The sequence below is a fragment of the Mammaliicoccus sp. Q-M61 genome (assembly GCF_022386055.1).
GTDB lineage: Bacteria > Bacillota > Bacilli > Staphylococcales > Staphylococcaceae > Mammaliicoccus > Mammaliicoccus sciuri_A.
This window is the reverse complement of sequence record NZ_JAJNJL010000009.1, coordinates 57,672-115,342: the sequence shown is the minus strand read 5'-3', so window position 1 is coordinate 115,342 and position 57,671 is coordinate 57,672. Positions and strand designations below refer to the sequence as shown.

General features: G+C 34.0%; 55 protein-coding genes, 2 tRNA genes, 1 riboswitch and 2 other annotated features (2 of these 60 cut by a window edge). Of the genes, 20 read left to right on the top strand and 37 right to left on the bottom strand.

All coding sequences use genetic code 11. The features are described 5' to 3' along the window. The 3 genes from yycF to LQ677_RS11580 all read right to left on the bottom strand — a co-directional run. Positions 1 to 266, bottom strand: partial view of a response regulator YycF gene (yycF, locus tag LQ677_RS11590; RefSeq protein WP_025906262.1) — the beginning only. 436 nt of this gene lie to the left of the window's left edge; 266 of the gene's 702 nt are visible here — the first part of the coding sequence; the start codon lies at positions 264 to 266; the stop codon falls past the left edge of the window. Between the two features lie 167 nt (positions 267 to 433). Then, positions 434 to 506, bottom strand: a tRNA-Asp gene (locus LQ677_RS11585). Positions 507 to 524: 18 nt separating this feature from the next. After that, positions 525 to 599 (bottom strand) — tRNA-Glu (locus tag LQ677_RS11580). 107 nt (positions 600 to 706) lie between these two features. Here LQ677_RS11580 and LQ677_RS11575 point away from each other — a divergent pair. After that, entirely contained in the window at positions 707 to 1,591 is an 885-nt protein-coding gene (locus LQ677_RS11575; RefSeq protein WP_025906261.1) for a YitT family protein, read from the top strand. Between the two features lie 629 nt (positions 1,592 to 2,220). Here the strand turns inward: LQ677_RS11575 and LQ677_RS11570 are convergent. The 15 genes from LQ677_RS11570 to hutP all read right to left on the bottom strand — a co-directional run bounded on the left by LQ677_RS11570 (position 2,221) and on the right by hutP (position 19,171). Continuing rightward, on the bottom strand, positions 2,221 to 2,394 hold the full coding sequence (locus LQ677_RS11570; RefSeq protein WP_239705802.1) for a hypothetical protein: 174 nt from the start codon (positions 2,392 to 2,394) through the stop codon (positions 2,221 to 2,223). Between the two features lie 388 nt (positions 2,395 to 2,782). After that, positions 2,783 to 4,069, bottom strand: coding sequence for an adenylosuccinate synthase (locus LQ677_RS11565; RefSeq protein ID WP_037589494.1), 1,287 nt, complete (start codon positions 4,067 to 4,069; stop codon positions 2,783 to 2,785). Positions 4,070 to 4,355: 286 nt separating this feature from the next. Beyond that, positions 4,356 to 5,756: a replicative DNA helicase gene (gene dnaB, locus LQ677_RS11560; protein WP_025906258.1), complete on the bottom strand. Its 1,401-nt coding sequence runs from the start codon at positions 5,754 to 5,756 to the stop codon at positions 4,356 to 4,358. 99 nt (positions 5,757 to 5,855) lie between these two features. Continuing rightward, a complete protein-coding gene (gene rplI, locus LQ677_RS11555; protein WP_037589493.1) occupies positions 5,856 to 6,302 on the bottom strand; it encodes a 50S ribosomal protein L9 in 447 nt (148 codons plus the stop codon). After that, on the bottom strand, positions 6,302 to 8,266 hold the full coding sequence (locus tag LQ677_RS11550) for a DHH family phosphoesterase (RefSeq protein WP_037589491.1): 1,965 nt from the start codon (positions 8,264 to 8,266) through the stop codon (positions 6,302 to 6,304). The genes rplI and LQ677_RS11550 overlap by 1 nt, the downstream gene beginning before the upstream one ends. A gap of 14 nt (positions 8,267 to 8,280) precedes the next feature. Continuing rightward, entirely contained in the window at positions 8,281 to 9,219 is a 939-nt protein-coding gene (locus LQ677_RS11545) for a DUF2232 domain-containing protein (protein ID WP_239748868.1), read from the bottom strand. Positions 9,220 to 9,279: 60 nt separating this feature from the next. Then, positions 9,280 to 10,248, bottom strand: coding sequence for a homoserine O-acetyltransferase MetX (gene metX, locus LQ677_RS11540; protein WP_037589503.1), 969 nt, complete (start codon positions 10,246 to 10,248; stop codon positions 9,280 to 9,282). Between the two features lie 70 nt (positions 10,249 to 10,318). Beyond that, positions 10,319 to 10,420, bottom strand: a riboswitch (SAM riboswitch). A 66-nt stretch (positions 10,421 to 10,486) separates the two neighbouring features. Continuing rightward, entirely contained in the window at positions 10,487 to 10,813 is a 327-nt protein-coding gene (locus tag LQ677_RS11535; RefSeq protein ID WP_037589489.1) for an AzlD domain-containing protein, read from the bottom strand. Then, on the bottom strand, positions 10,810 to 11,454 hold the full coding sequence (locus LQ677_RS11530; RefSeq protein WP_162841900.1) for an AzlC family ABC transporter permease: 645 nt from the start codon (positions 11,452 to 11,454) through the stop codon (positions 10,810 to 10,812). Before LQ677_RS11530 ends, LQ677_RS11535 begins: the two co-directional genes overlap by 4 nt. 504 nt (positions 11,455 to 11,958) lie before the next feature. Then, complete coding sequence (locus LQ677_RS11525) at positions 11,959 to 12,474, bottom strand: YceI family protein (protein WP_025906249.1); 516 nt, start codon at positions 12,472 to 12,474, stop codon at positions 11,959 to 11,961. A gap of 125 nt (positions 12,475 to 12,599) precedes the next feature. Then, positions 12,600 to 13,877, bottom strand: coding sequence for a serine--tRNA ligase (serS, locus tag LQ677_RS11520; protein WP_239748867.1), 1,278 nt, complete (start codon positions 13,875 to 13,877; stop codon positions 12,600 to 12,602). Positions 13,878 to 13,940: 63 nt separating this feature from the next. Continuing rightward, positions 13,941 to 14,136, bottom strand: a binding site (T-box leader). 48 nt (positions 14,137 to 14,184) lie between these two features. Continuing rightward, on the bottom strand, positions 14,185 to 15,426 hold the full coding sequence (gene hutI, locus LQ677_RS11515; RefSeq protein ID WP_239748866.1) for an imidazolonepropionase: 1,242 nt from the start codon (positions 15,424 to 15,426) through the stop codon (positions 14,185 to 14,187). Beyond that, complete coding sequence (gene hutU, locus LQ677_RS11510) at positions 15,419 to 17,086, bottom strand: urocanate hydratase (protein WP_239748865.1); 1,668 nt, start codon at positions 17,084 to 17,086, stop codon at positions 15,419 to 15,421. The genes hutI and hutU overlap by 8 nt, the downstream gene beginning before the upstream one ends. 68 nt (positions 17,087 to 17,154) lie before the next feature. Further along, positions 17,155 to 18,639 carry a histidine ammonia-lyase gene (gene hutH, locus LQ677_RS11505; protein ID WP_037589485.1) on the bottom strand — a complete coding sequence of 495 codons (1,485 nt, stop codon included), beginning with the start codon at positions 18,637 to 18,639 and terminating at the stop codon, positions 17,155 to 17,157. A 94-nt stretch (positions 18,640 to 18,733) separates the two neighbouring features. Continuing rightward, positions 18,734 to 19,171 (bottom strand): histidine utilization transcription antiterminator HutP, encoded by a 438-nt coding sequence (gene hutP / locus LQ677_RS11500; protein ID WP_037589484.1) that lies wholly within the window; start codon positions 19,169 to 19,171, stop codon positions 18,734 to 18,736. 222 nt (positions 19,172 to 19,393) lie between these two features. On the opposite strand from hutP, the gene LQ677_RS11495 reads away from it, so the two are divergent. After that, on the top strand, positions 19,394 to 20,203 hold the full coding sequence (locus tag LQ677_RS11495) for an NAD(P)H-hydrate dehydratase (RefSeq protein WP_025906240.1): 810 nt from the start codon (positions 19,394 to 19,396) through the stop codon (positions 20,201 to 20,203). 73 nt (positions 20,204 to 20,276) lie between these two features. On the opposite strand, the gene gyrA is transcribed toward LQ677_RS11495, so the two are convergent. The 11 genes from gyrA to dnaA all read right to left on the bottom strand — a co-directional run bounded on the left by gyrA (position 20,277) and on the right by dnaA (position 32,891). Further along, positions 20,277 to 22,877, bottom strand: coding sequence for a DNA gyrase subunit A (gyrA, locus tag LQ677_RS11490; RefSeq protein ID WP_239748864.1), 2,601 nt, complete (start codon positions 22,875 to 22,877; stop codon positions 20,277 to 20,279). Positions 22,878 to 22,910: 33 nt separating this feature from the next. Next, complete coding sequence (gene gyrB / locus LQ677_RS11485; RefSeq protein ID WP_037589482.1) at positions 22,911 to 24,833, bottom strand: DNA topoisomerase (ATP-hydrolyzing) subunit B; 1,923 nt, start codon at positions 24,831 to 24,833, stop codon at positions 22,911 to 22,913. A gap of 22 nt (positions 24,834 to 24,855) precedes the next feature. Next, a complete protein-coding gene (recF, locus tag LQ677_RS11480) occupies positions 24,856 to 25,971 on the bottom strand; it encodes a DNA replication/repair protein RecF (RefSeq protein ID WP_037589481.1) in 1,116 nt (371 codons plus the stop codon). Between the two features lie 3 nt (positions 25,972 to 25,974). Continuing rightward, a complete protein-coding gene (gene yaaA / locus LQ677_RS11475) occupies positions 25,975 to 26,205 on the bottom strand; it encodes a S4 domain-containing protein YaaA (RefSeq protein ID WP_269750679.1) in 231 nt (76 codons plus the stop codon). Between the two features lie 262 nt (positions 26,206 to 26,467). Beyond that, complete coding sequence (locus LQ677_RS11470; protein WP_025906234.1) at positions 26,468 to 26,881, bottom strand: disulfide oxidoreductase; 414 nt, start codon at positions 26,879 to 26,881, stop codon at positions 26,468 to 26,470. Positions 26,882 to 26,896: 15 nt separating this feature from the next. Then, on the bottom strand, positions 26,897 to 27,628 hold the full coding sequence (locus LQ677_RS11465; protein WP_037589479.1) for a DsbA family protein: 732 nt from the start codon (positions 27,626 to 27,628) through the stop codon (positions 26,897 to 26,899). 126 nt (positions 27,629 to 27,754) lie between these two features. Then, positions 27,755 to 28,999 carry an ABC transporter permease gene (locus tag LQ677_RS11460; protein ID WP_239748863.1) on the bottom strand — a complete coding sequence of 415 codons (1,245 nt, stop codon included), beginning with the start codon at positions 28,997 to 28,999 and terminating at the stop codon, positions 27,755 to 27,757. Then, positions 28,992 to 29,891 carry an ABC transporter ATP-binding protein gene (locus LQ677_RS11455; RefSeq protein ID WP_126476371.1) on the bottom strand — a complete coding sequence of 300 codons (900 nt, stop codon included), beginning with the start codon at positions 29,889 to 29,891 and terminating at the stop codon, positions 28,992 to 28,994. Before LQ677_RS11455 ends, LQ677_RS11460 begins: the two co-directional genes overlap by 8 nt. Positions 29,892 to 29,896: 5 nt before the next feature. Further along, positions 29,897 to 30,136 (bottom strand): helix-turn-helix transcriptional regulator, encoded by a 240-nt coding sequence (locus tag LQ677_RS11450; RefSeq protein WP_025906228.1) that lies wholly within the window; start codon positions 30,134 to 30,136, stop codon positions 29,897 to 29,899. Positions 30,137 to 30,250: 114 nt separating this feature from the next. Next, complete coding sequence (gene dnaN, locus LQ677_RS11445) at positions 30,251 to 31,384, bottom strand: DNA polymerase III subunit beta (RefSeq protein WP_239748862.1); 1,134 nt, start codon at positions 31,382 to 31,384, stop codon at positions 30,251 to 30,253. Positions 31,385 to 31,550: 166 nt separating this feature from the next. After that, the gene (dnaA, locus tag LQ677_RS11440; protein ID WP_037589475.1) at positions 31,551 to 32,891 is read right to left on the bottom strand and encodes a chromosomal replication initiator protein DnaA; all 1,341 of its coding nucleotides are present in this window, start codon (positions 32,889 to 32,891) and stop codon (positions 31,551 to 31,553) included. Positions 32,892 to 33,442: 551 nt separating this feature from the next. Here dnaA and rpmH point away from each other — a divergent pair. The 8 genes from rpmH (at position 33,443) to LQ677_RS11400 (ending at position 41,439) form a co-directional block, all read left to right on the top strand. Next, on the top strand, positions 33,443 to 33,580 hold the full coding sequence (rpmH, locus tag LQ677_RS11435) for a 50S ribosomal protein L34 (RefSeq protein ID WP_016999186.1): 138 nt from the start codon (positions 33,443 to 33,445) through the stop codon (positions 33,578 to 33,580). Positions 33,581 to 33,677: 97 nt separating this feature from the next. Then, positions 33,678 to 34,022, top strand: coding sequence for a ribonuclease P protein component (rnpA, locus tag LQ677_RS11430; RefSeq protein WP_025906220.1), 345 nt, complete (start codon positions 33,678 to 33,680; stop codon positions 34,020 to 34,022). A 29-nt stretch (positions 34,023 to 34,051) separates the two neighbouring features. Beyond that, entirely contained in the window at positions 34,052 to 34,849 is a 798-nt protein-coding gene (gene jag / locus LQ677_RS11425) for an RNA-binding cell elongation regulator Jag/EloR (RefSeq protein WP_239748861.1), read from the top strand. Positions 34,850 to 34,962: 113 nt separating this feature from the next. Beyond that, positions 34,963 to 36,342, top strand: coding sequence for a tRNA uridine-5-carboxymethylaminomethyl(34) synthesis GTPase MnmE (gene mnmE, locus LQ677_RS11420; protein WP_025906217.1), 1,380 nt, complete (start codon positions 34,963 to 34,965; stop codon positions 36,340 to 36,342). Positions 36,343 to 36,357: 15 nt separating this feature from the next. Continuing rightward, positions 36,358 to 38,232, top strand: a complete 1,875-nt coding sequence (mnmG, locus tag LQ677_RS11415) for a tRNA uridine-5-carboxymethylaminomethyl(34) synthesis enzyme MnmG (RefSeq protein WP_048542892.1) — start codon at positions 36,358 to 36,360, stop codon at positions 38,230 to 38,232. Between the two features lies 1 nt (position 38,233). Beyond that, complete coding sequence (rsmG, locus tag LQ677_RS11410) at positions 38,234 to 38,953, top strand: 16S rRNA (guanine(527)-N(7))-methyltransferase RsmG (protein WP_025906214.1); 720 nt, start codon at positions 38,234 to 38,236, stop codon at positions 38,951 to 38,953. Positions 38,954 to 38,993: 40 nt separating this feature from the next. Further along, complete coding sequence (gene noc, locus LQ677_RS11405) at positions 38,994 to 39,833, top strand: nucleoid occlusion protein (protein ID WP_025906213.1); 840 nt, start codon at positions 38,994 to 38,996, stop codon at positions 39,831 to 39,833. A gap of 151 nt (positions 39,834 to 39,984) precedes the next feature. Continuing rightward, positions 39,985 to 41,439, top strand: coding sequence for a carbon starvation CstA family protein (locus tag LQ677_RS11400; RefSeq protein WP_037589460.1), 1,455 nt, complete (start codon positions 39,985 to 39,987; stop codon positions 41,437 to 41,439). Between the two features lie 109 nt (positions 41,440 to 41,548). Here the strand turns inward: LQ677_RS11400 and LQ677_RS11395 are convergent, their stop codons facing one another. Genes LQ677_RS11395 through LQ677_RS11375 form a run of 5 tightly spaced genes read right to left on the bottom strand, consistent with a single transcriptional unit; the run spans position 41,549 to position 48,622 of the window. Then, positions 41,549 to 42,292, bottom strand: a complete 744-nt coding sequence (locus LQ677_RS11395) for a cyclase family protein (RefSeq protein ID WP_025906211.1) — start codon at positions 42,290 to 42,292, stop codon at positions 41,549 to 41,551. Between the two features lie 16 nt (positions 42,293 to 42,308). Further along, positions 42,309 to 44,558 (bottom strand): 5-methyltetrahydropteroyltriglutamate--homocysteine S-methyltransferase, encoded by a 2,250-nt coding sequence (gene metE / locus LQ677_RS11390; RefSeq protein ID WP_126476368.1) that lies wholly within the window; start codon positions 44,556 to 44,558, stop codon positions 42,309 to 42,311. Next, positions 44,552 to 46,390, bottom strand: a complete 1,839-nt coding sequence (locus LQ677_RS11385) for a bifunctional homocysteine S-methyltransferase/methylenetetrahydrofolate reductase (protein ID WP_204258872.1) — start codon at positions 46,388 to 46,390, stop codon at positions 44,552 to 44,554. The genes metE and LQ677_RS11385 overlap by 7 nt, the downstream gene beginning before the upstream one ends. After that, complete coding sequence (metC, locus tag LQ677_RS11380) at positions 46,347 to 47,519, bottom strand: cystathionine beta-lyase MetC (protein WP_037589456.1); 1,173 nt, start codon at positions 47,517 to 47,519, stop codon at positions 46,347 to 46,349. Before metC ends, LQ677_RS11385 begins: the two co-directional genes overlap by 44 nt. Next, a complete protein-coding gene (locus LQ677_RS11375; protein WP_037589454.1) occupies positions 47,516 to 48,622 on the bottom strand; it encodes a PLP-dependent transferase in 1,107 nt (368 codons plus the stop codon). Before LQ677_RS11375 ends, metC begins: the two co-directional genes overlap by 4 nt. A 71-nt stretch (positions 48,623 to 48,693) precedes the next feature. Then, positions 48,694 to 49,004: a binding site (T-box leader), on the bottom strand. Between the two features lie 180 nt (positions 49,005 to 49,184). Here LQ677_RS11375 and LQ677_RS11370 point away from each other — a divergent pair. From LQ677_RS11370 to rpsR, 9 genes are all read left to right on the top strand, one after another. Then, positions 49,185 to 50,021 carry a ParB/RepB/Spo0J family partition protein gene (locus LQ677_RS11370; protein ID WP_239748860.1) on the top strand — a complete coding sequence of 279 codons (837 nt, stop codon included), beginning with the start codon at positions 49,185 to 49,187 and terminating at the stop codon, positions 50,019 to 50,021. 12 nt (positions 50,022 to 50,033) lie between these two features. Continuing rightward, positions 50,034 to 50,918: a mechanosensitive ion channel family protein gene (locus LQ677_RS11365; protein ID WP_025906205.1), complete on the top strand. Its 885-nt coding sequence runs from the start codon at positions 50,034 to 50,036 to the stop codon at positions 50,916 to 50,918. 23 nt (positions 50,919 to 50,941) lie between these two features. Beyond that, positions 50,942 to 51,139 (top strand): DUF951 domain-containing protein, encoded by a 198-nt coding sequence (locus tag LQ677_RS11360; RefSeq protein WP_025906204.1) that lies wholly within the window; start codon positions 50,942 to 50,944, stop codon positions 51,137 to 51,139. 3 nt (positions 51,140 to 51,142) lie between these two features. Beyond that, entirely contained in the window at positions 51,143 to 52,243 is a 1,101-nt protein-coding gene (ychF, locus tag LQ677_RS11355) for a redox-regulated ATPase YchF (RefSeq protein WP_025906203.1), read from the top strand. Positions 52,244 to 52,499: 256 nt separating this feature from the next. Next, the gene (locus LQ677_RS14805; protein WP_239748859.1) at positions 52,500 to 53,141 is read left to right on the top strand and encodes a DUF5780 domain-containing protein; all 642 of its coding nucleotides are present in this window, start codon (positions 52,500 to 52,502) and stop codon (positions 53,139 to 53,141) included. Between the two features lie 13 nt (positions 53,142 to 53,154). Continuing rightward, the gene (locus LQ677_RS11345) at positions 53,155 to 53,397 is read left to right on the top strand and encodes a hypothetical protein (protein ID WP_239748858.1); all 243 of its coding nucleotides are present in this window, start codon (positions 53,155 to 53,157) and stop codon (positions 53,395 to 53,397) included. Positions 53,398 to 53,561: 164 nt separating this feature from the next. Then, positions 53,562 to 53,855 (top strand): 30S ribosomal protein S6, encoded by a 294-nt coding sequence (gene rpsF / locus LQ677_RS11340; protein ID WP_025906202.1) that lies wholly within the window; start codon positions 53,562 to 53,564, stop codon positions 53,853 to 53,855. A gap of 27 nt (positions 53,856 to 53,882) precedes the next feature. Next, positions 53,883 to 54,410, top strand: coding sequence for a single-stranded DNA-binding protein (gene ssb, locus LQ677_RS11335; RefSeq protein ID WP_025906200.1), 528 nt, complete (start codon positions 53,883 to 53,885; stop codon positions 54,408 to 54,410). Positions 54,411 to 54,469: 59 nt separating this feature from the next. Further along, complete coding sequence (gene rpsR, locus LQ677_RS11330) at positions 54,470 to 54,712, top strand: 30S ribosomal protein S18 (protein WP_037589451.1); 243 nt, start codon at positions 54,470 to 54,472, stop codon at positions 54,710 to 54,712. 234 nt (positions 54,713 to 54,946) lie between these two features. Here rpsR and LQ677_RS11325 read toward each other — a convergent pair whose 3' ends face one another. Then, positions 54,947 to 55,480: a hypothetical protein gene (locus LQ677_RS11325; RefSeq protein ID WP_239748857.1), complete on the bottom strand. Its 534-nt coding sequence runs from the start codon at positions 55,478 to 55,480 to the stop codon at positions 54,947 to 54,949. Between the two features lie 134 nt (positions 55,481 to 55,614). Between LQ677_RS11325 and LQ677_RS11320 the strand changes: the two genes are divergently transcribed. Further along, positions 55,615 to 56,460 (top strand): DUF2785 domain-containing protein, encoded by an 846-nt coding sequence (locus LQ677_RS11320; RefSeq protein WP_239748856.1) that lies wholly within the window; start codon positions 55,615 to 55,617, stop codon positions 56,458 to 56,460. Positions 56,461 to 56,559: 99 nt separating this feature from the next. On the opposite strand, the gene LQ677_RS11315 is transcribed toward LQ677_RS11320, so the two are convergent. After that, positions 56,560 to 57,357 (bottom strand): hypothetical protein, encoded by a 798-nt coding sequence (locus tag LQ677_RS11315; protein ID WP_239748855.1) that lies wholly within the window; start codon positions 57,355 to 57,357, stop codon positions 56,560 to 56,562. A 23-nt stretch (positions 57,358 to 57,380) separates the two neighbouring features. Beyond that, positions 57,381 to 57,671 carry the final stretch of a type I pantothenate kinase gene (gene coaA, locus LQ677_RS11310; RefSeq protein WP_037589445.1) on the bottom strand. 612 nt of this gene lie beyond the right edge of the window, so 291 of the gene's 903 nt are visible here — the last part of the coding sequence; the start codon falls outside the window, past its right edge; it ends in the stop codon at positions 57,381 to 57,383.

The window sequence follows — 57,671 nt, the reverse complement described above, 5'->3', positions numbered from 1 at the left end:
ACTTTATCAATTTCTGAGTCTTTAGCTGTTAACATAATGATTGGCATTTCAAATTTCTTACGAACCTCTCTACAAACTTCCATACCATCTCTACCAGGTAGCATAATATCTAATAATACGATGTCTGGTTCTTCTGCATATATCAAATCTACTGCGTCATTACCGTCATATGCGCAATAAACATCATAACCTTCTTTTTTTAAATTAAATTCAAGTATATCTGCAATTGGTTTTTCATCATCAACGACTACTATTTTTCTAGCCATACATTTACCTCATTTCTTTTTGAAAATAAGTATCTCTAAGCACACAATTGTGCATGATATCCTATACTATAATTTAACACTATTTGTCTATTAATTCTATTGTTTGACGTTAATCTATGATTGAACAACAAAAAAATGCTTATCGTTATTACGATAAGCATTAAAAGCGGTCCCGACGGGAATCGAACCCGCGATCTCCTGCGTGACAGGCAGGCATGTTAACCGCTACACCACGGGACCTTATGTATAAAATTGAGATGGTGACCCCTACGGGATTCGAACCCGTGTTACCGCCGTGAAAGGGCGGTGTCTTAACCGCTTGACCAAGGGGCCTCTGTTTAACACAAGATTGATTATAGCATGACTAATATACAGAAGACAAGATTTTATTTTAAATTTTTTATATAATAAATATAGAAGTACTAAAAAGGGATGATAATATGGAACAAGCACAAGTTATTAGAAAAGGACATCGTAAATTACGTAAAGGAGAAATCCTCAAACGATTCATATTTATCACCATCGGCAGTATATTAATGGGGGTAGGGTTAGAATTATTTTTAGTTCCTAACAATTTACTAGATGGTGGCATTGTCGGTATCGCAATTATTTTGAGTCATCTCACCAATTTAAAGCTTGGATTATTTATCTTTCTACTAAATATTCCGTTTTTCTTTTTAGGATACAAGCAGATTGGTAAGACATTCACGATTTCTACAATTTACGCAATTACAATATTATCTATTACAACAGCCTACTTACATCATTTTGATCCTTTTATTAAAGAAGCATTTTTAGTAACGATCTTTGGAGGCGCAATTATTGGTTTAGGCGTAGGTCTCGTAATACGATATGGTGGATCTTTAGACGGTTCTGAAATCAGTGCAATCTTAATCAGTAGTAAAGCACCATTTTCAGTAGGCGAAATCGTTATGTTGATTAACTTCTTCATATTTACAGCTGCAGGATTTGTATTCAATTGGGAATCAGCGATGTTTTCCGTTATTGCTTATTTTATAGCTGCTAAGATGATTGACGTAACCGTTCAAGGATTTGATGAATCAAAAGCTGTATGGATCATTAGCGATACATATAGAGATATCGGAGAAGCCATCAATGACCGACTCGGTAGAGGTGTGACATATCTGAATGGAGAAGGCGCATATACAGGCGAAGATAAAAAAGTCGTATTCTGTGTCATCACACGATTAGAAGAATCCAAACTAAAAGATATCGTAACAGAAATAGATAACACCGCATTCCTATCAATCGGTGACGTGAGCGAAGTAAAAGGCGGACGCTTTAAGAAAAGAGAAATACATTAATCAATCACAGTAACAAGCATAAGAATTTATGATTTCAAAGTACAGATAGAAGTCTATGATTGCGGACAGTCTTAATTAAGTAGACTGATTAAGTTAGTGTCTAGAGCGCAGTTGGTAGACAACCTTGAAATGATAAGTTTTTATGCTTTTTTTGTTGGGGATGAGGTGGGGATGGGTGAGTTTGTTGAGGGTGTCCGAGGATGTATGGGGGTGAGGATTGTTGAGGATGGTCGGGTATGTATGGGGGTGAGGATTGGGTTCAAGATGGGGTTGATAGGCGATCTCTTGGCTTTATTCAGGACTTAAGCCATGACTTGGGACATCTCTTGGCTTTATTTGGTAGTTAAGCCAAGACTCGGGCGATCTCTTGGCTTTATTCAGGACTTAAGCCATGACTCGGCCAATCTCTTGGCTTTATTCAGACGTTAAGCTAAGACTTAGACAATCTCTTGGCTTTATTCAGACGTTAAGCTAAGACTTAGACAATCTCTTGGCTTTATTCAGGACTTAAGCCATGACTTGGGCGATCTCTTGGCTTTATTCAGTACTTAAGCCATGACTTTGAACAGAACTTAAAAATATAAACCTTAATGAGTATATTATATGTTTCATGTAGCCCTTAATGACCTTTATTTTTTCTGATTGTTGCTTCCATATATATCAGTCAAGGCCTGTAACTTTTTTTGATAGGCTATACCTTCCTTTAACGTCTCATTTTCTTTTCTAAGTCTTTCAAGTTCTTCGCGTTCATTTTCATTTAAAGGTAAATTTTTATTATCTGATTTAGATCGTTTTTTAGTCATAGTTTGAGATCCTCCTTTTGTTTATTATCTTGTCTAAATTTTAAAACAGATAATTTAAATTCGCTAGTATAAACAGTATTTCTACTTTTTACTTCTAAAATTTTTACGATCTCGTGAGTTTACTGCCTCTTTAACTCACATCTTCAACCATCTCGTGAGTTTATTCCGCCTTTAACTCACATCTGCCCCCAATCTCGTCCGCTTTCCCAACCCAACTCTAAACAATCCTGTCCACCCCAACCCAACTCACCCCTCATCACCTTATATCAACGCTCAACACCCCCCAACCAACTCATCACCTCAACTCACTCCAAACCACACAACACCTTCCCCCAATATGAAAAAACCAGCAGATACGCTACGTATCTGCTGGTTTCTCTTTATTTTATTAGTCCCATAAGTTTTCTAATAGGTTTGTTTGGTTTCTATCTGGTCCTACTGAGAAGATAGAAATTTTAACGTTACATAATTCAGAGATGCGTTCTAAATAACGGCGTGCGTTATCTGGTAATTCTTCTAATGAACGGCATCCTGTGATGTCTTCTTCCCAACCTGGTAGTTCTTCAAAGATTGGTTTACAACGTTCTAATTCGTTTAAGTTTGCTGGGTATTCAGTGATTTCAACACCGTCAATTTCGTATGCTGTACAGATTTTAACTGTTTTTAATCCTGTTAATACGTCAATTGAGTTGATTGATAAATCTGTAATACCACTTACACGGCGTGAGTGACGTAGAACTACTGAGTCAAACCAACCTACACGACGTGGTCTTCCAGTTGTTGTACCGTATTCACGACCTACTTCACGGATATGGTGACCATCTTCATCAAATAATTCTGTTGGGAATGGACCGTCTCCTACACGAGATGTATAAGCTTTACATACACCAATTACTTTAGATACGTATGTTGGACCAACACCGCCACCTACTGTAACGTTACCTGCAATTGGATTACTTGAAGTAACGAATGGATATGTACCGTGGTCGATATCTAACATCACACCTTGAGCACCTTCGAATAATACTTTTTCATTGTTTACGAAAGCATCATCTAATAATTTAGCTGTGTCTGTTACATATTCTTTCAAACGTTGTCCAGCTGCATAGTAAGTTTCAAAAATTTCTTCAAAAGTGAAACCTTCAGCGTTGAACATTTTTTCGAATAATTCATTTTTATATTCAAGATTTTCTTTTAAGCGTTTTTCAAAAGTTTCTTTATCTAATAAATCAGCCATACGGATACCGATACGTTGTGCTTTATCTACATAAGCTGGACCGATACCTTTTTTAGTTGTACCAATTTTGTTGTCACCGCGTTTTTCTTCTTCTAATTCATCTTGTTTAAGATGATATGGTAAGATGACTTGCGCACGGTTTGAAATTCTTAAATTGTCTGTTGCAACTCCGCGTTCATTTAAAGCATCTAATTCTTTCAATAAAGCTACTGGATCAACAACTACACCGTTACCGATAACACTTGATTTCTCTTGATAAAAAATACCTGATGGTACTAAATGCAATTTGTAAGTTTCTCCATCAAATTTAATTGTGTGACCTGCATTGTTACCACCTGAAAAACGTGCAATAACGTTTGCATCCTCTGCTAAGAAATCTGTAATTTTACCTTTACCTTCGTCTCCCCATTGCGTCCCAACGACTACGATTGATGACATGTGAGCACCTCCGCTTTTTCTCATTAACCATTAAGTATTCTATCAGTACTATCCTTAAATTGCAAACTAAAAACGAACATTAATTACGAGTGTCAAATTACATTTCCTATTCACCCTAGAATTGCTAAAAAACACCTTAACCACAGTATTTAAAAGGATTACAACCATTTTATTCATTTTCAAAAACACAAACTTAAGCACATAAGTGTTACTTTACACAAAACAAAAGACGTACATTTTTGCATAGTATACAATAAATGTACGTCTTTTATCTTAAAAACTTTTTTTATCCAAATTCCATTCCGGCATGTTGATAGTCAATATCGGTGAATTTGTTATATTGTTTCATGAAGTGTAGTTTAACGGTTCCTGTTGGGCCGTTACGTTGTTTAGCGATAATGATTTCAATTTCACCATTCTCGTCTTGTGCACCTGCATCGACCGCTTCTCCATCTTCATCTTCGCCGCCTCTTGAGTAATAGTCATCTCTATATAAGAAGGCAACAATATCCGCATCTTGCTCAATCGAACCTGATTCACGAATATCACTCATCATTGGTCTCTTATCTTGTCGTTGTTCAACACCACGAGATAACTGACTTAACGCAATAACGGGACATTCTAATTCTCTTGCGATTGCTTTAAGCATACGAGAGATTTCAGATACTTCTTGTTGTCTATTATCTGAACTACGAGATCCACTACCTTGAATTAATTGTAAGTAGTCAATCATGATCATATCTAATCCATGTTCTTGTTTGAGCCTACGACATTTAGCACGAATATCCGTAATTCGAATACCTGGTGTATCATCGATAAATATTTTCGTTCTTGATAGTTTACCTACTGCAACTGTAAACCTGCTCCAGTCTTCTTCAGTCATTGAACCTGTACGCAATCTATTTGAATCGACATTTCCTGTACTACATATCATACGTGTAGCAAGTTGATCGGCACCCATCTCTAAAGAGAAAATCCCAACTGAATACAAGTCTTGATGCGTTGCAACTTGTTGTGCGATATTTAATGCGAAGGCAGTCTTACCTACTGATGGACGTGCCGCAATAATGATTAAATCATTTCGGTTAAATCCTGCTGTCATTTGGTCTAAATCTCGATAACCAGTTGGTATACCTGGTGTTTGTCCGTTATTTTGATCGAGCTGTTCAGCATTATCAAACACAATACTTAATACATCTTTAATATCTTTGAAGCCTTCCGTACCTCTTGAAGCAGAAATCTCTAAAATTCTCTTTTCTGCATCTCCTAACAATGATTCTAAATCAAGTTCAGGATTATACCCATCTTCAGCAATACTATCCGCCACACGAATGAGTTGGCGTTTCACTGCATGTTTAAACACAATATCTATGTAGAAATGTATGTTTCTTGTTGTTGGGACATTATTTGCTAATTCTGCTAAATAGGCTGGACCGCCTGCTTCTTCTAATAATGATTCTGCAGCCAACTGGTCCATCAATGTAACAGAGTCAATTTCTTTATTCTGTTCATTTAGCATTAACATCGCTCTAAATATGTGTTGATGATTTGCACGATAGAAAGCTTCAGGTATTAATGTTTCACCTGTTGAGTTAATCAGTTCAGGATCAATCAAGATTGCACCGATAACAGATTGTTCAGCCTCTATACTATGGGGCATTTGTTTTGGGTTCATCATATTATCCATACCATCCATACTGATTACTCCTTTCCATTTTTAATAATTTTTATTATAACGCATTAAAATAGGTCGGTAAATCAAATACCGACCATTTTATTGATGCCTTTATTCTTCAACAACATGTACTTTTAATGTACCAGAAACTTTGTTGTGTAGTTTAATTGGTACATTTGTATAACCTAAACTGTGAATACCATTTGGTAAGTCCATTTTACGTTTATCAACTTTGATTTTGTGTTGTTTATCTAATGCTTGCGTAATTTGTTTCGTACTTACTGATCCGAATAATTTACCGCCTTCACCTGTTTTAGCTGGAATTTTAACTTCTAATTCTTTAAGTTTTTCCGCAAGTGCTTTAGCATCTTCTATTTCTTGTTGTTTTAATTCTTCTTGACGTTTGTTTTGTTGTTCTAATTGTTTGAGGTTTCCAGGTGTTGCTTCTACAGCATAATTATTTTTGATTAAATAGTTTTGACCATATCCTACTGGTACGTCTTTCACTTCACCTTTTTTACCTTTACCTTTAACATCTTGTGTGAAAATAACTTTCATTATTCTTCCACTCCTTTATCATCTGATTCAACAACCTCAACTAATGCTTCGATTGCTTTTTCTACTGTTGTATTTTTAATTTGTGTTGCAGCATTGGATAAGTGGCCGCCTCCACCGAGTGCTTCCATCGTTAATTGTACGTTTACTTCTCCTAACGAACGAGCAGAAATACCAATTGTATCTTCTGATCTTCGTGCTACTACATAAGATGCTTCTACACCTTCTAAGCCAAGCAACTCATCTGCTGCTTGTGCAACTGTAACAGGGTGATATGTTTCATGATCTTCACCATGCGCAATTGCGACACCACCGCGGAATAATTTAACTGTCTTAATTAAGTCTGAACGTTTAATATACGTATCGATATCATCTTTTAAGAAGTGCTGACAAAGAATCGTATCTGCACCATGACTTCTTAAAAAGCTCGCAGCATCAAATGTTCTTGATCCTGTTCTTAATGTAAAGTTACGTGTATCCACAATAATACCGGCTAACATAATCGTTGATTCGATTCTCGTTAAACGATGTTCTGTTGGTTGGTATTCTAACAACTCTGTAACAAGCTCAGCTGTCGAACTTGCATAAGGTTCCATATACACAAGTAATGGACTTGAGATAATACTTTCGCCTCGACGATGATGGTCAATAACGACTTTTCTATTTGCTTTATTAAGCAAGTTCTCATCGATTACAAGTTCAGGTTTATGTGTATCCACGACAACGAGTGTTGTACGTGGTGTCATTTCATGCCAAGCTTCTTCTGATGTAATAAATCTTTCTTTCAAATCAGGCTTCTCGTCTATTTCAGCCATCACACGTTCTAATGTACTATCAATATCCGAATCGTTTAATACAATATATGATTCAAGATTGTTCATCTTCGCAATACGTGATACACCGATTGCTGCGCCGATTGCGTCCATATCTGGTGATTTATGACCCATAATGATCACTTTGTCACCTTCAATTAAGATATCTCGCAACGCATGAGATATCACACGTGCACGTACTCTCGTTCTTTTTTCCATCGGGTCAGTCTTACCGCCGTAGAATCTCACGTTACCGTTACTATTTTTAATGGCTACTTGGTCGCCACCACGGCCGAGCGCTAAGTCTAAACTTGATTGTGATAGTTCACCTAGCTCAATTAAGTTCTCACTACCTTCACCAATACCGATACTCAGTGTTAATTGGTGACCGATTTCTCTTGTCTTATCTCTTAAATCATCTAATAAGTTGAACTTCAACGTTTCGATATCTTCTAATATACTCTTGTTTAATAACGCGATAAATTGATCAGCACTATAACGTTTAATAAACAGTTGATAACGTGATGACCAGTCATCTATAACGCTTGTAATCAAACTATTAATTTCTGAACGTTGAGAGTCATTCATATTCTGCGTAATTTCATCAAAGTTATCTAAGAAAATAGTTGCTATGATTGGTTTTTCATTTTCATATAATTCATATACACGGGAAGATTCAGTAATATCAAACAGATAAATAGACTGCTCATCTTCAGTATAAGTGACTTTATATTTGTATGATCCTTCTTCAATCTCTACTTCTGAAGTATTTTCTAATCTTTTTAAGATATTTGGAAATACTTCGTTAATTGGTTCGTCTAAAACGTCTCGTTCTAATCGTTTATTAGCAAAATTATTAATCCATTCGATATGATCATTTTTGTCTAATAATATGACGCCTATTGGTAAGTCACTGACTGCACTTGTTTTACTTTTCGTAATTCTACCGGCTAAACTCCCAATATATAAATCTAATTTCAAAAAGCTCTGTCTAACAAAAAATATGCTTACTGCAATTAGAATTATCGTAGCAACCGTCGAAATAATCGCCCAAAATATTGAATTAAAAAAACTGAATACGACTAGCACCAAAGCTAATATCATCATAATAATGTACGGAAATATTAGGGCTTTTTTAACAGATTGACGGTTCATAAACTCACCTCAATTTACTTTTTTATACGTTGTTTCAAGTTAAACCAAATGTCCATTAATCCGAATAAGTACGCAAACGGTTTAAATATAAATGCCATTACAAAGATGATGACACCTACTATAATTGGTAATTTTTTAACTTTTACAAATAAATGGAACAACGATAATGCTTGTATAAATATAACCCATTCTAACACAAATTGTAAGTTAGTGACTATGCCATACGCCACGACATTGTCTTGTGTGACAAACAAACTCACGAGCACTGTAATCACAAAAACAAATGCTACGCTTCTATTGATTTGCCACATAAATAATGGTCTGAACACTGGTGTTGCGACTTTGAATTTTCTTAAAATCGGAAACGTCACAACTAAATTCACAAGCACTAATAAGAATACCCATAATACTATATACCCAGGAATGCTCGCTTGTAATATTTCTAATGAAACTTGTAATGATTCTTCGATTTCAGTTGTTATATTGCCACCCATTTGGAAATACGACAGTAATACATCATGATACTGGCTAAAGAATTTGCTTGTTAAAGGTAAGTTTCCCGTAATTTGTAAAATTAACACACTACCTATCGTCAAAATACTCATAAATGCTGTCACTAAGTACAACATACGTTCTTTAGATGTACGCTCAATAAGTAACTGCCCAATAAATACACTCATAAAAATAACAAGTGTCATGGCAGTTAATAAGAATACATGATTAAATAAAACAGTTGCACATAACGTTATGACAACCGTCACAAAAAAGGACGGTTTAGAGCGATACCAAAGAATCGTTCCTGGTATCGTAATAAATGGTATGATCAATATTGCTAATAATGGTACAAAGTTTATAATAGCGGCACTTAGAACTAGTACAAGTGTTGCTATGATTGTCGCTTTTATATCGACTTTAAAAGACAAATTTTTCACTTCCCAATCTAAATTAAACATCTTTCTCTATTTTACAGATTTTTATCCTTTAAAACAATGTAGGTGACTTTTAAGTTGATATCAGCGTGCTTTAAATTTATATAATTTTAAGAAATGATAAACGTTAGGCGCCCAATCTCCAAAATTCAATAAAAATCCATCATGGCCAACGTTGTCTTGTACATAGAAATGTCTATGATATTTAAAGAATCGACCTAAAGCTCTCACTTGGTCATCTGGATATAATAAATCATCCGCAAATCCTAACGTTAATACTTTCGTTTCTAATTGACGTAGACGCTCTTCAACATCATCTCGTCCTCTAAATATGTCATGACTGTCTAATACATCTAACAATGTTAAATAGCAGTCTTTATCGAATGCTTCTTTAAATTTATTGCCTTGATATTTTTGGTAGCTTACAACATCATCTGCAGAGAATCTTGATTCGTAATCTTTACTTGAACGATACGTTAAAAAGCCAAGTTGTCTTGCGATGCTCAAACCATCTTGTCCGTTCATATGAATAACTTGCCTAGCAATTTCATTAAATGCTCTACTATATGATGAAGTCTTCTCTGTCGCAGCTAATATGACTGCTTTTTTCACTTCAAACGAACCGTCATAAAGCATTTCTAACGTTTGCATTCCACCTAAAGAGCCGCCAATTAATACGTCTATTTTTTCGTAACCAAATTGTTTCAATCCTAATATATTTGCTCTCGCAACATCTCTCATCGTCAAATGTTCCGGGAAATTAGGTGTATTCAATCTTGAACTTGATCCATAAGGACTGCCAATTACATTAAATGTTATAAATTGATAATCATTAATTGAAAGGTAACCGCCATCTATAATTTCACGCCACCAACCTGCATGCTCATCATCACCATATGTTAAATGGTTGCCAGTTAACGCATGACAAACTACAACGAGTGGCTGGCCTTTATAACCCACATACTCATATTGAAGTTTCAAGTTATCAATCACTTCACCAGATTCTGTTTCAAAATGTCCAAGATCTACTATGCCTGTTTCTCGAGAAATAATCACATTAAAACCCCCTCTTATTTAAATTGAAAGACTTCTTACTCGTCAAAGAAGTAAGAAGTCCTCATCATCCTTATTATGCGAGTATACTCGTTGGTAGTAGCACCGTATCTGTTATGACCGGTTGCTGAAGTGTCGTCGGGCCAATTCCCTCAACTTCTCTGAATAAGCTTTGCTATGTAATTTATATTAAGAATACTAGAAATGAGCATTTCTTTCAATAAGTTAACGAATGAAATTAAAAGACTAATCTCACAATCGCCATAATAAACATACCGGCTATAACTGTAATCGTTAAACTTCTAAATATGAGCGCTATTAGAATCGTTGGTATCGCGACAATAATGCTCTCAAAATTAAGCGTAAATCCAGCATTGCCTTCTTGATTCAACATGCCTTCTAGTATTAATGCCGTAAAGAGACATACCGGCACATATTGTAACCACTTGATCACACTTTCAGGTAAATCCGCTTTTGATAACAATACAAATGGAGAAACACGGATAATCCAAGTTAAAACGAAACAACTTAACGTAATTAAAATTAAATACATCGATATACTCATTTATCAAACACCACCCCTACGACAGAAGCAATAATTGTCGACACAATAATAGATAAATAAGTTGGCATAAATAATGTCAGAATAAGCATGCATACAATCGTTAATAAAATTAAATAAAGATATACTAAGACTTTGCTTTTATGTATCGTTTCAAACTGAGCAATCAATAAAAATATAAACATCGCTGTTAAAGCATAATCGAGGCCAAACATTTCAGGTTTAGGTATTAAGTTACCGACTAAACCACCAATAATAGATGTCACAATCCATAATAAATAAGCTGAAATATTTAAACCATGCATCCAAGTCGCATTGAGCGATTTCTCTTTCGCATATTTCGTAATCGCAACACCAAATGACTCATCCGTTACAAGTGTACCTATTCCTACATTCGACCAGAAACCATTACCTTTAAATGCTGGGACTAAAGCTAAACTTTGAAGAAACATTCTTGAGTTAACAAAAAATACCGTCAATAGAATTGCTGAAATAGGGGAGTGGATGGCGACCAACGCACATATAATAAATTGAGCAGCACCCGCATAGACAAAAATAGACAACAATGCAATTTCCAAAATAGATAAACCAGATGAAATACCGACAATACCAAACGCTAGCGCAACACTAAAGTACCCAAGCATAGTAGGTATACAGTCTTTCACACCTTGAAGAAACAAACCTTTATTCGTAATACTCGTACTTGTCACAACGATGCCTCCAATCTATAGATAAAGGTAAGTCTAACGTTTGTCTAACCTCAGTCTCACTTACCTCTAAAGAATTTTAATATGTATTAGTTTTATCATACCTATATTACTTTATCAATAACACTTGATTAAATATTCGGAAAATAATTAAATAATTTGATATTTGATTGATCATTTTGATTTAGGTGGTCAAGTCTTCGTGCGTTATGCCCTTATTTTATACCTTAGCGCACGATATCTCTCAGTCTTCGTGCGTTATGCCCTGATTTCGTACCTCAGCGCACGATATCTCTCAGTCTTCGTGCGTTACGCCCTTATTTTGTACCCTAGCGCATGGTATCTCTCAGTCTTCGTGCACTTATATTCATATCTCAAACCATATAAAAAACAACAGAAATTCAATTGAATGAATTTCTGCTGTTTGATTATCTATCTAAATTATTCACTTAAACCGAATTCTGCACTTGCTTCGAATTTAACATCTCTACCGATCATTACGCCACCAGTTTCTAATGCTTGGTTAAATGATACGCCGTATTTTTCACGGTCGATTTTACCAGTTACTGCGAAACCTGTTACTGTTTCACCGTTTAATGGGTTTTTACTTACGCCGTTGAAATCAACGTCAAATGTTTCTTCGTGTGTTACGCCAGCGATTGTTAAATCACCTGTAATTGAATCTTCACTGATTGATTTTGTTTCAAATGTAATATTTGGGTTTTCATCTGCACTAAAGAAGTCAGCTGATTTTAAGTGAGCGTCACGGTCAGCGTTTTTAGTGTTAATTGAATCTGCTTTTATTGTAACTGTTGCTTTTAATGTAGAAAGGTCATTGATATCTCCTGATACTTCTACGTTATAATCTTCAAAAGTACCTTTAACGCGAGATACCATTAAATGTTTTACTGTAAATTCTAAACTACTGTGTGCTTTGTCAAAATTGAAATTTGTCATGTGTCAAAACTCCCTTTATTTATTTTGTATACTTAGTATATCAAATATAAAAAGTATATTCAAGCATTAAATCAAAAAAAAGAGTAACCAATATATGATTACCCTTTTTGAGAGATTTAACTCATTTATAATTTAATTGTTTTTAAGCCACCCATAAATGGTACTAATACTTCAGGTACAGTGATTGTACCGTCTTCGTTTTGGTAGTTTTCAACGATTGCAGCAAATGTACGACCTACTGCTAAACCACTTCCGTTTAGTGTGTGTACGTATTCTGGTTTCGCATCTTTGTTTCGTTTAAATCTAATATTTGCTCTTCGTGCTTGGAAATCTGTCATATTTGAACATGAGCTGATTTCTTTATAATCATTGTAACTTGGTAGCCATACTTCTATATCATATGTTTTAGAGCTTCCAAATCCAATATCTCCTGTACATAAATTCACAGTTCTGTATGGTAATTCTAAAGCTTGTAAAATATTTTCAGCGTGTTGTGTTAATTCTTCTAGTGCTTTAAATGAATCTTCAGGTCTTTCATATCTCACCATTTCAACTTTGTTAAATTGGTGTAATCTAATTAAACCTCTTGTATCTCTACCTGCTGATCCTGCTTCACTTCTGAAACATGCAGATTGTCCTGTAAATTTAATTGGGAATTGTTCATCTTGTAACACTTCATCACGATAGAAGTTTGTTAAAGGTACTTCAGCTGTTGGAATTGTATATAAGCCTTCTTTTTCTACTTTGAATAAATCTTCTTCAAATTTAGGTAATTGGCTTGTACCAAACATAGAATCTGCGTTTACAAGTTGAGGTACCATCATTTCAGTATAACCATGTTGCGTTGTATGCATCGTTACCATGAAGTTCATAAGTGCTCTTTCAAGTTGTGCACCTTGTCCTGTTAAGAATACGAAGCGTGCACCTGATACTTTAGCAGCTCTTTCAAAGTCTGCCATTTTAAGACTTTCAACTAAGTCCCAGTGCGCTTTAGATTCAAAATCAAATTGACGTGGTGTACCCCATTTACGTACTTCTACATTATCATCTTCATCTTTACCAACTGGTGTTTCATCACTAATTAAATTAGGAATTCTTACTAATTTGTACGTAACATCTTCATTTAATTGATTTAAATTTTGGTCGATTTCTTTAATTTGATCGCCAACTTGACGCATTTCTAAAATAACATCGTCTGCATTTTCTTTATTGCGTTTCTTCTGCGCAATTTCCCCGCTTACTTTATTACGACGTGATTTAAGTTCTTCTGTTTGAGCGATGAGTTCACGGCGCTTTTTGTCTAATTCTAAAATTTCATCGATGACCTTTGGATCGTCACCTCTTTTAGCTACTTTATCTTTAACAAATTCCGGTTCAGACCTAATTAATCTAATGTCTAACATAATATTTCCTCCCTCTTATACTATAATTGTTTAAGAAAAAAGCACCACGTTCCTCGTTGTTACACAAGGGACGTGGTGCTTACGCGTTGCCACCCTATTTAACAGTTATTAAAAACTGCACTCTAAGTCATATAACGGTTTCTACCGATTGTTCTTCTTAAAAGGATAGATTCGTTTAAGTTTCATGACTTGTTTACACCAACCACAAGCTCTCTATACATGTACGCTTAAATTACTTATTCCTAAACAATATAGTTATTAAATTAACATAAATATATCAAATTGATATCATATTTTCAAGCTATACTTATGATTCAGTCAAGAGACCTGTATTTTCATAAACTTTTTTACCGTTAATAATCACTGTTTCGGCATGGTTTACACCGTAATGATATGGTAAATATTCATGGTTCGGAATATCCCATACAACTACATCAGCTTGATCGCCAACTTCAAGTGTACCTGCTTCTGCATCAATTGCTTTAGCTGCATTAACTGTAACAGCATTCCAAATTTCATTAGGCGTCAGTTTAAGCTTTAATGCCGCAATGCTCATTACAAGTTGAAGGTTGTCTGTCACACAGCTACCTGGATTGAAGTCAGTCGCAATTGCTACTGCACCGTTGTTATCAATCATACCTCTTGCATCTGCATATTGATCTTTACCTAAATAGAACGTTGTGCCTGGCAATAATACGGCTACAGTGTCGCTGTCTTTTAACGCTTTCTTATCTTCCTCACTAGAAGCTACGAGATGGTCTGCAGATATTGCACCTTCATCTATCGCTAACCCTAGTCCACCAAGTGGATCGATTTCATCAGCATGAATTTTAACTTTTAAACCTTTATCTTTTGCTGCTTGCATATAACGTCTTGATTCTTCAATTGTGAATACACCTGTTTCACAGAAGATATCCGCGAAGTCAGCTTTATCTTTCACATCATCTAATAAATCAATCATTTCTTGTAAGAATGTTGCATTGTCTTTCGCATCTTTAGGCACTGCGTGTGGTCCTAAAAATGTATGTTTCATTCGAATCGGTAAGTCTTGCGCTAATTGATGTGCCACATTTAATTGTTTTAATTCAGTTGCTTTATCTAACCCATAACCACTTTTAGCTTCTACAGTTGTTGTACCGAATTGAATCATTCTAATAATTTCTTTTTTAGATTTTTCGTATAGTGTTTCTTCACTTGATTCACGAGTCGCTTCAACCGTACTTAAAATTCCGCCACCTTGTTTTAAGATATCAAGATAACTTACCCCTTGTTGTTTAAGTGCCATTTCATGTTCTCTAGACCCGCCAAACACTAAGTGTGTATGTGCGTCTACTAAACCTGGTGATACAACTTTATGAGTGGCATCAATGACTTCTTTAGCTTCAAATTCTTCAGTATGTTCACCTGCATAAACGACTTTACCTTCATTTATAACAACTGTGCCATTCTTGACAATATTTAATTCATTTAAAGCTTTCCCTTTAAGAGGTCCGTCAGTCTTCTTTGGCAAAATTAATTCGCCTATATGTTGGATGATGATATCATTCATGGTTATCTTTCTCCTTTAACATTGGAATATCTACGTTTCTTTCTTTTGCAGTATCAATTGCAATGTCATACCCTGCATCAGCATGTCTTGCTACACCCATACCTGGGTCAGTTGTTAATACTCTGCCTAGTCTTCTATCTGCACGTTCACTACCGTCTGCTACTACTACCATACCAGCGTGTAACGAGTAACCCATACCTACACCGCCACCATGGTGAACTGAAATCCAAGAACCACCTGCAGCTGTATTTACAAGTGCATTTAAGATTGCCCAGTCACCTACAGCATCTGATCCGTCTTTCATAGATTCTGTTTCTCTGTTTGGTGATGCTACTGAACCTGAATCTAAGTGGTCACGTCCAATAACGATTGGTGCTGATATTTCACCTTTTCTAACAAGTTCATTTAATGCTAATCCCATTTTTGCACGTTCGCCATATCCAAGCCATGCAATTCTTGAAGGTAAACCTTGGAAAGCAATTTTTTCACTTGCCATATCTAACCAACGCATTAATTTTTCATCTTCAGGGAAGAGTTCACGCATTAATTCGTCTGCTCTTTCAATATCTTTAGGGTCACCACTTAAAGCAGCAAATCTAAATGGTCCTTTACCTTCACAGAATAATGGACGGATATATGCAGGTACGAATCCTGGGAAATCAAATGCATTTTCTAAACCTTCATCGAATGCTACTTGTCTAATATTATTACCATAGTCAAATGCAACAGCACCATTTTTTTGGAATAATAACATTGCTTCTACATGTTTTTTCATAGATGCTGAAGATAATTCTACATATTTTTTAGGGTCACTTTCACGAAGTTTATCCGCTTCTTCAAGTGAATATCCTTCAGGTACATAACCATTCAATGGATCATGTGCAGAAGTTTGGTCAGTCACGATATCAATTTTAAATTCTCTATTTAAGATTTCATGATGAATTTCAGCAGCATTTCCTACTAAACCTATTGATAAAGGTTTACCCGCTTTTTTAGCTTCTTCTGCTTTTTCTAAAGCTTCATCTAATGAATCTGTCATAACATCACAATATCTTGTTTCGATACGCTTTTCAATTCTAGACGGATCGACGTCTACACAGATAGCAACCCCACCATTCATCGTTACTGCTAATGGTTGAGCTCCACCCATACCGCCTAATCCAGCTGTTAACGTAATCGTTCCTTCTAATGATCCTCCAAAATGCTGGTTCGCACATTCAGCAAATGTTTCGTAAGTACCTTGAACAATACCTTGAGAACCAATATAGATCCAGCTACCAGCAGTCATTTGACCGTACATCATAAGCCCTTTTTTATCTAATTCATGGAAATGTTCCCAGTTAGCCCATTTAGGTACTAATACAGAGTTTGATAATAATACACGAGGTGCTTCTTCATGCGTTTTGAAAACAGCAACAGGCTTACCAGATTGAACAAGCATCGTTTCATCATTTTCTAATCTTCTTAACGTATCAACAATCGCGTCGAAACTTTCCCAGTTACGCGCTGCTTTACCAATACCACCATATACAACTAACTTCTCAGGATGTTCCGCAACCTCAGGATCCAAGTTGTTGTATAGCATTCTTAGAACCGCTTCTTGCTCCCAACCTTTACACTCAATTTCCAAACCTTTTTTCGCTTTAATCGCTCTAGACATATTTCATTTCCCCTTTACTAAAAAATTAAATGCTTAAATAGAATTGAACTTTATACGTATTTAGTTAACTATCTCAAATATTCACAAACTTTCTCTATATCATGATGGAATACTCTATCTTGTGTGATTGAAGGTACGATTGATCTTAGTTCTTCGTATTTTGCTTTTGTCTTCGGTGATAGTTTGTCTACACCTTTTATTTCTACTGCTTGCAACGCGATAATACATTCTATAGAAATGACTCTTCGTACGTTCTGTATGATTTGATATGCGTGTCTTGCGCCAATTGTTCCCATTGATACATGGTCTTCTTGGTTTGCAGAAGATGGTATTGAATCCACGCTTGCTGGATGTGCTAATGTCTTATTCTCTGATACGAGTGATGCTGCTGCATATTGCATGATCATTGCACCACTTTGTAAGCCTGGTTCTGGACTTAAGAATGCTGGTAATCCGCCATTGAGTTGTGGATTAACTAATCTTTCAAGTCTTCTTTCTGATACATTCGCTAACTCAGCAACACCAATCTTCAAGAAATCTACGGCAAATGCTATTGGTTGTCCGTGGAAGTTACCACCTGAGATTACGAGTGTTTCGTCATCGTTATCAAATATTAATGGATTATCATTTGCTGCGTTCATTTCTAATTCTAATTTTTCTTTTACATAATTTAATACTTGGAAGCTTGCGCCGTGTATTTGCGGTATACATCTCAATGTATATGCATCTTGTACGCGTACTTCACCTTGTCTAGTTGTTAATTTAGAACCTTCTAACCAATTTCTCATACGCTCTGCAACTTCAACTTGCTCATTAAAGTTTCTAACGATATGCACGTGCTCATCATATGCGTCTACGATACCGTTCAGTGCTTGATGTGTTAATGCAGCAATCCACTCTGCATGATATGCAATATTTTCAGCTTCAATATATGCAATTACACCTTGAGATGTCATCGCTTGTGTACCGTTTATAAGGGCTAATCCTTCTTTCGCTTGTAACGAATGTGGTTCCAATCCTACTTCGTGTAAGACTTCTTTCGCATTTCTTGTTTCACCTTTATAATGGACATCTCCTTCACCAATTAACGCTAAAGCTAAGTGAGATAATGGTGCTAAATCTCCTGAAGCACCTAACGATCCTTGCTCAGGTATGACAGGAATGATTCTTCTATTAATAAATTCTACTAATAACGAAACAAGTTTTTCTGTTACACCTGAATGGCCTTTTAACATCGTATTTAACCTTAAGACCATCATGATTAATGACACATTATCTGGAAAAGGTTTACCCGTACCACATGAATGAGAACGGATTAAATTGACTTGTAAATCGTTATATTTTTCTTTTTCTATTAATACATCACTAAATAATCCGAAACCTGTCGTAATACCATAAATCGTTTCTTTATTTTTAATGATTTTTTCTACTGTTTCTCGACTTTTTCTGACATTAACTAACGCTTCTTCCGAAATAGATATTTGACCATCTTCTTTCAAGAATTGTTTAATGTCTTGAATTGTTAAATCTTTACCATTCAATACTAAGTTCACTGAAAACACTCCTTTTTAGGACACAAAAAAATACAACAAATCAAAATTTGTTGCACCTTTCTTATATCTAATATCTAGTAGGTGTTTCTATGTCTTATATATGATTGATACCTAACCCAATTGTTTCATGTTCTTTACCTTTTATAGGCGCTCCGATTGTACCGTACAAACTCACAGCTATCCATTCACCTTCTGCTTTATCTTGGTAAGGATAACCCCTAACTATTGAAAACTTTAAGCCAACCGTTCGCATAATTTCACCAATAGATAATTCACCCCTTGTAATACCATTCACCGCTTCTAAAATCGCATGGTATAACGCGTGTGTTTCTCTATACTGACTTTCCGAAATAATCCCTTGTCTTCTAGCCGCTGTTTCAACAGATGCAATGATTTTATTTAATGACATTGTGCCAATTTTGCCTACAATAAATTGCATATCATGACATTGAGGCATTAATTGCTTTGCCGTTTGCTCATCTGTGATCGTTAATAACGTAGCGTACTTCCCAATTGATATTTGTTCAGTCATGTGAAAGCTCCTATCTCATCTAATAACTAATGTCTATATTTATATTAAGTATACGCTTTCAAAAATTTTCTGACAATACTTTTTAGCACATCCATAACTCAGTGATTGATTAATATATTAGCCTGTTAAAGTAATTTATTTGTTACGTTTTGGAAAATTCTCTGTTCAATTTCAACTTTAAGTGGCATAATAAATCGTACAATTATTTGAAGGTGGGTTAATATGAAGACTATTTCATCTGTCACAATTCCAAAAAGAGAACAAGAATCTCATAAAGGGGATTATGGTAGGATATTATTAATCGGAGGTAACGCTAATTTAGGTGGCGCAATTATTTTAGCAGCAAGGGCATGTGTATTTAGTGGTAGTGGACTTATAACTGTTTCTACACATTCATCCAATTTTGCTGCATTGCATTCAAGATGTCCTGAAGCAATGGTTTCAGATATCACGGATTTAAAAAAGCTTTCTAAATTAATTGAGCAATCGGATTGTATTTTAATAGGTCCAGGTCTCGGTTTAGATTTTAAAGGGAATAATACATTAACATTTCTATTCCAAAATATTCAGCCACACCAAACATTAATTATTGATGGAGATGCTATTACGATTTTAAGTAAGTTAAAGCATACTTTACCTGAATGTGAGATTATCTTTACACCTCACCAAAAAGAATGGGAAAGACTGAGTAATATCCCGATTGAAGAACAAACTTATGAAAACAATAAAGAAGCGGTTGATGCGTTAAATGCAACAGTCGTATTGAAAAAACATGGTACTGAATTATTCTTTAAAGATCATGAATATAAATTATCTATCGGTACACCTGCTATGGCAACAGGTGGAATGGGAGATACGTTAGCAGGCATGATCACAAGTTTCGTTGGACAATTTGATTTAGAAGAAGCGGTTATTAACGCAACGTATATTCACAGTTATATTGGTGAAAAGCTTTCTAAAGATATGTATATCGTACCACCATCCAAACTTATAGATGAAATTCCATATGCTATGAAATCATTCGAAGCTTAAATATTCAAAATAAAAAAGCATATCACGCTACTGATGTTGATCAGTGAGTTCGTGATATGCTTCTTTTTATATATTATTCTTCGTTATTATCTTGTTCTTCGATATCTTCATTCACACGTTCCATGAAGTCTTCTCTTAAATCTTCTTTACCTTCTTGAGCGTCAGTCTCAACAGGATCAGTTTCTGTTGTTTCTTCTAACACACCTTCAACAGGTGATTCTGCAATTTCATCTTCGTCTGGCTCAACTTTAGCTACTGTTGCAACATGTTGATTTTCACCTAAACGGATTAATCTTACACCTTGAGCACTTCTACCATTTTGAGAGATATCTGCTACGTGTAATCTAATGATGACACCTGAATTTGTAACAATCATTAAGTCTTCGTCACCGTTGACCGTTGTGATACAAACAAGGTTACCATTCTTCTCAGTTAGAGTGGCAGTCTTAATACCTTTACCACCTCTATTAGAGATACGATATTGATCAGCTGACGTACGTTTACCATAACCTTTTTCAGTTACGATAAGTATTTCATCTTGTTGATCTTCATCTGTAACATCTAATCCGATAACTTCATCATCTTCTCTTAATGTAATACCTTTCACACCCGCTGCTGTTCTTCCTAATGGGCGTAATTTAGATTCATCAAAGCGAATTAATGATGCATGTTTCGTACCAATAATGATTTCTTTCGTACCATCCGTCAGTCTAACCGCAATAAGCTCGTCGCCTTCTTTAAAGTTGATTGCGATTTTACCATTTTTGTTAATACGTGAGAAATTAGATAATTTAGAACGTTTAACTGTACCATGTTTAGTAGCAAAGACTAAGTAATCTTCTTCACTTGATAAGTCTTTAACAGCTATCATCGTACTAATCATTTCATCTTTTTCGATTTCTAAAGCATTAACGATTGGTAAGCCTTTAGATTGTCTAGACATTTCAGGAATTTCGTAACCTTTAAGTTTGTAGACACGACCTTTATTCGTAAAGAATAAGACGTTATCATGTGTACTTAATGTTACGAGTTGGCTAACAAAGTCATCTTCTATCGTATTCATACCTTGTACACCACGTCCACCTCTATTTTGTGAACGATATGTAGATACTGGTAATCGTTTAATATAGTTGTTATGACTTAATGAAATAACGATTTGTTCTTCTGGGATTAAGTCTTCATCTTCAATTTGATCAAGACCTGCTGCCGTAATTTCTGTACAACGCTCATCACCATATTTATCTCTTATTTCAGTAATTTCTTCTCGAATGATTTCTAGTAATTTTTCTTCATCACGTAAAATCTCTTTTAATTCTTCAATAAGTTTAAGTAAATCTTGATATTCTTTTTCAATTTTGTCGCGTTCTAAACCAGTTAAACGACGTAAACGCATATCTAAAATCGCTTGCGCTTGTCTTTCAGATAGGTTGAAACGATTTTGTAAACCTTCCATCGCTTCTGAGTCACTTTGTGATTCACGAATTAATGTAATGATTTCATCGATATGATCTAATGCGATTCTTAAACCTTCTAGAATATGCGCTCTATCTTGAGCTTTTTTCAAGTTATATTTCGTACGTCTTGTTACGACATCTTTTTGGTGTTCTAAATAATGATATAGAACTGCACGTAAGCCTAATAATTTAGGTTTACCATCAACTAATGCAATCATATTCACACCAAATGATGTTTGTAATGGTGTTTGTTTGTATAGGTTGTTAAGAATAACGTTAGCATTCGCATCTTTTCTAACTTCTATAACAATACGTACACCGACTTTTAAGCTTGTTTCATCTCTTAAGTCTGTAATACCTTCAATTTTCTTATCGCGTGCTAATTCAGCAATTTTCTCGATTAATCTTGCTTTATTAACTTGGTAAGGTATTTCAGAAATGACGATACGTTCTTTACCATTTTTCATAACTTCGATTTCAGAACGTGCTCTCATTAAGATTGATCCTCGACCAGTTTCGTATGCACGTCTAATGCCACTTCTACCCATAATTAAACCAGCTGTTGGGAAGTCAGGACCATGAACGATATCCATTAACTCATTTGTCGTAATTTCTGGGTTATGACTAAGCGCTAATACGCCGTCTATAACTTCATTTAAGTTATGAGGTGGAATATTTGTTGCCATACCAACTGCGATACCTGATGTACCATTCACTAATAAATTAGGGAATCTTGCAGGTAAGACTACCGGCTCTCTTTCGTTACCATCGTAGTTGTCTTGGAAATCAATCGTATCTTTATTGATATCTCTTAATAATTCACTTGTAATTTTAGCCATACGTGCTTCTGTATAACGCATTGCAGCAGCACCATCACCATCCATAGAACCAAAGTTCCCTTGGCCATCTACTAATGGATATCTATAACTAAAGTCTTGTGCCATACGTACCATTGCTTCATAAATAGATGAGTCACCGTGTGGGTGATATTTACCCATTACGTCACCAACAATACGTGCAGACTTCTTGTAAGGTTTGTCTGAAGTCATACCTTGATCATTCATACCATATAAAATACGTCTATGAACTGGTTTTAAACCGTCTCTAACATCGGGTAATGCACGAGATACAATTACACTCATTGCATAGTCTAAGAATGATTCTTTCATTTCTTTACTGATGTTACGTTCACTAACTCTTGATTGTGGTATTTCAGCCATTAATCATATCCTCCTTAAATCGTAAATGATGCTTTATATATCTAACGTTGCGTATTCGGCATTTTCTTCAATAAATTGACGACGAAACTCAACAACATCTCCCATAAGCATTTCAAAAGTTTCGTCAGCTTCTATCGCATCTGTTAGTGTTACTTGAAGCATTGAACGATGTTCAGGATTCATTGTTGTTTCCCACAATTGATCAGCATTCATCTCTCCAAGACCTTTATAACGTGCTATAGACAATTTCGGTGTTGAGCTAAGTTCTTCTTTTAATTTATCTAATTCTCTATCGTTAAATACATAATATTTTTTCTTACCTTGTTCTACTTTGTATAAAGGTGGTTGTGCAATGTATACATAACCCGCTTCAATAAGTGGTCTCATGAATCTATAGAAGAATGTTAATAATAACGTTCTAATATGTGCACCATCGACATCGGCATCTGTCATGATCACTAATTTATGATATCTCGCTTTACTAATATCAAACTCTCCACCAATACCTGTTCCTAGACCTGTAATCATGGCACGAATTTCGTTATTACCTAAAATTCTATCTAAACGTGCTTTTTCAACGTTTAAAATCTTACCACGTAACGGTAGAATCGCTTGTGTCTTAGAGTCACGACCTAATTTAGCAGACCCCCCGGCAGAGTCACCCTCAACGATGTATAATTCACATTCTTCAGGTTTCTTACTTGAACAGTCTGCAAGTTTACCAGGTAAGCTTGATACTTCTAATGCTGATTTACGTCTTGTAACTTCTCTCGCTTTTTTAGCGGCAAGACGTGCTCTAGAAGCCATCACACCTTTATCTACAATAATTCTTGCAACGTTTGGATTCTCTAATAAGAAACGTTCAAAGAGTTCAGAGAATAATTTATCAACGATTTGACGTACTTCTGAGTTACCTAATTTAGTCTTTGTTTGACCTTCGAATTGAGGATCACCGTGTTTAACAGATACAACAGCTGTCATACCTTCACGTACGTCTTCACCAGATAGCTTTTCTTCGCCTTCTTTAAGAAGCTTGTTCTTAATACCATAGCTGTTAATAACACGCGTTAATGCACGTTTAAATCCATCCTCATGCGTACCACCTTCATAAGTATGAATGTTGTTCGCATAAGTTAATAAATTCGTCGCAAAACCATTGTTATATTGAATGGCAATCTCAACTTCTACGTCATCTTTAGTATCGTGAATATAAATTGGCTCATCATATAGTACTTCTTTAGATTTATTTAACATTTCAACATAAGATTTAATACCGCCTTCATAGTGGTATGAATCTTCTTGAATGTTTTCGTCATCTCTTTCATCTCTCAATGAAATTTGGATACCTTTATTTAAGAATGCTAATTCACGAATACGTTTTTGTAATGTTTCATAGTCATATTCAGTTGTTTCAGTAAAGATTTCACCGTCAGCTTTAAAGCGTATTGTTGTACCTGTATGATCTGTGTCACCAATGACTTTCAAATCAAATGCTGGTACACCTCTTTCATACGCTTGGTGATAAATTTTATTGTTAAGGTGAACGTAAACTTCTAAATTAGAAGATAACGCATTTACGACAGATGAACCTACACCATGTAAACCACCAGATACTTTGTATCCGCCACCGCCAAATTTACCACCGGCATGAAGTACTGTTAAGATAACTTCTACAGCAGGACGTCCCATTTTCTCTTGAATATCAACAGGTATACCTCTACCGTTATCTGTTACTTTAATCCAATTGTCCTTTTCTATTACAAGTTCAACATGATCTGCATATCCAGCTAATGCTTCATCGATACTGTTATCTACAATTTCCCAAACGAGATGATGTAATCCTCTTACAGATGTAGAACCTATATACATACCAGGGCGTTTACGGACTGCCTCTAAACCTTCTAATACTTGTATCTGATCTGCACCATAACTTGAAGCGTTATTTTGTTCTGACACGTATTTCCACCTTCACTTTCATCTACTCAATAATATTGCCTTTAGATACGTTAAATACCTTGGCATCTTTCATAATCTCATGCTCTATTCCATCAACAGATGTTGTTGTTACAAACGTTTGTACCTTCTCTTGAATTGTACTTAATAAATGGGTTTGTCGATTATCATCAAGTTCACTTAGCACATCGTCTAACAGTAGAATTGGATATTCACCTACAACTTGATTAATCAACTCAATCTCAGCAAGCTTTATGGATAATGCTGTCGTACGTTGCTGTCCTTGAGAACCATAAGTTTGTACATTCATATCATTAACATGAAAACTAATGTCGTCTCTATGCGGTCCAAAGCGTGCACTTCCACGTTCAATCTCTTTATCCATTGAATCATTAAGCAACGAACAAAAAGCCTCTTTCAATTCAGTTACATCTTGATATGTTTCTGACAGTTTAATATTCGGTTCGTATTGAACCTTTAAACTTTCTTTTTCGCTTGTAATGCCTTGATGGATCACTTCGGCAATCTTTTCTAATTCACGAATAAAGTGCGCACGTTTCAAAGTCACATTGGCTGCCGCTTCTGAAAATTGCTCATTGAATACTTCTAACATCGTTCGATCTTTCATTTTCCCAATTTGTAATTGTTTGAGGTAATGATTTTTTTGTTTAAGTAATCTTTGATAATTAGATAAATGATTTAAATAGACCGCAGACATCTGACCGAGTTCCATATCAATAAAACGTCGTCTGATTTGCGGGCTACCTTTTACAATATTTAAATCTTCTGGTGCGAACAACACCACATTTAAGTGACCAATATACTGTGTTAATCGGCTCTGTTCTAGATGATTAACTCTCGCCTTTTTGCCTTTTTTCGTAATGATTAAAGAAATAGGCATTGAGCCATGGCGATAACTTAGTTCACCTTCTATTTTACCATACTCTTCACCAAACTGTATGAGTTCTTTATCATTCGAAGTCCTATGACTTTTAGCCAGTGCTAAAGTATAGATAGATTCTAATAAATTCGTCTTACCTTGCGCGTTCTCACCAATTAATATATTAACATTGGAATTAAAATCAAGTGTACATTTATCATAATTTCTATAATGAGTTAAAGTAAGTTTCTGTAATATCATAATCTATTCACTGAGATGGTTAATACGAAATTGACCTTCAGAAGGAATTTCGACTAAATCACCATCATGTAATTTTTTGCCACGACGAGTTTCACGTTCACCATTTATTAATACTTCTTCATCTTGGAGGAACCATTTAGCCTGACCACCCGTTCCAATGACGCCTTCATTTTTTAGGAATTGACCTAAAGTAATATCGTCTTTTACTGAGATATCTTGTACCACTATCTTCACTCCAATCTTAATTAGTCATCTCTATATTATACCTTTTTTTTACCAAAAAATCATGCTTTTACGCACAATTCATTTTAAGATAAATTAATCTTCAAAATATTTATATTCTAAGTGAAAAATTAAGTCCGGAACTTAAACATTATTTTCATAATAAAATTAAAAAAGTATAGCTAACGAACATAGTGAGATACTATGGCGCCCTATCCTTACACTTTCACACAAAAAAGCTGAGACAATGATCTTTGTCTCAGCTTTTCGAATATTATATTGCTTTATCTTTCTTTGTAAAAATTAAAATCAAACTGATTAACAGGAATGCTGTTCCTGCTAAAAATGGAATTGTGATGAATCCAAATACATTGATATATTCTGATGAACATGGAACACCTTGTGTACATGGTTTGATTTCAGCAAATCCTGGTACTTTTTGCTCTAAGTAATGCCATGTCGATATCAATAGTCCGATGATTGATAACGGTAGTGCTATTTTTTTAACGTTAAAATCATTTTGGAATGAGCCTATTCCGAGTATTAACACGAGTGGATACATACAGATTCTTTGATACCAGCACATTGTACAAGGAACAAATTGTCGTATCTCACTAAAGTATAAACTACCTAACATAGCTACTAAAGCTATTACCCAGGAAATAAATAGTGCATATTGTTGCTTCAAATATATCACCTATTTTTATTTATTTTTCTTTTCTATCGCTTGATCGATTGCTTTAGAAACTTTGTCGTAATCCATTGGATCTGATAATACTTTACCATCTACCACAATTGTAGGTGTAACGTCTACATCGTATTTATTTGTTAAATCTGAATCATTTTTCATTTGTTTATAAGACTCTGAATTTCTATCTTTCACTAATTTCATGATTTGATCTTTTTTAGATTTATCAATATCTAATCCGTCTACTGCTTTTTGGACTACTTTAAGATCTAACCATTCATCGTCTGTTTCTGCATTATGGTCATCTGGTTGAGCTTCAAATAATGCTCTGTGGAAATCCCAATATGCATCAGGTGCGATTTTATAAACAGCATGTGCTGATGCACCACCAATTTCAGATCCTTCACCGTGGAATGGTGCGTTCACAAATCTATATTCCACTTTGTCTTTATCGATATAATCTTTTTCAATTTGATCCATGTAATTCGTTTCAAATGCTTTACATGCTGGACATTTAAAATCCCCAAATTCAACTATTTGAACTTTAGCTTTGTCTTTTTTATGTGTTGGATTATCTTTTGTATCTTTTGATAAGTCTGTGGCTTTAACAGTTCTATCAAATAGACTATCTTCTTTGTTGTCACTTCCGCTTCCACCAAACACAACAAGCAATACGATACCTACGACAACAACAAGTATTGCTATCATTAAAAACATAATATTACTGTTACTATTTTTATTCGCCATATTAATCCCTCAATCTCTTTTGTTGATAATATAAATTTTATACTATCACTTAAAGAAATTCTATATCATTCACTAAAAATTCATTAAGGTTTTGTGACAAAATGGTGATTAATATTTTCGTAAAACTTATTTAGTAATATTTAATGCATTTTTTAAATTTTTGATAACGCCTTTTTCATAAGTGAGCACGCTACCACGATACGTTTTCGCTGCAAACACCATTAGAATGATACATGTAACGACTGAAATGACAATTCCTAAAAGTAAATGCCATTCAGGTGTTGATTCTGATGTAGTTCTTAATAACATGACCATTGGCGATAACATCGGAATGAAGCTTGTCACTTTTACAAGCATCGTATCTGGGTTTGAAATACTAAATATCGCAATATAGAATGCTGCTAATGAAATAAATGTAACTGGCATCATAGATTGTGCAAGATCTTCTATACGGCTCGTTAATGCCCCTAGAATAGCCGCTAATGAAATATAGGATACAACACCCAAAATTAAGTAAACTGCGCCATAAATAATGATTCTCGTCGTCTCAGGGCCATATTCTACTCCAGCTGATTCAAATAACCCTTTCAAATCAAATGCGAATATACTAATTACAATTGCAAGTATGATAAAGAATATTTGTGTAAATGCAACTGCGATGATTGCGAGAATTTTCGCGGACACATGAATCGACGGTTTCACACTTGTAACAATCATTTCAATCACACGTGTTGTTTTTTCAGTCGCAATTTCTGAACCAATTTGGTTAGCGTAATTGATTGTGATAAAGAACGATAAGAAAATGATGATGTAAACAACAGCTGAGTTTAATGCTTGAACTTTCGGATCAACATCACTAGATTGTTTTTCATCATTCGATTTAATTTCTTCTGTCTTCACATCACTTGGTGTATTTAAAGTTTTTAAATCTTTTTCTGATAGATTTAATTTTTGAGCTGTTAATGATGATTGCATTTGGCTAAGCGTTGATTGTAAGGTCATTTTCTCACTTTCACTGACATTGCCTTTTTCATAAATTGTGCCATTTACTTTTTCACCGTTCACGTTTACTTGAATTAAACGTTTATACTTTTCGTCTTTAACACCTTTTTTACCTTTTTCTAGTGAAACTTTTTCTACTTTTTCAATATCGTCGTTTTGTTTATATTGCTTTTCTAATACTTTATAAATCATGTCGTTATCTGTTTGTATCGCGACAACTTTACTATCGTTATCAAAGAAATCAATAATTTTGTCGATGTTACTTAATGCAAAGATTAAAATCATAAAAATTGCAGTCATGATGATAAATGATTTACTTTTCACTTTTTGCATATACGTTAAATTAAATGTCGGCCAGAATTTATTCATGCTTATCACCTACCTTAGCTATAAAGATATCGTTTAGAGATGGTTCAGCAACTTGGAATCGTTTGAGGTAACCTAACTTCGTCACATTTTGATAAATATTTTCTGCATATTTTTCATCAGAAATTGTGATTTTAACGCCTTTTTTAGTCGTTTTAAATGCTTCTACACCTTCAAAGTCTTTTAAGAATCCTAAATCATAGTCGCCTTCGATAAATACATCCTTCTTACCAAAGTCGTCTTTAACTTGATCAAGAGAACCAGCAACGACTGCTTTACCTTTATTCATAATGCAAATATAGTCACAAAGTTCTTCTACATGTTCCATTCTATGCGAGCTGAATATAATCGTTGTGCCTTGTTCTTTTAAATCTTTAACAGCGGCTTTAAGCAATTCAACATTGACTGGATCAAGTCCACTGAATGGTTCATCAAGAATTAATAATTCGGGTTTATGAATGATTGCTGCAATCAGTTGTACTTTTTGTTGATTACCTTTCGATAATGCTTCGATCTTTTTTTCTTTATTTTCAAATGCATCAAATCGTTTTAACCAATAATCTAATGCTTCTGAAATATCTTTTCTTTTCATGCCTTTTAGCTCAGCTAAATATTGCACTTGCTCCCAAACTTTTAATTTTGGATGCAATCCTCTTTCTTCAGGTAAATAACCAATCGTATTCGTCATATTATAGTCAATTGGCTTATCGTTAAACGTCACAACACCTGTTGTCTTTGGTAATAAACCTAAAATCATACGAAATGTTGTTGTTTTACCTGCACCATTTCCACCTAAAAATCCATACATCGTACCTTTAGGAACTTCCAAATTAACATCATGTACTGCCGTAAAGTCATTGAATTTCTTGGAAACATCTTTAATTAGTAATGTCATAATGTTTACTCCTTTTCTTTGGATTCTAATTCTGAAATATCTATATTCTCGTCTTCTTCAAAAATAAATAATTCATCAATAGATACTTCGAACACTTGAGAAAGCTTATGTGCTAATACTAACGTGGGATTGAATTTGTAACGCTCAATAGAATTGATGGTTTGTCTAGACACTTTAACCAATCGAGAGAGTTCACTTTGCGTCATGTTTTTCTGTGTACGATATTCATAAACTTTGTTTTTCAATTCATCACTTCCTGTCAAGTTAACTTTACATTATATGAATTTTTACACTATGTCAAGTAAACTTGACACAAAAAAAGCTGAGACCCAATTTGAGTCCCAGCTACTACATGCTGATTAATATGTTCTGATCGGTAAGATAAGTTGTACGACTGTTTCGTCGTCTTTAGGTTTAAGAATAAATGGTCTCATTGTTCCAAAGAATTCTACTTGTACTTCATCGTTGTCGATAGCTTTTAATGCATCCATCATGTATTTAGAGTTGAATGAGATTTTTAATGACTCACCTTCAACATTGTCTGTAGATACATCTTCTTTAACTGTACCGATTTCTGGTGAAGTAGATGATAATTCAACTTTATCAACATCCGTAGATAATTTAATGACGTTGTTACCACCTTCACGTGCTAATAATGATGCACGGTCTATTGCATGATAGAAGTCACTGTTATCTAAGATGATTTTAGTTTCATAGTTCTCTGGGAATAATCTTGTTGTATCTGGATAGTTCCCTTCAAGTAATCTTGAAATAAAGTTAATGTGACCAACTTTAAATAATACTTGGTTACTTGCAAAGAAGATATTGATGTCTTCTTCAGAATCAGAAACGATTTTGTTTAATTCAGATAAAGCTTTACCTGGAATAATCACATTTTTATCATCGATTTCTTCGTCTTCTAATTTTAATTTTCTTAATGCAAGTCTGTGTGAATCTGTTGCAGTACAGATCAGTTCATTGTTTTGAATAAGCCAGTTAACACCTGTTAATACAGGACGTGTTTCTGACGTGGACACTGCAAAGTTCGTTTGTGCGATAATGTTCTTTAATACTTTGATTGGTAATTTAATGGCATCGTCTTCAGATACTTGTGGTAATAATGGATATTGATCTGGATCTAAACCACTTACGTTAAATTCAGAATGTCCTGATGTGATAAGTGTTTTAAATTGATCATTCGTTGATAAATTAACGGTTTTACCTGGTAATTTTTTAACGATATCTACAAAGAAACGTCCTGGAAGTACTACAGAACCTTTTTCTTCAATATCTACAATTTTTTCACCATCAATATTTTGATTTATTGTTATTTCTATTGATATTTCAGAGTCTGATCCTGTTAAGATGATGCCTTTATCTGTCGCATCTATCTTGATTCCTGTAAGTATCGGTAATGTAGTTCTTGGTGAAATTGCTTTTAATGTATCATTCAATTGATTAAGAAAGTAATCTCGTTGAATTGTAAATTTCATAACTTATAAAACTCCTTCCAGTCGTTATATATTTAATTATATATCTTTTAAAATCATAGTAATAGTCATAGGGGCTGTGGATTGGTGGATAACCCGCTTTAAACGGTGATATAAAAGTTATTCACATGTTGATAAACTGTGTATGACTGTGCACAACTTATCCACATTATCCACGGATTTGTTTTTCTAGTTGTTCTAAATCATTTTTGAGTTCTGGATTATTTTCTAAATCTTTTTTAATTTTATCATGTGCATGGATGACAGTTGTATGATCTCGTCCACCAAATTCTTCACCAATTTTAGGTAATGAAAAATCAGTAAGTTCTCTTGATAGATACATAGCGATTTGTCTCGGATATGCAATTGATTTTGTACGTTTCTTAGCAGCAAAGTCTTCGATTCTAACGTTATACATTTTACTAACCGCTTGTTGAATGTCTTGAATCGTGATTTTTGTTGATCTTGGTGATGAAATAATATCTTTAAGTGCTTCTGCTACTAAATCTGTGTTGATCGGTTTATTTCTAAGTTTGGAGTATGCTAATACTCTCGTTAAAGCACCTTCTAATTCACGTATATTGGATTGAATAGAATTAGCGATATAAGTTAAAGCTTCAACAGGTATATCTAAATTTTCTTCTTCGATTTTCTTTTGTAAAATAGCCATTCTCGTCTCAAAGTCAGGAGGCGTAATATCTACTATTAATCCCCATTCGAAACGTGTTCTTAAACGATCTTCTAAAGTTGGAATTTCTTTAGGCGGACGGTCACTTGAGATGACAATTTGCTTTTTATTTTGATGTAAATCATTAAAAGTATGGAAGAATTCTTCTTGCGTTTGTTCTTTCTTTTGAATGAATTGAATGTCATCTATTAAGAGCACATCGATGTTTCGATACTTGTCTCTAAAGCTTTCCGTATCGTTCATACGTATAGACTTAATAAATTCATTTGTGAATTTTTCGCTTGATGTATATAGAACGTTCGCATTTGGATTTTGTTCAAGCACATAATGACCAATTGCATGCATTAAATGTGTCTTTCCTAAACCGACGCCTCCATATATGAAAAGCGGATTATAAGCATTGGCTGGTTCTTCAGCTACTGCAAGTGAAGCAGCATGCGGGAACTGGTTACCAGGCCCAATAACGAATGTATCAAAAGTGTTATTACTGTTCAGCTGACTATTTGTAACTTCTTCATATGCTTCAGTTTCTTTAGGTTTTTCTGGCTGTTCAGTGAAATCTTCACTTTGTAAATCTTCTTCTGATATAAATTTAACTTGAACTTTGTCTCCAATCACTTCATAGATAAAGTTTGTGACATGTTCATGATATTTATTGGTTAACCACTCAGCAACAAAAGGACTTTGTGCAACAACTATTGCGCGCTTACTATCAATTTGATGTAAGTAAGTCCCTTTGAACCATGTATTATAACCAGCAGAAGCGATTTGATCTTCAGCAATAGATAACACTTGCTCCCAAATTTCTTCTTTTGAATTCATAAAAGTCCTCTTTCTCATTTAAATTTATTGAGTTATACACATAAAATAAGATTGTTGATAAAGAAAATCACAGGCTGTGAATTATTATCCACAACTTACACACAAACGGTGGATAACTACACTTTATAATTCTCTTGTCCACAATCTTTACACGTAAATATTTATGAAATAATCACAGTAATATCAATGCTTTGTATAACTTATCCACACAATTATACTTTTAAACAAATCGAGTTGTCAAATACCTGTGAATATGTGCAGTTTGGTGAGATTATTTTGTGAATAAGAATAAATCTTAATCAATTTATCCACAAAAAGTTGGTTATGCATTGTGAATAAGTGGATAACTTAATAAATAGAAGTTGTAAATTTCTTCTTGATTTTTAAAATCTGATTTGTTATAGTTTAGTAGTTATTGAAATTGTGACAAATCACACGTATGGTATAAATAATTTTGAAACTAATCTTCTGATATATATAAATGAATATCATACAAATGATAATCTAATGTAGAATTAGATGTTAAGAATAATTAATGGAGGTGTTCTTAAATGGTAAAACGTACGTATCAACCAAATAAACGTAAACATAGTAAAGTACACGGTTTCCGTGCACGTATGAGTTCTAAAAACGGCCGTAAAGTATTAGCTCGCCGTCGTCGTAAAGGTAGAAAAGTATTATCAGCTTAAGATCACTGAAGAGCAGTGGTCTTTTTTTTGTTTTAATTGAAGGAATTGTTTTGTATAATAAACAATAATTAAGTGATGTATTGTGGAGTGGATGTTTGTGGAAAAGGCTTATCGAATAAAGAAAAATAATGATTTTCAAAGAATTTATAAAAAAGGTAAGTCAGTCGCTAATAGACAATTTGTTATTTACACAGCTGAAAATGATCTTGATCACTTTAGATTAGGTATAAGTGTTTCAAAGAAAATGGGTAATGCTGTTACAAGAAATAGAATTAAAAGGTCCATTAGAGAATGTTTTAAGAATCATAAAGAAAATATTATTCCTAAAGACATCATTGTTATTGCTCGAAACCAAGCTGTTGATTTAAAAGTCATTGAAACACAGAAGAGTTTAGAGCATGTATTGAAGATTGCTAAAGTTTTTAATAAACGTATTCCCTAAGTATTGATATATTACTAGGAGGTTGCAGCATGCTTAAATCGCGCTATGAAGGACAATCAGTAGAACAAGCACTACAACAAGGTTTAGAAGATTTGAATGTTCAAGAACAACAAGTAAGAATTGATGTTATTAATGAAGGTAAAAAAGGTATTTTTGGATTTATGAAACAAGATGCACAAATTGAACTAACTGTAATCGATCCAGAACTTAAACAGTTTGAATCAATTGAAGCATTAAAAAATCGTCACGCGTCGGTCGAAGAGGATAATAGCTCAATAACAGATGAAGTGACACATCAAGAAGACACAATAATAGAAGAAAAAGATATTCAGTCAGAAACAGGTATACGTGAAGATCGCAATCAGAAAAAAGATTCATTAAATGAAGTGGCACAAAACACTTTAAATTATGTACTTAATATCATAAGAGAAATGAATATTGATGTAGATGGTTCATATGAGATTAAGTCTAATACAATTTATATTAATATGACTTCCAACAATGCTGCTTATATAATAGGTAAGCGTGGTCAAATTTTGAACGCATTACAAATAGTAGGTCAAAATTATATGCATCAATTTGTTAAAGGTTATTATACGCTTATATTAGATATCGAATCGTATCGAGAAAAGCGTAAAGAAACGTTAGAGAAGTTGGCACTTAATATGGCTAAGAAAGCAACTCAGACAAAGAGACCAGTTAAATTGGAACCTATGCCAAACTTTGAACGTAAAATTATGCATCAAGCAGTCAGTAAAATTGAAAATATCGAAACATACTCTGAAGGAAGAGAACCTCATCGATATTTAGTCATTAAGAATAAATAAAAATAGTCGGAGTGAGTCATCTCGCTCCGCATTTTTTCGAACAATATATTCGAAAAATATTACAAAACCATTTACAATCAATAGAATAGTTATTAATGGTGGAGGAGAATATCATGGATTTAGATACAATTACAAGTATCTCAACGCCTATGGGTGAAGGTGCAATAGCAATCGTACGATTAAGTGGTCCGGATGCCTTAAATATTGCTAATCGTATATATAAAGGTAAGAAACAAATTACTGAAGTAGCATCACATACAATTAATTATGGTCACATTATTGATCCTGAGACTGATGAAGTCGTAGAAGAAGTTATGGTAGCTGTCATGAAAGCACCTAAGACTTTTACGAGAGAAGACATCGTTGAAATAAATTGTCATGGTGGTTTAGTAACGGTTAATCGCGTACTTGAGTTAACGTTATCTAACGGTGCTAGAATGGCAGAACCAGGTGAGTTTACGAAACGAGCATTCTTACACGGACGTATTGACTTGTCTCAAGCAGAAGCGGTTATGGATTTCATCCGTTCTAAGACGGAACGCGCATCGAAGGTAGCCTTAGGTCAGATGGAAGGACGTCTAAGCAGTCTTATTAAAGGCTTAAGACAGTCTATATTAGAAATACTCGCTCAAGTAGAAGTGAATATTGATTATCCTGAATACGATGACGTAGAAGAAGCGACGACTAAATTCTTATTAAAAGAATCAAGGCATATTGAAAATGAAATCGATCAATTATTAAGAACTGGCCAGCAAGGTAAAATTATGCGAGAAGGTCTATCAACGGTCATTGTTGGGAAACCGAATGTAGGTAAGAGTTCTATGCTTAACAACTTGATTCAAGATAATAAAGCGATTGTTACTGAAGTAGCTGGTACAACAAGAGATGTATTAGAAGAATACGTCAATGTTCGTGGTGTACCATTAAGGTTAGTGGATACTGCAGGTATTCGTGAAACAGAAGACATCGTAGAAAAAATAGGTGTAGAAAGATCGAGAAAAGCTTTATCAGAAGCGGATTTGATTTTATTTGTTCTTAATTATAATGAAGCATTAACGGAAAATGACTATCAACTATTTGATGTCATTAAAGATGAAGATGTGATTGTGATTATTAACAAAATGGACTTAGAACAAAAGTTAGATATTGATGAATTAAAAGCAATGATAGGTGACCATCCTTTAGTTCAAACTTCTATGGTTGAACAACAAGGTATCGAAGAACTTGAACAGAAGATTTCAGAGTTATTCTTTGGTGGACAAGTACAAGCACAAGATATGACATATGTCTCAAATTCAAGACATATTGCATTATTAAAAGACGCTAAGACATCTATAAATGATGCAATACAATCTGCTGAAGACGGTGTGCCTATAGATATCGTACAAATAGATTTAATCAAAACTTGGGAATTGCTCGGTGAAGTAATTGGTGAAGAAGCAAGTGATTCACTAATTGACCAACTGTTTAGTCAATTCTGTCTCGGAAAATAAAAAGGAGGAAAAATTTTGACACAAAAATATGACGTTATTGTTGTCGGCGCTGGACATGCAGGTGTAGAAGCTGGTTTAGCTTCTGCAAGACGTGGTGCAAAAACATTAATGCTTACAATTAACCTTGATAGTGTAGCATTTATGCCATGTAATCCATCAGTTGGTGGTCCAGCTAAAGGAATTGTTGTAAGAGAAATCGATGCGCTTGGTGGTCAAATGGCTAAGACAATCGATAAGACACACATTCAAATGCGTATGTTAAACACTGGTAAAGGTCCAGCTGTAAGAGCGTTACGTGCACAAGCAGATAAAGTATTGTATCAAGAAGAAATGAAACGTGTAATTGAAGACGAACCAAATCTTGATATTATGCAAGGTATGGTTGAACGTTTAATTATAGAAGATAATAAAGTTAAAGGTGTAGAAATGGTAATCGGCTCAACTTATGAAGCAGATGCTGTTGTATTAACGACAGGTACATTTTTACGTGGTGAAATTATTTTAGGTAACTTGAAATATTCAAGTGGTCCAAACCACCAAATGCCATCTATTAAATTAGCTGAACACTTGAAAGAATTAGGCTTTGATATCGTGAGATTCAAGACTGGTACACCTCCACGTGTGAATGGTAATACAATAGATTACAGCAAAACAGAAATTCAACCAGGTGATGAAGTAGGGCGTGCGTTCAGTTATGAAACGACAGAATACATTTTAGATCAATTACCTTGTTGGTTAACATATACAAATGAACAAACGCATAAAGTAATCGATGACAACTTACATTTATCTGCTATGTACTCAGGTATGATTAAAGGTACAGGTCCAAGATATTGTCCTTCAATTGAAGACAAATTTGTAAGATTCAATGATAAACCAAGACACCAATTGTTCTTAGAGCCAGAAGGACGTAAGACACAAGAAGTATACGTACAAGGTCTATCAACAAGTTTACCTGAACATGTTCAACGTAAAATGTTAGAAACAATTCCAGGTCTTGAAAAAGCAGACATGATGCGTGCAGGTTACGCAATTGAATATGATGCAATTGTACCAACACAATTATGGCCAACACTTGAAACGAAAGTCGTTACAAACTTATTTACTGCTGGTCAAATCAATGGTACTTCAGGATATGAAGAAGCGGCTGGACAAGGTTTAATGGCAGGTATCAACGCTGCTGGTAAAGTATTAGGTAAAGAAGACGTTATATTACGTCGTTCAGATGCTTATATCGGTGTGTTAATTGATGATTTAGTAACAAAAGGTACAAACGAACCATACCGTTTGTTAACTTCTAGAGCAGAACATCGTCTATTATTAAGACATGATAATGCAGACTTAAGACTGACAGATATCGGTTATGAAATTGGTATGATTTCTGAAGAACGTTACGCTAAATTTAATCAAAAACGTGAAGCAATTTCAGCTGAACAAGAACGATTAAGAGGTATTCGTATTAAACCGAATGCACATACACAAAGTGTTATCGAAAGTCGCGGTGGAACAGCGCTTAAAGATGGTATATTAGCTTTAGATTTATTACGTAGACCAGAAATGGATTACGCAGCTATTATGGAAATCTTACAAGAAACTTCACCAGTAGATGAAGACGTACAAGAACAAGTAGAAATTCAAACGAAATACGAAGGTTATATCCAAAAATCATTAGCACAAGTTGAAAAAATGAAACGTATGGAAGATAAAAAAATTCCTGAAAATATCGATTATGATGCAATCAATAGTTTAGCGACTGAAGCACGTCAAAAACTTAAAGAAGTTAAACCACTTGATATTGCACAAGCTTCTCGTATTTCAGGTGTAAACCCTGCAGATATTTCAATTTTACTTGTGTACATTGAACAAGGTAAAATTCAGAAGGTGAACTAACATGAATGAACAAACTTTTATTGATACGTTAAAAGAATCTGGTATAACATTAACAGATAAACAAATTAAGCAATTCGAAACATACTTTGAGATGTTAGTAGAGTGGAACGAAAAAATTAACTTAACAGCAGTTACTGAAAAAGAAGAAGTGTACTTGAAACACTTCTTTGATTCAGTGACACCAAGCTTTTATATAGATTTTAATGAAATTGAAACGATCTGTGATGTAGGAGCAGGCGCTGGATTTCCGAGCATTCCTTTAAAAATCGTATATCCACACTTGCAAATTACGATAGTAGATTCATTAAATAAAAGAATTAAATTTTTAAATGAATTAGCTGCATCATTAGACTTAGATCAAGTAAACTTTGTACATGATAGAGCAGAAACATTCGGTAAATCACAACAGTATCGTGAAAGCTTTGATCTTGTAACTGCAAGAGCAGTAGCACGATTATCTGTATTAAGTGAATTATGTCTACCTTTAGTGAAAAAGGGCGGTCAATTTGTCGCATTAAAAGGCTCACAAGGTAATGAAGAGTTAGAAGATGCACAATTTGCAATTTCTGTATTGGGTGGAGAAGTAAAAACAGTACATGAATTTACGCTACCTCTTGAAGAAAGTATGAGACAGATTATTACGATAGATAAATTAAGACAAACACCTAAGAAGTATCCAAGAAAGCCAGGAACACCAAACAAAGAACCTTTAACAAAATAATTCCTGGGAAATATGTATGAACGAAAGTAGGTATATTGAGATGAAAAAGCCTTTTTCTAAATTATTTGGACTTAAAGACAAAGAATTAGAACACATAGAAGAAGCACGAGCTGAAGGTAATGTGGCAGTCGTATCAACAGAAAGAATAGTGCCCAACCGTTATCAACCGAGAAAAGTATTCGATGAATCTAAAATTAAAGAACTCGCACAATCTATAAAAGAACATGGATTATTACAACCTATTGTTGTTCGTCCAATTGAAGAAGGTATGTATGAAATCATAGCAGGTGAGCGAAGATTTCGTGCAATGAAATATAACGATTTACCAGAAACTGAAGTTATTATTAAACCATTAAATGACAAAGAAACAGCAGCCGTTGCACTGATTGAAAATATACAAAGAGAAAATTTATCAGCTATAGAAGAAGCGGAAGCCTATAAGAAATTGCTAGATTTAGAAGACATTACACAACATGATTTAGCAGTTAGTATGGGTAAGAGCCAATCATTTATAGCCAATAAATTAAGACTGCTCAAATTATCAGAACCTATTATTATTTCATTACAAAAAGGTGAAATAACAGAAAGACATGCAAGAGCATTGTTAGGTTTAGATGATGAAGGGCAACAAGAAGTCTTAACATCCATACAATCTCAGAACTTAAACGTTAAACAAACAGAAGATCGCGTTAAGAAAATACGCGGCTCTGAAAAAGTAAAAGCAAAACAATTTCAATTCGAACAAGACATCACAGAAGCACTTGATACACTCGGGCAAAGCATTAAAAATGTTGAAAAAGAGGGTATTAAAATCAAGCGAATTGATGAAGAACATAAAGACTTCTATGAAATTACAATTAAAGTTTATAAGAAGAAATAAAATATAGAGTTTGGGATATTAAACAATATCCTGAACTCTTTTTTTATGTTTACATACAGAATTTCTGTAAATTTCCGAGATATTATTGTTATTTGTAAAAAAGTCATTTATACTTTTCTGTAAACGTTTTCATTTAAAAAGGGGGATTTTAATGATTACATTTTTAGTTTCTATCGTTTTATTAGTTATAGGTTATTTTACATATGGCAAATATATTGAAAAAATGTTTGGTGTTAAGGATGAACGTCCGACGCCTGCTCATGATCAAAGGGATAATATTGATTTTGTTCCGATGTCGACGAATAAGAACTCATTGATTCAATTGTTAAATATTGCAGGGGTTGGGCCGATATTTGGGCCGATTATGGGTGCTTTATATGGACCTGTTGCGTTTATTTGGATTGTATTAGGATCTATATTTGCTGGTGCTGTTCATGATTATTTAACAGGTATGATTTCTATACGTAATAAGGGAGCTCATTTACCTGAATTAGCTGGTAAGTTCTTAGGTAATGTGATGAGACATCTTGTAAACGTCTTTACACTATTACTATTGTTATTGACAGGTACGGTATTTGTTACGAGTCCGGCATTATTATTACATTCTTTAATGGATGGTAGAGTGGCTTTAGGTATTATTATTTTTGTTATTTTCTTATATTATTTCTTATCTACAGTGCTACCTATCGATAAAATTATTGGTAAAGTTTATCCGATATTTGGTTTCATCTTGATGATTTCTGCAATAGGAATCTTTGTACGATTAATTATGACTGGTGCGGAAATACCAGAATTAACATTGAAAAATATGCATCCTGATTCGGCGCCAATTTTTCCTTTATTATTCTTTACGATTACTTGTGGTGCTTTATCTGGTTTCCATGCGACACAATCGCCGATTATTTCTAGAACGACGAATAATGAGAAAAATGGTCGTAAAATATTCTACGGTATGATGATTGCTGAAGGTATTATTGCGATGATTTGGGCTGCGGCTGCTATGAGTTTATTTGGTGGCTATGGTGGTCTACAAGAAGTGTTAGCGAAAGGTGAAGCGGCGCTTGTAGTGAGTGAGGCTTCTACTATGTTATTAGGTTCTGTATTTGGAACATTAGCGATATTAGGTGTTATTGTATTACCAATTACAAGTGGTGATACTTCATTTAGAAGTGCGAGAATGATTTTAGCTGATTATTTTAATTTCGGTCAGAAAAAAGTAATGAATCGCTTCGCAATTGCGATACCGATGTTTGTTATTAGTTTTATTTTAACGAGAGTAGACTTCACAATACTATGGAGATACTTCTCATGGGCAAACCAAACAACAGCTGTTATCGCTCTATGGATAGGCGCTATGTATTTATTACTATCTAAAAAGAATTTCTATGTCGCTTTAATTCCTGCTTTATTTATGACATGGAATATATTCACATATATATTAAGCCAACCAATAGGATTTGGGATGGATTTATCACTTAGTTATTGGTTATCAGCTGGTTTGACGATTTTATGGTCTATGTATTTCTATTATTTATATCGTAAAAATAGTGAAAATGCGATAGAAATAGATTATCAAATCGGAGGATCACCCGTATCTAAATATTAAACAGTAAAGCACCTTTCGATCTCCATCGAAAGGTGCTTTTTATATATTTAATATAGGGAAGGTAGTCTGCCATATGATACTCGCTCAAAAATATCATATGGCAGTGCTATTATTTAGGGGTAATAGCAAATGCTCGGACAGGGAATCCGGGTGCATTTTTAGGTTTAGGGCTAATGGCTAATATAACTGAACCACGTGTTGGTAGTTCATCTAATCCGGTTAACAGTTCTATTTGAAAAGTATCTAAACCAAGTACGTATCGTTCACCGACAATGTCATTGTTTTTACGGATGTCTACTGAAGCATCAGTATCAAATGTTTCATGTCCGATTGACTTGATCTTTCTCTCTTCAAACAAGTATTTAAGTGCGTCTAATGACCATCCTGGGAGATGTTCATGACCATCTTTGTCTTTATTCTCAAATTGCTCTTTATCTGGCCATTTCTTTGACCAGTCACTTCTAAATGCGACAAACGTTCCACTTTCAATTGGTCCATTTTCAGATTCCCATTGAAGAATGTGTTCTTTCGTTAGTCTGAAATCTGAATCTTGGGCTACTTCTTTTGAAAAATCTAACACGATTAAAGGTAAGACTGTTTCCTGTAAACCGAGTTCATGTAAATATCGCTTATGCTCTACAAAATGTATAGGTGCATCTATATGCGTGCCATATTGTGTAGGAAATTGCCATGATTGGGCAAAGAAACCGTCGTCTTTAACTTTATACAATGTTTTTGTTTCTGCATTTTCAAAAGCTGAAAAATGTGGAGATTCTGAATCAAATGTATGCGTTAAATCTACCCATTTATATTCTTTCAGTTGATTTAGCGTGTTCCATAATGGATATGACATAACATCACCTCATTTATTAGTTAGGTTGTTTAACTGTATTGTCTTGACGTAATTTTTCTACTGAATTAACTAATACAGTTAAAGCTTGTTTTACTTCTTCTTCTTGTCTTGTCTTCAATCCGCAGTCAGGGTTTACCCAGAATAGAGAACGGTCAATTTCTTGAAGTGCTCTATCGATTGCGACTGTAATTTCTTCTTCTGTAGGTATACGAGGGCTATGAATATCATATACACCTAAACCGATACCTAAGTCATATGTGATATCTTCGAAGTCTTTGATTAAGTCACCATGACTTCTTGAAGTTTCGATTGAGATAACATCAGCATCTAATGATTTGATCGCATGGATGATTTGACCAAATTGTGAGTAACACATATGTGTATGAATTTGTGTTGAATCTTGTACTGAAGAAGTTGATAATCTGAATGAATGTACTGCTTTATTTAAATAATCTTCATGGTATTCAGAACGTAAAGGTAAGCCTTCGCGCAATGCAGGTTCGTCTACTTGGATGACTTTAATACCCGCTTCTTCAAGTGCTAGAACTTCTTCATTAATCGCTAATGCGATTTGATCTTGAACTTCGCTACGTGGGATATCCACACGTTCGAATGACCAGTTTAAGATTGTAACTGGACCTGTAAGCATACCTTTAACAGGTTTGTCAGTTAAACTTTGCGCATATAATGTCTCTTTAACAGTTAATGGTGCTGTCCATTTAACATCTCCGTAAATGATTGGTGGCTTAACGGCACGAGAACCATATGATTGAACCCAACCAAACTTAGTTACTAAGAATCCGTTTAGCTTTTCACCGAAGAATTCAACCATGTCATTACGTTCAAATTCACCGTGTACTAATACGTCTAATCCAATTTCTTCTTGAATTTCAATCCAACGTTTAATTTCATTTTGTACGAATTCTTCGTATTTTTCATCTGAAATACGATTGTTTTTCCAATCAGCACGGTATTTACGTACTTCTCTTGATTGAGGGAATGATCCAATCGTTGTTGTTGGTAAGTCTGGTAAATTTAATACTTGATCTTGTAAGACTTTTCTTTCTTTAAATGGTGTAGTACGTTCTGATTTAACTGAATCATAGTCATATTCTAGTTGTTTGAATGATTGACTTTCGAAGCGTTCATACTGTGCTTTTAATTCGTTATATAAAGTGTCATCATTTTCGTTAAATAATTGTTTTAAAGCATATAGTTCGTCTAATTTTTCAGTCGCAAAGCTTAAGCCTTCACGAACTGAGTCGTCTAATGTTTCTTCTTCTAAAGTAACTGGTACATGTAATAATGAAGAAGATGGTTGAATCACTAATTCATCTGTATAAGATTGTAATGTTTCGATTAAAGCTTTCTTCTCTTCAATATTAGTAGACCAAACATTTCTACCATCAACGATACCAGCGAATAATGCTTTTTCTTTAGGGAATAAGCCATCTTTGATTTGTTGTAAGTTAAAGCCATTGTCATGTACAAAGTCTAAACCGAATCCATAGACTGGTAATTGGCCAACAAAGTTTAAATCAACGCGTTCGAAATATGTTTGTAAGACAAGTTTCGCAGCTGGTGCCGCTTCGTTAAAGAATTCATATGCTTCTTTCGTAATATCTTGAAGATCAGCTGCACCGTCTGTTACGAGAATTGGCTCATCTACTTGGATGTATTCAGCGCCTGCTTCAGTTAATTGCTCGAATACTTCTTTATATAATGGTAAAAGTGTTCTTACTTTTTCATCGAAACTTTGGTCTCCACCTTTAGATAATGCTACGTATGTAACAGGACCAAGAATAACTGGATGAGATGTTACACCAACTTCTTTAGAGAAATTGAATTTCTCAAGTAACACATTGTTATTTAATTGAGGTGACACGTTGTCCCATTCAGGTACGATGTAGTGATAGTTTGTGTTGAACCATTTGATTAACGCACTTGCAACATGATCTTTGTTACCACGTGCAATATCGAATAGTAAATCGTCATCTACAGGACGTCCTTGGAAACGTTCTGGAATGATGTTGAATAGTAATGATGTATCTAACACGTGGTCATATAGTGAGAAGTCACCAGTAGGGATATGATCAACATGATGGTCTTTCTGAATTGTTAAAATTTCTTTGTGTAAATCCTGCAACGTTTGATCTAATTCGGCTTTATCTATTTTTTTAGCCCAGTAACTTTCGATGGCTTTTTTCCATTCTCTTTTCTTACCTAGTCTTGGGAATCCTAAATTTGATGTTTTAATTGTCATAATATTGCCTCCTTGGTTTGTGTTCCAGTTTTTAGTTGTGAATAATTTGCTAATTCAACTGTTAAATCATATTTTAAAAATGGTGTAACTAAGTACAAGCCATTAAAATATTGGTGTACTGCATCAATCAATTGTTTACTCAAATTAATACTGAGTTCTCTTGTAGCATCTCTGTCGTCTTTGACTTTTTCAAAGGCGTTAAGCACCGTATCTGATAGTTTAATACCAGGTACTTCGTTGTGTAAGAAGAGTGCGTTATTGTAATTCGTAATTGGCATAATACCAATGAAAATCGGGGCGTCTATATGTTTAGTTGCTTCATATATTTCTTTAACTCTTTCAGGTTCATAAATCGGTTGTGTAATAAAGTATTCCATGCCAGATTCAATCTTTTTTTCTAATCTTTTGACTGCTGGCTCTAGTCGTCTTACGTTTGGATTGAATGCACCTGCAACAGAGAAGTTGGTATTGCTTCTCAATGTATCTCCATCGGCGTTTATACCTTGATTGAACTGTGTAATGATTTCAGCTAATCCGCTAGAATTAACGTCGAATACACTTGTTGCGCCTGGGAAGTTACCCACTTTAGAAGGGTCACCCGTAATCGTTAATATGTCATTAATGCCAAGTAACGAAAGTCCCATTAGGTGAGATTGCAAGCCGATTAAGTTTCTATCACGGCAAGCTAAGTGTACGAGTGGTCTAATTTTATACTTTTGTTTAATGATACTTGCTGCGGCAATGTTAGAAATTCTCACGCTTGCTAGGGAATTGTCAGCAAGTGTGACCGCATCTACACCTGCATCTTCAAGGGCTTGTATCCCATCGAAAAATTTATTCGTATCTAAATGTTTAGGTGTATCTAATTCAACAATAACGGTTGGTCTTTGTTGAACAAGCTCTTTAATACTAGGTTCTGCTTTATTTTGCTTTTTGTACTGTTTTGTTTCGATTGGTATAACATTTTTGTGCTTGATAGGCTTTAAATCTTTGACGACATTCTTTATTTTTTTAATATGTTCTGGTGTTGTACCACAACATCCACCTATTAATCTGACGCCTTGATTAACGAGCTCTTTCGCTGCATCTGAAAAGTAATCTGAGTTGTTATTGTATTTCAAGTCGTTGTCTTCTAAATCCAGTAAACTTGCATTTGGATAACATGAAAGGTAAGCATGATCAGGTAAGTCAATATGTTTAAATGTCTTAATCATATGGTATGGACCGTGATGACAATTTAAACCAACGACATCTGCACCGGCTTTCACTAATGTTTCTAATGCATCTGGTATAGGTGTACCATTTCTCAAATAATTTGTATTACTAGCTGTTAGTTGAGCAATAATCGGAATGTCGTATCTTGCTTTTGTATCTTTTAAGACAGCAAGTAATTCTTCTAAATCGTAGTATGTTTCAAATAAAATACCATCTACACCTTCATTAACAAGTGTTTCAATTTGAATCTCTGTATGATATTGAATGGCTTCAATTGATAAGTTACTCTTTTTGATATTACGAAAACCGCCTACCGTACCTAGAATAAACGTATGATCGTTGCTCGCTCTTTTAGCGATTTGTACAGCTTCACGATGAATTTCTTTTACGCGATGTTCTAAATTAAAATCTTGAAGCTTCTCAAAATTTGCACCATACGTGTTTGTTTGAATAATATCTGCACCAGCTTCAATATAAGAACGGTGAATTTGTTCTATCTTGTTAGGGTGTGTCAAATTATAACTTTCTGGACAAGTATCCAATCCTTCAGAGTAGAGGATGGTTCCAATTGCTCCGTCAGCTACTAAAATTTGGTTCTTTAACGCTTCTTTTAGACTCATATGTAGCCTCCTTTAATGCCCAATCGATATCTGTGATCAATTCTTTGACATCTTCTAAGCCGACTGACAATCTAAATAATCCGTTAGTGATACCACGTTCAGCTCTCACTTCTTCAGGAATAGCTGCGTGACTCATTGTAGCTGGGTGAGAAAGAATCGTTTCTACACCACCTAAGCTTACAGATACAAGAGGGATATTAAGATGGTCAACAAATGCTTGTGCTTTTGATTCATCTTTAAGTCTGAATCCGAGCACGGCACCGCCATTTTTAGCTTGTCTTAAATGTGTGTCATTTGTGATTGGATAATAGACTGTTTCAATTGCTTCATTATCGATTAAATATCTATAAATTTGTTCTGTGTTATAAACAGATTGTTTAAATCTAATTGGTAATGTCTTTAAATGTTTAGCAAGTGTCCAAGAATCATAAACGCTTAATCCTGAACCTGTACCATTTTGAATAAGGTAAATTTCATTTTTAAGTTCTGGGTCATTCACGACTACTGCGCCAGCTATGAGGTCACTGTGACCGCCTAAGAATTTTGTAGCTGAATGAACGACGATGTCAGCACCTAGTTTCAATGGTGATTGTCCTAACGGTGTCATAAATGTATTATCGACAGCTAATAGTGCGTCGTGTTTACGTGCAATTTGGCTAACACCATCAATATCTGTCACTTTAAAGAGTGGGTTAGAAGGTGTTTCAACATAGATTAGTTTCGTATTTTCTTGAACAGCTTCTTTGATATTTTGTAAGTCTGTTTGATCGACAGTTGTAAATTCTATTTCGAATTTCTTAAGAATTTGCTCTGTTAGTCTGAACGTTCCACCGTAAACATCATCTGGAAGAATCACGTGGTCTCCTGGTTTCAATGTTAAGAAGACAGCTGTTATTGCAGCAATTCCTGAACTAAATGCAAATCCGTAATTACCGCCTTCTAAATCTGCTAACTTTTCTTCAAGTAACTTTCTATTAGGGTTACCACTGCGTGCATAGTCAAATTCTTGATTGCCACCTAAAGTTTCTTGATGATAAGTGGATGAATAATATAATGGTTGATTGCTTGATAAGTGCTCGTTACCTCTAGTGGAATCCAATATTAAAGACGTTTCTTTTGAATAGCTCATATTGACACTCCTTCTTTTCTTGAATTTTTTAAGGCTTGTAGTATGTCTTCGTAAATATCTTCATAATCTTCTATTCCAATAGATAAACGGAGTAAATATTCATCTATACCGCGTTTATCTTTTTCTTCATCTGCCATATCTACATGTGTTTGTGTATATGGGAATGTGATAAATGTTTCAGTACCGCCAAGACTTTCAGCAAAAATACATAATTTAATATTTTGTAAGAAGCTATCAACGCTATATGCATTGTTTAAACGGATACTTAACATTCCGGTTTGACCTGAGTAAAGAACTTCATCAATGCTTTCAACAGATTGTAGTGATTGTGCTAACTTTTGAGCATTTTCAGTAGAACGGTCAAGTCGTAAATGTAATGTCTTTAAGCCTCTCAGTAATAAATAACTATCGAATGGTGAAAGTGTTGCACCGATCATATTATGAAACTGGCCAAGCACTTCACCTAAGTAATCATCTGATACAGTGACAATGCCAGCTAACACATCATTATGACCACTTATGTACTTTGTAGCAGAATGTAAGACGATGTCAGCACCGTCTTTTAATGGTGTTGATAAGTATGGTGTTAAGAACGTGTTATCTATAATCGTTAATATATTTCTTGCTTGTGCAATTTCATATAAAGGATTTAAATCTACTGAGAACATTAACGGATTTGAAATAGGTTCAATAAAGAATGCACGTGTATGTTCATTAATCGATGCGTTTACTTCATCAATATTTGAAAAATCAATGTATTTAAATTTGATATTGTATTGTTTTTCGTAAAATTCAAATAGTCTAAATGTGCCGCCGTATAAATCGAATGACACTAAAATTTCATCATTTGGTTTAAATAAGTTACAAACTAATTGGATGCTAGCCATACCGCTTGAAGTTGCAAATGAGTATTTACCACCTTCAAGTTTGGCGAAAGCCTCTTCAAAGTTTGAGCGAGTTGGATTTTTCGTTCTTGTATAATCAAAGCCAGTTGAACAACCTAATTTTTCATGTTGATAGGCTGTTGAAAGATAAATTGGGTTTGTCGTTGCCCCGGTATGGTCTTTAGTTAATGAAATTTGAGCGAGTTGAGTAGATTTCATAATAGCCTTCCTCCCTAATGAATTTAAAAATAAAAAAAGCTTCCGTCCTTTAAACCCGAAATAAATCGGATGTAAAGGACGAAAGCTTAGCTCGCGGTACCACCTTTGTTCGTAATGACATTACTGACATTACCTCTATAAGTACGAGTCTCTTACAATAAGATATAATGGCAGTAAAATTGGTGAACAAATTCCAGTACGCCATCATCACTAAAGAGACTTTAATACTGTATCGCTATAACGGGCGATCCCGTTGACACCTCAATATCGATGCCACCACTCCAAGGCCATTTTCAATCTTTCTTTCAATGTTCCCTTTCAGCAAATGGGAACTCTCTGATGATTGCAGTGTAAGATTTACTTTCCTTTTTATCGTGATTTTATTTGTTTTCGTTGTTGATATATTACACAATACTATGCGTATATTTTTTTGTCAACAACTTTTCTGAATATTTTAATTTATCGCTCAACTTTTCTTTTGTGCATATCCCTTTCAAAATTGTTATAATCTAATTTGGATGTTTTACGTGAAACATACGAGAATAAATAACGTGGTGATGAAATGAAAGAAAGAAATCAAGCATTAACAGATAAGATTTCTTATAACCATAGTCATGATAAAATTGTTGAACTTCCTTTAGAAAAATTAAGAAGGAATCCATATCAACCGAGAGATTATTTTGATGAAGAAGCTTTGAGAGATTTAACGCAGTCGATTTCACAACATGGTGTGTTGCAACCTATCGTCGTAAGAGAAACGATAAAAGGTTACGACATCGTTGTAGGTGAAAGAAGATTTAGAGCGAGTCAATTAGCTAACAAAGATTCAGTACCGGCAATCATTAAAAGTTTAACCGATGAAGAAATGTTAGAACTTGCTATTATAGAGAATCTTCAACGTGAAAATTTAAAACCTCTAGAAGAAGCAAAGAGTTATGCAACGATGATGGAAGAACTGAACTTAAAACAACAAGACGTTGCAGATAGATTAGGGAAATCAAGATCATACATTGCAAATGTCTTAAGGTTGCTGAAGTTGCCACCAAGTGTAAAAAAACTAATCAACGAAGAAAAAATATCAAGCGCACATGGTAGAACATTACTTGGTTTAGATAAGAAACATCAATTAGATCAAGTGGCTAAAAAAGTTGTAAAAGAACATATGAGTGTAAGAGCATTAGAAGAATATATTAAACAGTTAAATGCTCAAGGCCAAGACAAGAAAAAGAAACCGAAACAACCGAAACCTAATTTCTTAGTTAAACATGAATATCAATTAAAAGAAAAGTTTGGAACGAATATTGATATTTCTAAGACTAAAAAAGCAGGCAAAATTTCTCTTGAATTTAATTCTGAAGAAGAATATAAGAGAATATTAGAATTATTGTTAGATGAATAAGAGGTGTAAAAAGTGAATAAGATTATGAACATCATCCATAAATTGATTGACCCATTTATGGATCCAGAAAATTGGCAAAAGTGGATAGAACAAATATTAATCGGCATATTCTACATTGTATTAGCTTACGTCATTATTAAAGTACTTCATAAAGTGGTAGAGAAATTCTTTACAACGAAATACGGAACTAAGAGGGTAGGGAAGTCTAACAAGCGCGCTAAAACAATGGTTAACTTACTACAAAATGTTATTTCCTATGTCGTATGGTTTATAGTTGCGACAACCATTTTAAGCAATTTAGGCATAAGAGTTGAAAGTATTATTGCTGGTGCCGGTGTTGTAGGGTTAGCAATTGGTTTCGGCGCACAAACCTTAGTAAAAGATGTCATCACAGGCTTCTTTATCATTTTCGAAAATCAATTTGATGTTGGCGATTACGTAAAAATTAATACAACAGGTACCACTGTTGCGGAAGGTACTGTACAATCAATAGGAATGAGATCTACAAGAATATTATCGTTTGCTGGTGATTTAACGATACTTCCTAATGGTACAATGAATGAGATTGTAAACTTCTCAATTCATAACGGTATGGCTATCGTAGAAATTCCTGTATCTATTAAAGAAGATTTAGATGAAGTTGAAAGTAAGTTAAATGAATTTTTACCGACAGTTAAAGAAAGATATGAAATATTCATTAAAGATCCTGAAATTTTAGGTGTAGAGACTGTGACAGCAGGTGAAGCAACGATTAAAATAGCAGGTGAAACAGAACCAAACGAACATGCATCAGGTGCTAGAATCTTAAGAAGAGAAGTGAAATCTTTCTTTGATAAAGAAGGTATTCAAGCGCCAATTCCAACAATGGTTTCTTATAATCCAAATAACATTCAATAATCATCTAATCGGGAGGCAAAAATATGATCAAATCATATGAGTTAAATGATATCGTTGAAATGAAAAAACAACACGCATGTGGGTATAATAGATTTAAAATTATAAGACTCGGTGCAGATGTTAGAATAAAATGTGAAGAATGTTCTCGTAGTATCATGCTACCAAGACAAGAGTTTAATAAAAAAATAAAAAAAATATTAGTAAAAGGACAAGGTGAATAAAATATGGCATTAACAGCTGGCATAGTAGGATTACCAAACGTAGGTAAATCAACATTATTTAACGCAATTACGAAAGCAGGAGCACTTGCAGCGAACTATCCTTTCGCAACAATCGACCCTAACGTAGGGATTGTAGAAGTACCAGACCACCGTTTACAAGAATTAACGAAATTAGTAAAACCTAAGAAAACTGTACCAACAGCATTCGAATTTACAGATATTGCAGGTATCGTTAAAGGTGCATCTAAAGGTGAAGGTTTAGGAAATAAATTTTTATCACATATCCGTGAAGTAGATGCGATTTGCCAAGTCGTACGTGCATTTGTTGATGAAAATGTTACACACGTATCAGGAAAAGTAGATCCAATCGATGATATTGAAGTTATTAATATGGAATTAGTATTAGCTGACTTAGAATCAGTAGAAAAACGCTATGAAAGAGTAGCAAAAATGGCAAAACAAAAAGATAAAGATGCCGTAGCTGAAGAAAAAGTATTAGCAAAAATTAAAGAAACTTTAGAAAACAATAACCCAGTAAGAAGTTTAGAATTCACACCAGAAGAAAAAGCAATCGTGAAACATTTAAGCTTACTCACTTCTAAACCAATGTTATATGTAGCAAACGTAGCAGAAGATGAAGTAGCAAGCCCAGAAAATAACGAATTCGTACAAAAAATTGAAGAATACGCAAGTAACGAAGGTTCACAAGTTATCGTGATTTCAGCGAAAATTGAAGAAGAATTAGCAACATTAGATGACGAAGACCGCGAAATGTTTTTAGAAGATTTAGGCGTAGAAGAAGCAGGATTAGACAAATTAATCCGCGCATCATATAACTTATTAGGATTAGCAACATACTTTACAGCAGGTGAACAAGAAGTAAGAGCATGGACATTTAAAGAAGGCATGACAGCACCACAATGTGCCGGAATCATCCATACAGACTTCGAAAGAGGCTTTATAAGAGCAGAAACTGTTAGTTATGACGATTTATTAGCAAATAACGGCATGAACGGTGCTAAAGAAGCGGGTAAAGTAAGATTAGAAGGTAAAGAATACCTAATGAAAGACGGAGACGTTGTACACTTTAGATTTAATGTGTAAGATAAAGGCCAAATAATTTTATAAAAAAAGCTGACTAAAACTTATTTAGTCGGCTTTTTTGCTTTTATAAATACTAAAAAACCGTATGAATAAGTCACCTTTATAGCAGTGATTTGTTAATTAAATCTTTGATTTGCATATACATATAAATGAAACCTACTTAAGTAAAAAATGTTAATTTTAAAAATGATTAAGTACAATAAAATTAAGTACACTTACATTGAGTATTGTAATATAATATTTTTATAAAAAGGAGGTGTTTAAAATAAGATCAATTATAGCGGTATTAATAATTTTAGTTTTAACAGCATATGGATGTAGTCAAAAAGAAAATGCAGTAAGTAGTGAAAAAGAAGTTACAAAAAATGAAAGTAAAGTAGAAGGCAAATCAAAAGTAAAAAAAGAGTCAAATTCATTAAATGCTCAATCATTAGAAAATAAGTTAGAAAACCAAGATATAGTGATTGAAAATGGTAGGTACTTAATTCGAAGCGAAGATAATAAATCATTATATCCCGATGCACTACAAGCATACATAAGAAATAATACTGGGAAAGACATTAAAGATATTACCTTTGGATTTGTTGCATGGGACAAAAATGGATTACCCGTCAAAATTAAAAAGTCTATTGATTTCTCAGATGGTTATTATTTTATCGGGGGTAAAGCAGAAGCTGCTAATATTGCGCCGGGAGATTTGTATGGTGAAAACATTGGTATGGAACTTGATAAAGATATGAAAATTGAATTCTACAAACCGGTTATTGCCAGTTATGAAGATTTTGAAGGTAATACTTGGGAAAATAAAGAATTAAAAAACTTTTTGAAAATTTACGAGGGAAAAAGATTAAAAGATATTGAGGGTTATGAAGATTATATCTTCTATAAAAACGGTTAAAAAGGGGAACAACATGATTAAGTCAACGTTAATAACTATAACTTTAGCTTCTACATTACATCAAAGTCCTGCATTGGATATTACTGAAAATACATTGAAAGCATATAAGCAAATATCAAATTGTGATAAAATATCTTACCACGCTAGCCCAGCTTTAGACATTGGTTTAAGTGTAAACGAAGAATTACAAAAAAGTAAATTAGATAACAATAATGTATGTGAGAAAAGTATAGTTCTTAAAAAAGAAAAGAAATAAGGTTTGTTTGAATGTAATAGAAACGTTATTAAACAATATCTCTATTAAAAAAGATTGTAAAAAGTAATACTCTATGCTATAATTCTTGATTGTGAGTAATGAAAATTATTCCTTGCTTAATACTGAGTTATTAGGCCGCATAGACCACAAGGAGGTGTAAATTGATGAGAACATATGAAGTAATGTACGTAGTACGTCCAAATATCGAAGACGAAGCTAGAAAAGCTGTCGTTGAGCGTTTTAAAGGAATCTTATCTTCAAACGGTTCAGAAATCATCGAAGAAAAGGATTGGGGTAAACGTCGTTTAGCTTATGAAATCCAAGACTTCACAGAAGGTTTCTACAACATCGTTAGAGTTAAGTCTGAAAATGACGAAGCTATCAGTGAATTTGATCGTTTAGCAAAAATCTCAGATGATATCATTCGTCACATCGTAGTACGCGAAGAAGAAAAATAATTTAACTTATAAAATGGGGGAGATTAAATGATTAATCGTGTTGTATTAGTCGGTCGATTAACTAAAGATCCGGAATACAGAGTAACACCCTCAGGCGTTCAAGTTGCTACTTTTACTTTAGCTATTAATCGTACTTATACGAACCAGCAAGGTGAAAGAGAAGCTGACTTTATCAACTGTGTTGTATTTAGACGTCCCGCAGAGAATGTAAACAATTACTTATCTAAAGGTAGTCTGGCAGGAGTTGAAGGTCGTCTACAATCTCGTAGCTACGAGAACCAAGAAGGTCGTCGTGTTTATGTAACTGAAGTTGTTTGTGATAGTGTTCAATTCCTTGAACCAAAAGGCGCAAACCAACGTCAATCTGGTAATGATAATCAATCATATAACCAAAATAATAACGAATTCCAAAATTATGGACAAGACTTTGGTGGTAACCAACAACAAGGACAAAAAGCACCTTCAAATCAACAGTCAAATAATCAACAATCAAGTAATCCATTTGCAAACGCTAATGGCCCAATTGATATCAGTGATGATGATTTGCCGTTCTAATAGTTGATTGAAACGAATATAAATTGATAAAGATTTAACGAGAAGGGAGGAACACAATCATGGCAGGTGGACCAAGAAGAGGTGGTCGTCGTCGTAAAAAAGTTTGTTACTTCACAGCAAACGGTATTACACATATCGACTACAAAGATACAGATTTACTTAAAAAGTTTATCTCAGAAAGAGGTAAAATCTTACCACGTCGTGTAACAGGTACTTCAGCAAAATACCAACGTATGCTTACTGTAGCTATCAAACGTGCACGTCACATGGCTTTATTACCATACGTTAAAGAGGAACAATAAGAGTTAGCGTATAACATAACCCTCTAGCAATCAGGCTAGAGGGTTATTTTTGTGTTCATTTTTATAAAAAATCCACAAAAAATCCGCAGAGTGTGAATAATTCTAGAAAATTGAGCATAAAAAAAGAGGCGACCGTCGCAACAGTCAACCTCAAGTACACTCCGCAGATATGTACCGCAATTTGATTATAATTTTAATCTATACTTAGATAATTATCAATATTATTGATGAACTTTAATTACTATTATTGAAACCAGAATTAAATAGTTCCTGGACTCCCTGTTTTAAATCTTCTCCTACAACTATGTCGGATATTTCTTCTAATTTTTTCGACACTTTGCTATTAAACTCCCAGTCATTTGCTGTGATAATAAATACTTTTGAAGCGGGATTATCTTTTATATGATCAACTAATATTTCAATGTTTTTGCCTTTTATTGTTTTTGGATTCACTGGATAATATATTGCAAATTGGCCAAAATTAGGAGTATTAGCGGTATATAAATTTAATTGTAATGATAAATCATTCAATTTGAAAGTTGTGTTTAGTGGTATCTCTTTTGTAAGCATGCCTTGTTCTGTCAGATCTTTGAAAACTTCTTTAGAATGAGCATTTAATGTTCCTTTTGAATATTGGGATTGAGTTTCTATTGCAGCTAAAATAGATAATAATTTTATCTCATGAAACATACCTTTCGTTAATACTATTCGATTATCGCTATTTAAAAAGTTAATAAATTGCTTTTTAAACTCTTGAAATATTTCCATATAATCACTCCAAAAATGTAAGGTTAGTAAGTACAGTTTATTATACTATGCAATTGAAATAAATATGTCTCATTTCATTCATTGTAAAAATACAATATAATAATGAGTAATAGAGTCTAAAGGATGTGTTCTTAATGACTATCGAAGGATTAATTGAAAGATATAAAAGTGAATTGCCTAACAAACAAGTAACAGAAGAAGATTTTAAATTATTGATGTCCAATATTGGAAATCCTACTGCTAATATTCGTGAAGATAATTTTGATTTAATTGCGCGTTTAATTATAAGTGGGAAATTAGATAACCATCAAATGCTACAGTTACTTGAGTATTGTGAATTTGTTTTAAGTAGTGTTAACCAAAGTGATACTGAACATCTTGTGCTGGATAGAAGTTTCAGTGCACTTATTATTGGAATCGTTGTTGAATATTTAGAAGAACATGAACAGTTACCTCAGGATGTTTACGAGAAGATTATAAACTTAGCGATTGATTACATGGATAATGAAACTGATGTCAGAGGATATGTACAAGGGACAGGATGGATGCATAGTGTTGCACATGGATCAGATTTACTTGCAACATGTGTTAGATCTAAATATTATTCAGGTGACTGTAATAAAGTGATCTTAAAGGTCATCGCTAAAAAACTTTATCAGTTAAATACTGATTTATCTTGCTATATAGATGATGAAGATGAGCGACAAGCATTTATCATTGAAGCATTACTTGAAAAAGGACTTACAGATCAAGAATTGAGTAATTGGGTAAGCGAGTTATTCGTGACAGTTAATCAAACAGATTTAAATCAATCTGAAGAAGCATATTTAAGTTATTTTAGAATAAGGAAAAATATAAAAGATTTCTTGAAGACATTGTATTTTAGACTAAAATTTAATCAAAAATGTCAGGTAACCCAAGATAAAATAGAAGAAATCCTTAATAAGTTATACTTAGAATTAACACAACAAGGAGAATAAAAATGGGAATAAAATTTTATGTAGCAGGTAGTTTTGGGAAATAATATATTTGTTATTATTTAGACTGCCGGAACACTAAAAACCCTCTCTAGACAAGGACTAGAGAGGGTTTTTTCTGTAGTAGTGTTCTTGATAATTTCCCCATTCATTATCAAGCTCTGATTTAGTTACAATTTTATAAGGATTAAAAATGGTTTGTCCATTTTTATTTATGAATAAACCATCATCAATTTGATATGCGGCATGTACTACGGCGTTATTCTTTAAATAAACAATTACATCACCGTTTTGACTTCCTTCTGAAACTAATTCGTAGTTTAAAGATTTAAGGTTTGTTAGAAAAGTATCTTCTTTTATCCACTGTTGTAATATATTTTTATCACTAGTAATAGCATAAAGGACTGTTGAAAGACAGTTTGATCCTTGATATTTTGGGAAAGTAGAAACAATTGAACTTAAATGATTGGGTAATTGCAATGTTGAATGGTGTGTTACGTGATTATCGCAATATCTATCTACTCTATTTTGGAAAAACTGTCTTTGTTTATTTGTTGTTAATTGACTCCACTTTTGTGAAGTAATGAGTTTACCTTCTAAGAATAGTGGATTGTTAACTCTTTCTTGTTCCTGAAGTATATAAGTTTTTGAATCTCTGTTAAGATTTTCAAACCATCCTTTAGAGGCTTGGATTACATAATTGTAATCATTTAAATTCCAAAACTCATATAAGTTATTTGTATCAATATTAAATGAACTTGTTGTCTTAAATGCATCTTTAAGAGTGATAACAACATCTTCATTTTCAAAAGGGATATCTTTAACAAAAAATAAATCAAAATTATTATAATAATTTTCAGACCAATATTTAAGTATTTGTTCAGTAGGATATATTTTCATAACTATACCTCAATTCTAATAACTTAAAATTTATTAAATTTCAGCTTTTCTATAACATGGTCGTGATTTTTATATAGTACGAGATCTGCTCTGTTTTTAGTTGGCAAGATGTTTTTGATTAAATTGACTTCGTTGATATTGTCCCATAGATCTGTTGCTATTTTTAAGGCTTCGTCTTTTGGGATGTCTCGATATTTATAGAAATGTGAGTCTGGCTTCTGGAAGGCTTCTTCTTGAAGTAGTAAGAAGCGGTTAAGATACCATTTCTTCATATTTTCTATTGTTGTGTGTAAATATATTTTGTAATCAATATA

What these genes read in the sequence shown, in the direction of transcription:
- LQ677_RS11575 (WP_025906261.1), top strand. Translation starts at nt 707, where the DNA reads ATGGAACAAGCACAAGTTATTAGAAAAGGACATCGTAAATTACGTAAA.
- LQ677_RS11570 (WP_239705802.1), bottom strand. Translation starts at nt 2,394, where the DNA reads ATGACTAAAAAACGATCTAAATCAGATAATAAAAATTTACCTTTAAAT.
- LQ677_RS11565 (WP_037589494.1), bottom strand. Translation starts at nt 4,069, where the DNA reads ATGTCATCAATCGTAGTCGTTGGGACGCAATGGGGAGACGAAGGTAAA.
- dnaB (WP_025906258.1), bottom strand. Translation starts at nt 5,756, where the DNA reads ATGGATAATATGATGAACCCAAAACAAATGCCCCATAGTATAGAGGCT.
- rplI (WP_037589493.1), bottom strand. Translation starts at nt 6,302, where the DNA reads ATGAAAGTTATTTTCACACAAGATGTTAAAGGTAAAGGTAAAAAAGGT.
- LQ677_RS11550 (WP_037589491.1), bottom strand. Translation starts at nt 8,266, where the DNA reads ATGAACCGTCAATCTGTTAAAAAAGCCCTAATATTTCCGTACATTATT.
- LQ677_RS11545 (WP_239748868.1), bottom strand. Translation starts at nt 9,219, where the DNA reads ATGTTTAATTTAGATTGGGAAGTGAAAAATTTGTCTTTTAAAGTCGAT.
- LQ677_RS11535 (WP_037589489.1), bottom strand. Translation starts at nt 10,813, where the DNA reads ATGAGTATATCGATGTATTTAATTTTAATTACGTTAAGTTGTTTCGTT.
- LQ677_RS11530 (WP_162841900.1), bottom strand. Translation starts at nt 11,454, where the DNA reads ATGCTTGGGTACTTTAGTGTTGCGCTAGCGTTTGGTATTGTCGGTATT.
- LQ677_RS11525 (WP_025906249.1), bottom strand. Translation starts at nt 12,474, where the DNA reads ATGACAAATTTCAATTTTGACAAAGCACACAGTAGTTTAGAATTTACA.
- serS (WP_239748867.1), bottom strand. Translation starts at nt 13,877, where the DNA reads ATGTTAGACATTAGATTAATTAGGTCTGAACCGGAATTTGTTAAAGAT.
- hutI (WP_239748866.1), bottom strand. Translation starts at nt 15,426, where the DNA reads ATGAATGATATCATCATCCAACATATAGGCGAATTAATTTTGCCAAAG.
- hutU (WP_239748865.1), bottom strand. Translation starts at nt 17,086, where the DNA reads ATGTCTAGAGCGATTAAAGCGAAAAAAGGTTTGGAAATTGAGTGTAAA.
- hutP (WP_037589484.1), bottom strand. Translation starts at nt 19,171, where the DNA reads ATGACTGAACAAATATCAATTGGGAAGTACGCTACGTTATTAACGATC.
- LQ677_RS11495 (WP_025906240.1), top strand. Translation starts at nt 19,394, where the DNA reads ATGAAGACTATTTCATCTGTCACAATTCCAAAAAGAGAACAAGAATCT.
- gyrA (WP_239748864.1), bottom strand. Translation starts at nt 22,877, where the DNA reads ATGGCTGAAATACCACAATCAAGAGTTAGTGAACGTAACATCAGTAAA.
- recF (WP_037589481.1), bottom strand. Translation starts at nt 25,971, where the DNA reads ATGATATTACAGAAACTTACTTTAACTCATTATAGAAATTATGATAAA.
- LQ677_RS11465 (WP_037589479.1), bottom strand. Translation starts at nt 27,628, where the DNA reads ATGGCGAATAAAAATAGTAACAGTAATATTATGTTTTTAATGATAGCA.
- LQ677_RS11460 (WP_239748863.1), bottom strand. Translation starts at nt 28,999, where the DNA reads ATGAATAAATTCTGGCCGACATTTAATTTAACGTATATGCAAAAAGTG.
- LQ677_RS11455 (WP_126476371.1), bottom strand. Translation starts at nt 29,891, where the DNA reads ATGACATTACTAATTAAAGATGTTTCCAAGAAATTCAATGACTTTACG.
- dnaN (WP_239748862.1), bottom strand. Translation starts at nt 31,384, where the DNA reads ATGAAATTTACAATTCAACGAGATTACTTTCTTAATCAATTGAATGAT.
- dnaA (WP_037589475.1), bottom strand. Translation starts at nt 32,891, where the DNA reads ATGAATTCAAAAGAAGAAATTTGGGAGCAAGTGTTATCTATTGCTGAA.
- rpmH (WP_016999186.1), top strand. Translation starts at nt 33,443, where the DNA reads ATGGTAAAACGTACGTATCAACCAAATAAACGTAAACATAGTAAAGTA.
- jag (WP_239748861.1), top strand. Translation starts at nt 34,052, where the DNA reads ATGCTTAAATCGCGCTATGAAGGACAATCAGTAGAACAAGCACTACAA.
- mnmE (WP_025906217.1), top strand. Translation starts at nt 34,963, where the DNA reads ATGGATTTAGATACAATTACAAGTATCTCAACGCCTATGGGTGAAGGT.
- rsmG (WP_025906214.1), top strand. Translation starts at nt 38,234, where the DNA reads ATGAATGAACAAACTTTTATTGATACGTTAAAAGAATCTGGTATAACA.
- noc (WP_025906213.1), top strand. Translation starts at nt 38,994, where the DNA reads ATGAAAAAGCCTTTTTCTAAATTATTTGGACTTAAAGACAAAGAATTA.
- LQ677_RS11400 (WP_037589460.1), top strand. Translation starts at nt 39,985, where the DNA reads ATGATTACATTTTTAGTTTCTATCGTTTTATTAGTTATAGGTTATTTT.
- LQ677_RS11395 (WP_025906211.1), bottom strand. Translation starts at nt 42,292, where the DNA reads ATGTCATATCCATTATGGAACACGCTAAATCAACTGAAAGAATATAAA.
- LQ677_RS11385 (WP_204258872.1), bottom strand. Translation starts at nt 46,390, where the DNA reads ATGAGTCTAAAAGAAGCGTTAAAGAACCAAATTTTAGTAGCTGACGGA.
- metC (WP_037589456.1), bottom strand. Translation starts at nt 47,519, where the DNA reads ATGAGCTATTCAAAAGAAACGTCTTTAATATTGGATTCCACTAGAGGT.
- LQ677_RS11375 (WP_037589454.1), bottom strand. Translation starts at nt 48,622, where the DNA reads ATGAAATCTACTCAACTCGCTCAAATTTCATTAACTAAAGACCATACC.
- LQ677_RS11370 (WP_239748860.1), top strand. Translation starts at nt 49,185, where the DNA reads ATGAAAGAAAGAAATCAAGCATTAACAGATAAGATTTCTTATAACCAT.
- LQ677_RS11360 (WP_025906204.1), top strand. Translation starts at nt 50,942, where the DNA reads ATGATCAAATCATATGAGTTAAATGATATCGTTGAAATGAAAAAACAA.
- ychF (WP_025906203.1), top strand. Translation starts at nt 51,143, where the DNA reads ATGGCATTAACAGCTGGCATAGTAGGATTACCAAACGTAGGTAAATCA.
- LQ677_RS11345 (WP_239748858.1), top strand. Translation starts at nt 53,155, where the DNA reads ATGATTAAGTCAACGTTAATAACTATAACTTTAGCTTCTACATTACAT.
- rpsF (WP_025906202.1), top strand. Translation starts at nt 53,562, where the DNA reads ATGAGAACATATGAAGTAATGTACGTAGTACGTCCAAATATCGAAGAC.
- ssb (WP_025906200.1), top strand. Translation starts at nt 53,883, where the DNA reads ATGATTAATCGTGTTGTATTAGTCGGTCGATTAACTAAAGATCCGGAA.
- rpsR (WP_037589451.1), top strand. Translation starts at nt 54,470, where the DNA reads ATGGCAGGTGGACCAAGAAGAGGTGGTCGTCGTCGTAAAAAAGTTTGT.
- LQ677_RS11325 (WP_239748857.1), bottom strand. Translation starts at nt 55,480, where the DNA reads ATGGAAATATTTCAAGAGTTTAAAAAGCAATTTATTAACTTTTTAAAT.
- LQ677_RS11320 (WP_239748856.1), top strand. Translation starts at nt 55,615, where the DNA reads ATGACTATCGAAGGATTAATTGAAAGATATAAAAGTGAATTGCCTAAC.
- LQ677_RS11315 (WP_239748855.1), bottom strand. Translation starts at nt 57,357, where the DNA reads ATGAAAATATATCCTACTGAACAAATACTTAAATATTGGTCTGAAAAT.